At 61.2% G+C, this 56,346-nt stretch carries 54 protein-coding genes, 1 tRNA gene and 1 riboswitch (2 of these 56 only partly in view); of the genes, 27 read left to right on the forward strand and 28 right to left on the reverse strand.

From position 1 onward, the window contains the following. On the forward strand, nucleotides 1–503 hold the 3' portion of the coding sequence (locus LOL23_RS03435; protein WP_160981732.1) for a DedA family protein. It extends 130 nt beyond the left edge of the window; the window shows 503 of its 633 coding nt (coding positions 131–633); the start codon falls outside the window, past its left edge; its stop codon occupies nucleotides 501–503. 132 nt (nucleotides 504–635) lie between these two features. Further along, a complete protein-coding gene (gene dut / locus LOL23_RS03440) occupies nucleotides 636–1,097 on the forward strand; it encodes a dUTP diphosphatase (RefSeq protein WP_160981734.1) in 462 nt (153 codons plus the stop codon). Nucleotides 1,098–1,260: 163 nt separating this feature from the next. On the opposite strand, the gene LOL23_RS03445 is transcribed toward dut, so the two are convergent. The 11 genes from LOL23_RS03445 to clpS all read right to left on the reverse strand — a co-directional run bounded on the left by LOL23_RS03445 (nucleotide 1,261) and on the right by clpS (nucleotide 17,057). Further along, nucleotides 1,261–1,995, reverse strand: coding sequence for an ABC transporter ATP-binding protein (locus tag LOL23_RS03445; protein WP_160981736.1), 735 nt, complete (start codon nucleotides 1,993–1,995; stop codon nucleotides 1,261–1,263). Continuing rightward, complete coding sequence (locus LOL23_RS03450) at nucleotides 1,992–2,828, reverse strand: ABC transporter ATP-binding protein (RefSeq protein WP_439652064.1); 837 nt, start codon at nucleotides 2,826–2,828, stop codon at nucleotides 1,992–1,994. Before LOL23_RS03450 ends, LOL23_RS03445 begins: the two co-directional genes overlap by 4 nt. Beyond that, nucleotides 2,825–3,931, reverse strand: coding sequence for an ABC transporter permease subunit (locus tag LOL23_RS03455; RefSeq protein ID WP_160981738.1), 1,107 nt, complete (start codon nucleotides 3,929–3,931; stop codon nucleotides 2,825–2,827). The genes LOL23_RS03450 and LOL23_RS03455 overlap by 4 nt, the downstream gene beginning before the upstream one ends. Further along, nucleotides 3,928–4,854, reverse strand: coding sequence for a branched-chain amino acid ABC transporter permease (locus tag LOL23_RS03460; RefSeq protein ID WP_160981739.1), 927 nt, complete (start codon nucleotides 4,852–4,854; stop codon nucleotides 3,928–3,930). The genes LOL23_RS03455 and LOL23_RS03460 overlap by 4 nt, the downstream gene beginning before the upstream one ends. Before the next feature lie 142 nt (nucleotides 4,855–4,996). Further along, the gene (locus LOL23_RS03465) at nucleotides 4,997–6,154 is read right to left on the reverse strand and encodes a branched-chain amino acid ABC transporter substrate-binding protein (protein WP_160981741.1); all 1,158 of its coding nucleotides are present in this window, start codon (nucleotides 6,152–6,154) and stop codon (nucleotides 4,997–4,999) included. Nucleotides 6,155–6,295: 141 nt separating this feature from the next. After that, nucleotides 6,296–10,105 carry a trifunctional transcriptional regulator/proline dehydrogenase/L-glutamate gamma-semialdehyde dehydrogenase gene (putA, locus tag LOL23_RS03470; protein ID WP_160981743.1) on the reverse strand — a complete coding sequence of 1,270 codons (3,810 nt, stop codon included), beginning with the start codon at nucleotides 10,103–10,105 and terminating at the stop codon, nucleotides 6,296–6,298. 287 nt (nucleotides 10,106–10,392) lie between these two features. Then, nucleotides 10,393–11,121, reverse strand: coding sequence for a PqiC family protein (locus LOL23_RS03475; protein ID WP_160981745.1), 729 nt, complete (start codon nucleotides 11,119–11,121; stop codon nucleotides 10,393–10,395). Nucleotides 11,122–11,134: 13 nt separating this feature from the next. Next, on the reverse strand, nucleotides 11,135–12,787 hold the full coding sequence (locus LOL23_RS03480) for a PqiB family protein (protein WP_160981747.1): 1,653 nt from the start codon (nucleotides 12,785–12,787) through the stop codon (nucleotides 11,135–11,137). Then, nucleotides 12,784–14,232: a paraquat-inducible protein A gene (locus LOL23_RS03485; protein WP_237173153.1), complete on the reverse strand. Its 1,449-nt coding sequence runs from the start codon at nucleotides 14,230–14,232 to the stop codon at nucleotides 12,784–12,786. Before LOL23_RS03485 ends, LOL23_RS03480 begins: the two co-directional genes overlap by 4 nt. After that, entirely contained in the window at nucleotides 14,232–16,556 is a 2,325-nt protein-coding gene (clpA, locus tag LOL23_RS03490) for an ATP-dependent Clp protease ATP-binding subunit ClpA (protein WP_160981751.1), read from the reverse strand. The genes LOL23_RS03485 and clpA overlap by 1 nt, the downstream gene beginning before the upstream one ends. A 177-nt stretch (nucleotides 16,557–16,733) precedes the next feature. After that, nucleotides 16,734–17,057, reverse strand: coding sequence for an ATP-dependent Clp protease adapter ClpS (gene clpS, locus LOL23_RS03495; protein ID WP_160981753.1), 324 nt, complete (start codon nucleotides 17,055–17,057; stop codon nucleotides 16,734–16,736). Between the two features lie 162 nt (nucleotides 17,058–17,219). Here clpS and LOL23_RS03500 point away from each other — a divergent pair, with 162 nt between their 5' ends. Next, on the forward strand, nucleotides 17,220–17,465 hold the full coding sequence (locus LOL23_RS03500; protein WP_160981755.1) for a cold-shock protein: 246 nt from the start codon (nucleotides 17,220–17,222) through the stop codon (nucleotides 17,463–17,465). Nucleotides 17,466–17,609: 144 nt separating this feature from the next. After that, complete coding sequence (locus LOL23_RS03505; RefSeq protein WP_160981757.1) at nucleotides 17,610–18,071, forward strand: DUF192 domain-containing protein; 462 nt, start codon at nucleotides 17,610–17,612, stop codon at nucleotides 18,069–18,071. Nucleotides 18,072–18,121: 50 nt separating this feature from the next. Here the strand turns inward: LOL23_RS03505 and LOL23_RS03510 are convergent, their stop codons facing one another. From LOL23_RS03510 to xseA, 4 genes are all read right to left on the reverse strand, one after another. Further along, nucleotides 18,122–18,700, reverse strand: a complete 579-nt coding sequence (locus LOL23_RS03510) for a TMEM165/GDT1 family protein (protein WP_160981759.1) — start codon at nucleotides 18,698–18,700, stop codon at nucleotides 18,122–18,124. Continuing rightward, a riboswitch (yybP-ykoY riboswitch) is annotated at nucleotides 18,701–18,882 on the reverse strand. A gap of 113 nt (nucleotides 18,883–18,995) precedes the next feature. After that, complete coding sequence (gene pcaF, locus LOL23_RS03515; RefSeq protein WP_160981760.1) at nucleotides 18,996–20,201, reverse strand: 3-oxoadipyl-CoA thiolase; 1,206 nt, start codon at nucleotides 20,199–20,201, stop codon at nucleotides 18,996–18,998. Between the two features lie 421 nt (nucleotides 20,202–20,622). Then, nucleotides 20,623–21,201, reverse strand: a complete 579-nt coding sequence (gene sodB, locus LOL23_RS03520) for a superoxide dismutase [Fe] (RefSeq protein ID WP_160981762.1) — start codon at nucleotides 21,199–21,201, stop codon at nucleotides 20,623–20,625. Between the two features lie 131 nt (nucleotides 21,202–21,332). Then, nucleotides 21,333–22,697 carry an exodeoxyribonuclease VII large subunit gene (gene xseA, locus LOL23_RS03525; protein ID WP_160981764.1) on the reverse strand — a complete coding sequence of 455 codons (1,365 nt, stop codon included), beginning with the start codon at nucleotides 22,695–22,697 and terminating at the stop codon, nucleotides 21,333–21,335. Between the two features lie 609 nt (nucleotides 22,698–23,306). Here xseA and LOL23_RS03530 point away from each other — a divergent pair. From LOL23_RS03530 to LOL23_RS03580, 11 genes are all read left to right on the forward strand, one after another. Further along, the gene (locus LOL23_RS03530; RefSeq protein WP_160981766.1) at nucleotides 23,307–23,915 is read left to right on the forward strand and encodes a MotA/TolQ/ExbB proton channel family protein; all 609 of its coding nucleotides are present in this window, start codon (nucleotides 23,307–23,309) and stop codon (nucleotides 23,913–23,915) included. Then, the gene (locus LOL23_RS03535; protein ID WP_160981768.1) at nucleotides 23,912–24,325 is read left to right on the forward strand and encodes an ExbD/TolR family protein; all 414 of its coding nucleotides are present in this window, start codon (nucleotides 23,912–23,914) and stop codon (nucleotides 24,323–24,325) included. The genes LOL23_RS03530 and LOL23_RS03535 overlap by 4 nt, the downstream gene beginning before the upstream one ends. Next, entirely contained in the window at nucleotides 24,322–25,371 is a 1,050-nt protein-coding gene (gene lpxK / locus LOL23_RS03540; protein WP_160981770.1) for a tetraacyldisaccharide 4'-kinase, read from the forward strand. The genes LOL23_RS03535 and lpxK overlap by 4 nt, the downstream gene beginning before the upstream one ends. A 54-nt stretch (nucleotides 25,372–25,425) precedes the next feature. After that, nucleotides 25,426–25,608, forward strand: a complete 183-nt coding sequence (locus tag LOL23_RS03545; RefSeq protein WP_160981772.1) for a Trm112 family protein — start codon at nucleotides 25,426–25,428, stop codon at nucleotides 25,606–25,608. Beyond that, nucleotides 25,605–26,369, forward strand: a complete 765-nt coding sequence (kdsB, locus tag LOL23_RS03550) for a 3-deoxy-manno-octulosonate cytidylyltransferase (RefSeq protein ID WP_160981774.1) — start codon at nucleotides 25,605–25,607, stop codon at nucleotides 26,367–26,369. Before LOL23_RS03545 ends, kdsB begins: the two co-directional genes overlap by 4 nt. A gap of 113 nt (nucleotides 26,370–26,482) precedes the next feature. After that, nucleotides 26,483–27,139: an adenylate kinase gene (gene adk / locus LOL23_RS03555; protein WP_160981776.1), complete on the forward strand. Its 657-nt coding sequence runs from the start codon at nucleotides 26,483–26,485 to the stop codon at nucleotides 27,137–27,139. Nucleotides 27,140–27,172: 33 nt separating this feature from the next. Beyond that, nucleotides 27,173–27,931 carry a 3-hydroxyacyl-CoA dehydrogenase gene (locus LOL23_RS03560; RefSeq protein ID WP_160981778.1) on the forward strand — a complete coding sequence of 253 codons (759 nt, stop codon included), beginning with the start codon at nucleotides 27,173–27,175 and terminating at the stop codon, nucleotides 27,929–27,931. A 21-nt stretch (nucleotides 27,932–27,952) separates the two neighbouring features. Continuing rightward, nucleotides 27,953–29,509 (forward strand): murein biosynthesis integral membrane protein MurJ, encoded by a 1,557-nt coding sequence (gene murJ / locus LOL23_RS03565; protein ID WP_160981780.1) that lies wholly within the window; start codon nucleotides 27,953–27,955, stop codon nucleotides 29,507–29,509. Between the two features lie 54 nt (nucleotides 29,510–29,563). Further along, a complete protein-coding gene (gene rpsT / locus LOL23_RS03570; RefSeq protein WP_160981782.1) occupies nucleotides 29,564–29,827 on the forward strand; it encodes a 30S ribosomal protein S20 in 264 nt (87 codons plus the stop codon). A 167-nt stretch (nucleotides 29,828–29,994) separates the two neighbouring features. Continuing rightward, nucleotides 29,995–30,951, forward strand: coding sequence for a 2-hydroxyacid dehydrogenase (locus LOL23_RS03575; protein WP_160981784.1), 957 nt, complete (start codon nucleotides 29,995–29,997; stop codon nucleotides 30,949–30,951). Nucleotides 30,952–30,998: 47 nt separating this feature from the next. Beyond that, on the forward strand, nucleotides 30,999–32,195 hold the full coding sequence (locus tag LOL23_RS03580) for an AI-2E family transporter (protein ID WP_160981786.1): 1,197 nt from the start codon (nucleotides 30,999–31,001) through the stop codon (nucleotides 32,193–32,195). Nucleotides 32,196–32,209: 14 nt separating this feature from the next. Here the strand turns inward: LOL23_RS03580 and LOL23_RS03585 are convergent, their stop codons facing one another. Continuing rightward, nucleotides 32,210–33,106 carry a LysR substrate-binding domain-containing protein gene (locus tag LOL23_RS03585; RefSeq protein WP_160981788.1) on the reverse strand — a complete coding sequence of 299 codons (897 nt, stop codon included), beginning with the start codon at nucleotides 33,104–33,106 and terminating at the stop codon, nucleotides 32,210–32,212. A 282-nt stretch (nucleotides 33,107–33,388) separates the two neighbouring features. Between LOL23_RS03585 and LOL23_RS03590 the strand changes: the two genes are divergently transcribed. Continuing rightward, a complete protein-coding gene (locus LOL23_RS03590; RefSeq protein WP_160981790.1) occupies nucleotides 33,389–34,033 on the forward strand; it encodes an FMN-dependent NADH-azoreductase in 645 nt (214 codons plus the stop codon). A 142-nt stretch (nucleotides 34,034–34,175) separates the two neighbouring features. Here LOL23_RS03590 and ribA read toward each other — a convergent pair whose 3' ends face one another. The 5 genes from ribA to LOL23_RS03615 form a co-directional block, all read right to left on the reverse strand. Further along, complete coding sequence (gene ribA, locus LOL23_RS03595) at nucleotides 34,176–34,850, reverse strand: GTP cyclohydrolase II (protein ID WP_160981792.1); 675 nt, start codon at nucleotides 34,848–34,850, stop codon at nucleotides 34,176–34,178. A gap of 197 nt (nucleotides 34,851–35,047) precedes the next feature. Beyond that, nucleotides 35,048–35,752: an ABC transporter ATP-binding protein gene (locus tag LOL23_RS03600; RefSeq protein WP_160981794.1), complete on the reverse strand. Its 705-nt coding sequence runs from the start codon at nucleotides 35,750–35,752 to the stop codon at nucleotides 35,048–35,050. Then, entirely contained in the window at nucleotides 35,739–37,670 is a 1,932-nt protein-coding gene (locus tag LOL23_RS03605) for a branched-chain amino acid ABC transporter ATP-binding protein/permease (protein ID WP_237173154.1), read from the reverse strand. The genes LOL23_RS03600 and LOL23_RS03605 overlap by 14 nt, the downstream gene beginning before the upstream one ends. Further along, nucleotides 37,667–38,542 (reverse strand): branched-chain amino acid ABC transporter permease, encoded by an 876-nt coding sequence (locus LOL23_RS03610; RefSeq protein WP_160981796.1) that lies wholly within the window; start codon nucleotides 38,540–38,542, stop codon nucleotides 37,667–37,669. Before LOL23_RS03610 ends, LOL23_RS03605 begins: the two co-directional genes overlap by 4 nt. Nucleotides 38,543–38,685: 143 nt before the next feature. Beyond that, nucleotides 38,686–40,059, reverse strand: coding sequence for a substrate-binding protein (locus LOL23_RS03615; RefSeq protein ID WP_160981798.1), 1,374 nt, complete (start codon nucleotides 40,057–40,059; stop codon nucleotides 38,686–38,688). A 290-nt stretch (nucleotides 40,060–40,349) separates the two neighbouring features. Between LOL23_RS03615 and LOL23_RS03620 the strand changes: the two genes are divergently transcribed. The 7 genes from LOL23_RS03620 to LOL23_RS03650 all read left to right on the forward strand — a co-directional run bounded on the left by LOL23_RS03620 (nucleotide 40,350) and on the right by LOL23_RS03650 (nucleotide 45,213). Further along, entirely contained in the window at nucleotides 40,350–40,868 is a 519-nt protein-coding gene (locus LOL23_RS03620) for a hypothetical protein (RefSeq protein ID WP_237173155.1), read from the forward strand. Nucleotides 40,869–40,890: 22 nt separating this feature from the next. Next, the gene (locus LOL23_RS03625; protein WP_237173156.1) at nucleotides 40,891–41,289 is read left to right on the forward strand and encodes a hypothetical protein; all 399 of its coding nucleotides are present in this window, start codon (nucleotides 40,891–40,893) and stop codon (nucleotides 41,287–41,289) included. A 7-nt stretch (nucleotides 41,290–41,296) separates the two neighbouring features. Beyond that, nucleotides 41,297–41,989, forward strand: coding sequence for a cytochrome b/b6 domain-containing protein (locus tag LOL23_RS03630; protein WP_160981800.1), 693 nt, complete (start codon nucleotides 41,297–41,299; stop codon nucleotides 41,987–41,989). 106 nt (nucleotides 41,990–42,095) lie between these two features. Further along, entirely contained in the window at nucleotides 42,096–43,472 is a 1,377-nt protein-coding gene (gene purB, locus LOL23_RS03635) for an adenylosuccinate lyase (RefSeq protein WP_160981946.1), read from the forward strand. An 85-nt stretch (nucleotides 43,473–43,557) separates the two neighbouring features. Then, complete coding sequence (locus LOL23_RS03640; RefSeq protein WP_160981802.1) at nucleotides 43,558–44,007, forward strand: c-type cytochrome; 450 nt, start codon at nucleotides 43,558–43,560, stop codon at nucleotides 44,005–44,007. 116 nt (nucleotides 44,008–44,123) lie between these two features. Next, nucleotides 44,124–44,199: transfer RNA gene (locus LOL23_RS03645), tRNA-Lys, on the forward strand. Nucleotides 44,200–44,598: 399 nt separating this feature from the next. After that, nucleotides 44,599–45,213, forward strand: a complete 615-nt coding sequence (locus LOL23_RS03650; protein WP_160981804.1) for a glutathione S-transferase N-terminal domain-containing protein — start codon at nucleotides 44,599–44,601, stop codon at nucleotides 45,211–45,213. 6 nt (nucleotides 45,214–45,219) lie between these two features. Here LOL23_RS03650 and LOL23_RS03655 read toward each other — a convergent pair whose 3' ends face one another. From LOL23_RS03655 to aroG, 7 genes are all read right to left on the reverse strand, one after another. Then, nucleotides 45,220–46,041: a sulfite exporter TauE/SafE family protein gene (locus tag LOL23_RS03655; RefSeq protein WP_160981806.1), complete on the reverse strand. Its 822-nt coding sequence runs from the start codon at nucleotides 46,039–46,041 to the stop codon at nucleotides 45,220–45,222. Between the two features lie 17 nt (nucleotides 46,042–46,058). Further along, nucleotides 46,059–47,174: a tRNA 2-thiouridine(34) synthase MnmA gene (gene mnmA, locus LOL23_RS03660; RefSeq protein ID WP_237173157.1), complete on the reverse strand. Its 1,116-nt coding sequence runs from the start codon at nucleotides 47,172–47,174 to the stop codon at nucleotides 46,059–46,061. Between the two features lie 79 nt (nucleotides 47,175–47,253). After that, nucleotides 47,254–48,492 (reverse strand): glycolate oxidase subunit GlcF, encoded by a 1,239-nt coding sequence (glcF, locus tag LOL23_RS03665; RefSeq protein ID WP_160981810.1) that lies wholly within the window; start codon nucleotides 48,490–48,492, stop codon nucleotides 47,254–47,256. Between the two features lie 10 nt (nucleotides 48,493–48,502). Further along, nucleotides 48,503–49,606: a glycolate oxidase subunit GlcE gene (gene glcE / locus LOL23_RS03670; RefSeq protein ID WP_237173158.1), complete on the reverse strand. Its 1,104-nt coding sequence runs from the start codon at nucleotides 49,604–49,606 to the stop codon at nucleotides 48,503–48,505. Nucleotides 49,607–49,626: 20 nt separating this feature from the next. Further along, entirely contained in the window at nucleotides 49,627–51,120 is a 1,494-nt protein-coding gene (locus tag LOL23_RS03675) for an FAD-linked oxidase C-terminal domain-containing protein (RefSeq protein WP_160981814.1), read from the reverse strand. Nucleotides 51,121–51,165: 45 nt separating this feature from the next. Next, nucleotides 51,166–52,578: an FAD-binding oxidoreductase gene (locus LOL23_RS03680; protein ID WP_160981816.1), complete on the reverse strand. Its 1,413-nt coding sequence runs from the start codon at nucleotides 52,576–52,578 to the stop codon at nucleotides 51,166–51,168. 84 nt (nucleotides 52,579–52,662) lie between these two features. Further along, on the reverse strand, nucleotides 52,663–53,757 hold the full coding sequence (aroG, locus tag LOL23_RS03685) for a 3-deoxy-7-phosphoheptulonate synthase AroG (protein WP_160981818.1): 1,095 nt from the start codon (nucleotides 53,755–53,757) through the stop codon (nucleotides 52,663–52,665). On the opposite strand from aroG, the gene LOL23_RS03690 reads away from it, so the two are divergent. The 4 genes from LOL23_RS03690 to ehuD all read left to right on the forward strand — a co-directional run. Continuing rightward, complete coding sequence (locus LOL23_RS03690; protein WP_202411822.1) at nucleotides 53,695–53,946, forward strand: hypothetical protein; 252 nt, start codon at nucleotides 53,695–53,697, stop codon at nucleotides 53,944–53,946. The genes aroG and LOL23_RS03690 overlap by 63 nt on opposite strands. Before the next feature lie 405 nt (nucleotides 53,947–54,351). Next, entirely contained in the window at nucleotides 54,352–55,209 is an 858-nt protein-coding gene (gene ehuB / locus LOL23_RS03695) for an ectoine/hydroxyectoine ABC transporter substrate-binding protein EhuB (protein ID WP_160981820.1), read from the forward strand. A 6-nt stretch (nucleotides 55,210–55,215) separates the two neighbouring features. Then, on the forward strand, nucleotides 55,216–55,887 hold the full coding sequence (ehuC, locus tag LOL23_RS03700) for an ectoine/hydroxyectoine ABC transporter permease subunit EhuC (RefSeq protein WP_237173159.1): 672 nt from the start codon (nucleotides 55,216–55,218) through the stop codon (nucleotides 55,885–55,887). Between the two features lies 1 nt (nucleotide 55,888). Continuing rightward, nucleotides 55,889–56,346, forward strand: the 5' portion of a protein-coding gene (gene ehuD, locus LOL23_RS03705) for an ectoine/hydroxyectoine ABC transporter permease subunit EhuD (RefSeq protein WP_160981824.1). 235 nt of this gene lie beyond the right edge of the window; only the first 458 of its 693 coding nucleotides appear in the window; the start codon lies at nucleotides 55,889–55,891; its stop codon lies off the right edge, out of view.

Below are 56,346 nucleotides of genomic sequence, written 5' to 3' on the forward strand. Positions count from 1 at the left end.
TCATGCTCGTCATGGGCGGGCTCGTCGGAGGCGGCATGGTAGAACCCGTGCCGGTACTGCTGTGGGGTATGGCTGGCGCCATAGTGGGCGACGCTATCTCCTATTTTATTGGCCTTTGGTTGGGGCCAACCCTTCTGAACAAATGGCCGCTGAAGCACCAGCGCCGTGCAGTGGCCCGTGCGCGCCTGTTATTCATGAAGCATGGCGCCAAGGCCGTGTTCGTGGGCCGCTTCATGGGGCCCCTGCGGGCTGTCGCGCCCACAGTGGCCGGCATGCTCAAGATGCGCCATTTGCGCTTCCAGCTCGCCAATATCGCCTCCGCGGTGGCCTGGCTGCCCATTATGCTGCTGCCCGGCTATCTCACGGGTCGTGGCATGCAAGCCATGGGCGGCAACATGAGCTTTAGTATTCTGCTCACCGGTGTGCTCTCCATCGTCATGGCCGTCTGGATCGGCAAGAGCATGCTGACCAAGCGCCGCACACCGGGCAAGCCAGGGCTTTGATCAAACGGGGGTACGAGCAGCCTGTCGGTCGCTCACTTGCGCGCTAATTGCACCGTGCCACCCCCTACACTTGCGCGCACCCGCTCTCCGGCGACATCCTCCTTCTCACACACAGCTATTGCGATTTATCCCATGCATCGAAGAATAGAAGCCCGTATCGTCAATCCGCTACTTGGCAATACAATCGCCACCCCCGAATATGCAACCGACGGCTCCGCAGCCATGGATTTGCGGGCATGCATCGACGCACCCGTCACGCTGGCGCCCGGCGGCCGCGCACTGGTCAAGACGGGGCTGGCAATCAATATGATGGACCCGGCCCTGGTGGCCATTGTGGCGTCGCGCTCGGGCTTGTCGCTCAAGCATGGCGTGCGGGTGGCACAGGGTATTGGTGTAATCGATGCTGATTATCACGGCGAAATCGGCGTGATCCTGGCCAACGACAGCCAGGAAGCCTATGTCGTGCAGCCGGGTGAACGCATCGCCCAGTTGATGTTCCAACCCGTCGTGCAGGTAAGCCTCCAGCTTGTGGAGGAGTTTTCCACCGAAACAGAACGCGGTGCCGGCGGCTTCGGCAGCACCGGCAAGCACTGACGCACCAATCGGGCGGCATCACATTCGCGTGCCCCCGGATTGCCAGATAGAGGGTTGCGCATCAAGCAGGCGCTTAAAGGCGAACGCCCGGCGACACACCGCAACGGCGGCGCTTACCAATACAATAGGGCCTGCCCGCAAAGCACCGCGAGACTGGCGCTGGTCAGGCAAGCGCTTCTTCGCCCAGATAAGCCGCCCTCACCTTGGGATCATGCAGCAAGCTCGCTGAGGGCGCCTGCAGGATAATATTGCCTGATTCCATCACATAGCCGCGCTGGCTCACTTCCAGCGCCAGGCGCGCGTTCTGCTCGATGAGCAGTATGGTGACGCCTTCGGCGGCGATGGCGCGCACCACCTCGAAGATTTTTTCCACCATCAAGGGCGCTAGCCCCATGGACGGTTCGTCCAACAACAAGAGGCGCGGGCGGGAAATCATGGCACGGCCCATGGCCAGCATTTGCTGCTCGCCGCCCGACAGCGTGCCGGCCGACTGGGCGCGCCGCTCCGCCAGGCGCGGGAACAGTTCGAACACATGCTCGGTATCGCGCCGGACAGCCGCCTGGTCGCGCCGACTGTACCCGCCCATGGCAAGGTTCTCGGCGATCGTCAACTGCCCGAAAATACCCCGCCCTTCGGGCACCATGACCAAGCCCTGTCGTACCAGTTGGAAAGATGGCTTGCCTTTGATGGATGTGCCGTCGTAAATGATATCGCCGCCCGCGACCGGCACCAGGCCGCAAATGGCCCGCAGGGTGGTGCTTTTGCCAGCGCCGTTTGCGCCGATCAGGCAGACCAGTTCACCCTTGCCCACCCGAAGATCGACGCCGCGCACGGCCCGAATGCCTCCGTAGGCGACTTCCAGCTGCCGTATATCGAGCAGCACATCGTGTTCATTCATGATGTTTCCTCATGGGCCGCCTCGGCCGCCCCCGTGCCCAGATAAGCCTCAATGACGCGCGGGTTGCGCTGCACGTCAGCCGGCTTGCCTTCGGCGAGTACCTTGCCGTATTCCAGCACCAGTACGCGATTGCACAAGCCCATCACGAGCTTCATGTCGTGCTCGATCAACAGCACCGTAACGCCGTCGTCGCGTATCTTCTCGATCAGGCGCCGCAATACCACGGTTTCGGAGGCATTCATGCCCGCTGCGGGCTCGTCCAGCGCCAATAACGCGGGATCCGTCGCCAGCGCTCGCGCGATCTCCAGCCGACGCTGATCGCCGTATGACAGCGAGCTGGCAACATCATTGGCGCGCTGCACAATGCCCACGTAGTCGAGCAACTCATAAGCGCGCTGTTCGATCGCCGCCTCTTCGCGCCGCGTGGCGCGGTTGCGCGCAACCGCGCCGAACACGCCGGCACGCGTTCGCACATGGCGGCCAATCATCACGTTTTCGATGGCACTAAGGTTGCCGAAGAGCCGAATGTTCTGAAAGGTGCGAGCGATGCCGACCGCGGCGATCTGGTGCGGCTTCAGGCGTGTGAGCTGATGGCCCAGGAAATTACACGTGCCCGACTCTGGCACATAGAGGCTGGTGAGCACATTGAACAGCGTGGTTTTACCCGCGCCGTTGGGGCCGATCAAGCCATAGATGTCGCCCTTGCAGATGGAAAAGCTGACCTCGGACAGCGCCTGCAGGCCGCCGAAACGCTTGCTGAGCTTATTGGCGACCAGCAGCAGTTCGGGCATGGAGCGCGCGTCGGGATTGGTGGTAGCGGTCGTCAGACTCATGCGTGCTCCTTGCCTGGACGCGCCAGTTCACGGCGACGCACAGCCGACGGCCATAGCCCCGCGGGCCGGAAGATCATTACCAGCACCAAGGCGAAACCGAACATCAGCATGCGTATGCCTTCGGGATCGAGCACAACATCACCAAAGACAGCTTGTTGCAGCGGCACCACCACGGCGCGCAGCACCTCGGGAAACACTGACAGCAGCAAGGCGCCCAGGATGACCCCCGGGATGTGCCCCATGCCGCCCAACACCACCATGCACAACACCGAAATGGACTCAGTGAGGCTGAAGCTTTCGGGGCTGACAAAGCCCTGCATCGAGGCGAACATTGCGCCTGCCACGCCGCCGAAGGTGGCGCCCATGGAGAAGGCCAGCAACTTGATATTGCGCGTATTGATGCCCATGGCCTTGGCCGCGATCTCGTCTTCGCGCACTGCCTCCCAGGCGCGCCCGATACGGGAATTCTGGAGGCGCACACAGATGAACACGATAGCCAATACGCAGAACAGCAACAGGTAGTAGTATTTTTCAGGCCCTGTGATGCGAAAACCGAAGATCTCCTGCGAGCGGCCGAACATGAACTCGCCAATCTTGAAGGTATCTACCCGGTTTATGCCCTGCGGTCCGTTGGTAATGTTGATGGGCGCATCCAGGTTGTTCATGAAGATACGCACAATTTCGCCGAACCCCAGCGTGACAATGGCGAGGTAGTCGCCGCGTAGCTTGAGCGTTGGCGCCCCAAGCAGCGCGCCGGCCACGGCCGCCAGCAACAGACCGGCCGGCAGTACCACCCAGAACGGCAGATGCAGGCCAAAGTGCGGCGAGGCCAGCAAGGCCCACACATAAGCGCCCACTGCGTAGAACGCAATGTAGCCAAGATCAAGTAGGCCGGCAAAGCCAACCACCACATTCAGACCCAAGGCCAGCATCACATACAGCAAGGCGAAATTGAGCGTGCGTATCCAGCTCTGCCCGACCAGGCCCAGCAAAAAGGGCAGCACGGCGAGCACGACGCCGAACGCGAAGATGCCCAACCACACCCGCGCAGGCGTACGCGGGCGAGATGCCGTATATACGCCGGCAATCGTATCCCGGTTCATGCGCGGTCCCCCACCCGTTCACCCAACAGCCCTGATGGCCGGAACACCAGCACCAGGATCAGCACGATGAAGGAGAAAACGTCTTGGTAATTGCTGCCGAATACACCATTGGTGAGGTCGCCGATATAGCCAGCGCCCAGCGATTCGATGATACCCAGCAGCAGGCCGCCCAGCATCGCACCGCCCAGATTACCGATACCTCCCAGCACGGCGGCAGTGAAGGCCTTCAGGCCAAGCATGAAGCCCATGGTGTACTGGGCGACACCGTAGTAGGTAGTGACCATGATGCCGGCCACCGCAGCCAAGGCCGAGCCTATCAGGAAGGCGGCGGAGATGACGGTGTTGATATTGACGCCCATCAGGCCTGCTACCTCGCGGTTCTGCGCGGTGGCGCGCATGGCGGTGCCAAGCCGCGTACGGTGCACGACCAGCAACAGGCCCGCCATGATAGTGGTGGCCGCCAGCATGATGAATATCTGCAGCAGGCTGATCCGCGCGCCGCCCAACTGGAATACCTGGGGCTGGATAATATGGGGGAAGTTAAGGTAGTTGCGACCCCAGATCATCATAGCCGCATTCTGGATAATGAATGACACGCCAATCGCGGTAATCAAGGCGGCCAGCCGAGGTGCGCGCCGCAAAGGCCTATAGGCGTAGCGCTCGGCCACCCAACCCAGCGCCATGCAGGCGGGTATTGCCGCCAGCAGCGCGGCACCGATGGCCATCCAGACTGGCATGGCGCCGTCGCCCACCAGGCTGAGTACCAGGGCGGTAGCGATCATGGCGCCCACCATGACGACGTCACCGTGTGCAAAATTGATCAGGCCTATGATGCCGTAGACCATGGTATAGCCCAAGGCAACCAGCGCATAGACGCTGCCGACAGTAAGGCCGTTGATGAGCTGTTGTAAAAGGATGTCCATGCCGGGTCACTTATTCCGGATACGTCGTGGAAACTTCGCGGATACATTGCGGATGCCGCGCGAAGCTCGCGAGATTACGTCGCGGGCGCCGCGGGGCCGGCTGGGGGGCCGGCCCGTCGCGCGCGGTGCGCAGCGCGAAATTTTACTTTGCGGCACTCACCATGGTCTTGACCATCTGCCACTTGCCGTCTTTGACTTCGTAAATGGTGACTGAAATTTCCTTCAGGTCGCCATTCTTGTCATAGGCGATATTGTCGCTGGTGGCGCCCGACCGTTTGAGCGCAGCGAGTTTGGGCAGATACTTGGAGGGCTTGGCCGACCCCGCTTCCTTCATGGCGGTAATCATGTTCCACGCACCGTCATACGCATAGGGCGCATACACGCCGGGATCTTTATTGAAGCGGGCTTTGTAGGCGGCGCTGAACTTCTCACCGGCGGCCATCTGTTGAAGCGGCACACCCGCCAGCGACGCATAGGTGCCGTTGGCAGCATCGCCCGCCAGCTTCAGGAAGGTGTCACTACGCGTCATTTCGCCCGAAACTAGCGGCGCTTTGATGCCCAACGTCATCATCTGCCGGCGCATCGGGCCCGACTGCGCATCCAGCCCGCCAAAGAAAATGGCATCCGGCTGTTTATCCTTGATGTTGGTAAGGATGGCGGTGAAGTCGGTGGATTTGTCAGTCGTGTATTCGCGCGCGATGATTTCACCGCCGTTGGCCTTGACAGCCGCCGCCACCTGGTCTGCCAGCCCCTGCCCGTAGGCGGTGCGATCATCGATCAGGGCAACTTTCTTCGCGTTCAGGTCTTTGACGATGAACTCCCCATCCGCCGCGCCCTGCTGAGTGTCGCTCGTCATCATGCGGAAGGTGTTGTCGTAGCCCTGTTGCGTGTATTCGGGCGACGTGGCCATCGCAATCTGCGGCAAGCCAGCGTCGTTGTAGATACGCGATGCGGGGATAGTGGTGCCTGAATTGAAGTGGCCAAGCACGCCATCGACGCCTTCGTCCACAATTTGCTGCGCCACTTGCACGGCGGTGCGTGGATCTGCCTGGTCATCGCGCGTCACGAGTTCAAACTTCGCGGTTTTGCCGTCAAGTTGAATGTTCTGCTTGTTGGCCTCTTCGAGCGCGAGCGTCAGCCCGTTTTTCATGTCTTCGCCATAGTGCGATTGCGGGCCGGTGAGCGGCGCCGCAAAGCCCAGCCGCACAGTGGTGGTTTGCGCGCCTGCGGCGCCCGCTGCCAGGCTGGCCGCCACAGCGGCCGCCGCCGCGAGCAGTTTGATTCCCTTGGTGGATTGCATAATGAGCTCCATTTTTCAAGTTTGACTTTTCGAGTCTGTGTAAAGCTGTTGAAAAACCCGGTTTCATCGCCTCTTGTGGAGGCGATTAGACCAGACATGAACGTTTACGTTAATGCGTCCTTACCCGAACCGGCCGCCGCGTCAGCCGATCATCATCAGACTGGCGTTGCCGCCCGCCGCGGTGGTGTTGATACTGATCGATATCTCTCGCAACAAGCGTTCGGGGCGGTAGGCCCGCCCCGCGGCAATGTCGTCGCTGCTCAGGCCCTGCACACCGACAATCGGGCCGGGCCGCGCAGCCACCGCCAGATTGAGTTCACGCAGCGCATCGCCGTCGCCTTCGAACAGCACGGCATCATACCCGCCCGCGGCGATCACATCGGACGGCGCGAACTGCAGGTTTTTCTGCTGGTCCGCCGGCAGAGTGCCTGCCCAGGCGCGCGCCGCGTCCGTATCCAGAAACAATGCCTGATTGCCTGTGGCGACGCAGGCCTCGCGCTGCGCGCGTGCGCCCGGCTCGGTTGCCGCCACACACAAGACCGTGCCACGCGGCGCCACCCGGTACAGATTGCTTTCGCCTGTGGGACCTGGCAAAGCCACTGGCGCAGCATCGTCAGCCGGCAGCGCCACCCCTGGGGGCAGGCCGGACGGTTCGCGGCTCAGAAGGCGTTGCAGGTACAGCGGCCCACCGGCCTTGGGCCCTGTACCCGACAGCCCTTGGCCGCCGAAAGGCTGAACGCCCACCACGGCGCCAACGATATTCCGGTTGACATAGATATTGCCAGCCTTGATGCGTTCCGACACATGCGCCACGGTTTCATCCAGGCGGGTGTGCACGCCGAAGGTCAGGCCGTAGCCGGATGCATTGATCCCGTCGATCAGGGCATCAAGCTCGTCGCGCCGGTAGGTGACAACGTGGAGCACAGGGCCGAAGACTTCCTGTTTCAGCTGATCAGGCTGGGAGAGCTCGATGAGCGTGGGTGGCACAAACACGCCATGGCGGCAGTCGGGAGGTATGTCGGCCTGCTCGACGCGGTGCCCCGCTTCGCGCATCGCTAGTATGTGCGCCTGGATTGCAGCCTGGGCCTGTGCGTCGATCACCGGCCCCACGTCCGTGCTCAAGCGGTCTGGGTTGCCTACCCGCAATTCACGCACTGCACCGCGTAACATACCCAGCACGTGCGGGGCGCAGTCTTCCTGCACGCACAGCAGGCGCAGCGCCGAGCAGCGCTGGCCGGCCGAGTCGAATGCAGACGTCAGCACATCGGCCACAACCTGCTCTGCGAGCGCTGAAGAATCGACAATCATCGCATTCAGGCCGCCAGTTTCCGCAATGAGCGGGATAGGGTGCCCATGATCATCCAGCCGCCCTGCCAGTTCACGCGCAATGAGATGAGCGACGCTGGTAGAGCCCGTGAACAGCACGCCGCGCACCGTTGGGCTCGCCACCAGGGCCGCCCCTACGGTTTCGCCGCGCCCCGGCAGCAGTTGTATCGCCCCCGCCGGGACACCCGCCCGACGCAGGATGTCCACACCCGCCGCCGCGATCAGCGCGGTTTGCTCGGCCGGTTTGGCCAGCACCGCATTGCCGGCCGCCAGCGCTGCGGACACCTGCCCAATGAAAATCGCCAAGGGGAAATTCCAGGGGCTAATGCATAGCACCGGGCCCAGCGGACGATGACTGTCGTTGGAAAAATCACGCTCGATTCGGCCTGCGTAGTAACGCAGGAAGTCCACCGCTTCGCGCACCTCGGCAATGGCATTGGGCAAGGACTTGCCCGCTTCGCGCACGATCAGCCCCAACAGGTGCTGCATGTCGCCTTCGAACAACTGTGCAGCACGAAGCAGGCATTGCGCCCTATCCGCTACCGGCGTGGCGGCCCAGATCGGCGCCGCATGGGCGGCGGAATCCAATGCATAGGCCAGCTCGTTGTCGTTGGCCTCGATGACATGGCCGACGATATCGCGGTGGTCGGCGGGATTGGCAACCGGCAGCGCGCGCGCCTCGTCCCATTGCCGCGTATCAGCCAGCATCGGCATGGCACGCCAAACGTGGCCCGCACTGCTCAGCAACGCGGAAGCCAGGGAACCCAGGCGCTGTTCGTTGCTCAAATCCAGGCCCGCTGCGTTGACGCGGCCGCCGTGAACGCGGTATAGGTCGCGCGGCAATGGAATGCGATCATGCGGTGCGCCCGCAGGGTGCACTTTTTCGGCGGCAGCCACTGGATCGGCAATCAAGGCATCGATCGCAATGTCCGCGTCACCAATCTGATTCACGAATGACGTGTTGGCGCCGTTTTCGAGCAAGCGGCGCACGAGATAAGCCAGCAGCGTTTCGTGCGTGCCTACGGGCGCATAAATGCGGCAGGGCCGGTTCAAGCCGCCCTGCGACACCGGCGCGGCAACATGCTCGTACAGGGATTCGCCCATGCCATGCAGACACTGGAACTCGTACTGCCCGGGGTAATAGTTTTGCCCCGCCATATGGTAGATCGCTGACAGCGTCTGGGCATTATGGGTGGCGAACTGAGGAAATATCGCTTGCGGCACAGCCAGCAGACGGCGAGCGCAAGCCAGGTAGGACACATCGGTGTGGATCTTGCGCGTGAATACGGGATAGCCTTCCAGGCCCTCGACTTGCGCGCGCTTGATCTCGGTATCCCAGTATGCACCCTTGACCAGCCGCACCATCAGGCGGTGGCCGCTGCGCTGAGCCAGATCAATGAGGTAGTCGATCACAAAGGGTGCGCGCTTCTGGTAGGCTTGCACGACAAAGCCAATGCCGTTCCAGCCGGCCAGCGCCTCGTCGAAACACATGGCCTCCAGCAGATCAAGCGACAGCTCCAGACGATCCGCCTCTTCGGCGTCGATATTCAAGCCTATATCGTACTGGTGCGCCAAACGTGCGAGATCGAGCACGCGCGGCAGCAACTCAGCCATCACGCGCTCGCGCTGGGCGCGAGAATAACGCGGGTGCAGCGCCGACAGCTTAATGGAAATACCCGGCCCTTCGTAAATACCGCGCCCCTGCGCAGCCTTGCCGATGGCATGAATAGCCTGCACGTAGGCAGTATGGTAGCGCTGCGCGTCATCGGCGGTGGTGGCGGCCTCGCCGAGCATGTCATAAGAGTAGCGGAAGCCTTTGTCTTCCAGCTTGCGGCTGTTGGCCAGCGCCGCGGCGATGGTCTGCCCGGCCACGAACTGCTCGCCCATCATACGCATGGCGATGTTGACGCCCTTGCGGATCAACGGTTCGCCACCTTTGCCTATCATGCGCGTCAGCGCCCGCGACAGCGACTGTTCGCTGTGTACGGCCACCAGTTTGCCAGTGAGCAACAGGCCCCACGTGGCGGCGTTGACAAACAGGGACGACGATTCGCCCATGTGGGCCCGCCAGTCGCCGCGCGAAATCTTGTCGCGGATCAGTGCATCGCGTGTTGCGCGATCGGGGATGCGTAGCAAGGCCTCGGCCAGGCACATCAGTGCCACCCCCTCCTGGCTACTGAGCGAAAACTCCTGGATCAGGCCCTCGACAATGCCGCTCTTGCGCCGGCTCCGCAGCGTATCGACCAGCTTGCGCGCAAGCGCCTGGACCTCTTGGGGCCGCGCGCTGCGCGCCTGCTCCAGCAATACCGGCACGCATTCAGTTTCCGGGCGGCGGTAGGCAGCGGTGATGGCCGCCCGCAGCACGGACTGCGGCTGAACGTCTTGTGCAAACACATAGAATGGTGGCACAACATCAGCGCCGGGCACATCAGCGGCCTGCTCGCCCGTCTCGGCATCGCCAACGCCCGCCTGGGGCAACACCTGCCCGCGCTCCACTGCCTCGATGTAGGAAAGCAAGGCTTGTTTGTGCAGCCAATGCGGGGTACAACCCACACGCGCCGCAGCCAGGCGCAGCCGTTCACGCAGAGACTCGTCCACTTTTACGCCGAGGGTGGTGGTAGCCATGAGAAGGTGCAACTCCATCGCAGCGGGGCAACCGGAACGGTTATCCTCATAACGGAGCGAATACTAATCCGGGTTGCACCTTTCAGGAAATAAAGGTTAACCCGAAGGAGAAAAACACCGCCCTGTGGCGAGCAGCGCAGTGCGGCGATGCCGCCCTGCCCGATGCGATTGCCAACAGCGTTGCGCGCTCGACGCAATGCAGATCAGTGGCGTTGCCACAACAGCTGAGGGCCTGAAGGCCGGCGCGACGTCGGATCGCAACGCACACGCTCCTGCCAGTACCGGCATCATCCAGCGGCGGTGCAACCCTTCAATAATGCTTGTGCACCCGATGCCCCGCCCACCTGGCGAGGGCTTGCCGTCACACCCTGCGCAATCTGCGTCGCGATCAGTTCCCCCAGGAGAGACAGCGCCGCGCGATGACCAGCCACGAGATCCGAAACGCTTGCGCCAGCCGGTGCCACTGCCATCCCTTCGCAATACACGGGTTTGCGCCCGGGAATACGGTTCGGCGTCAGCCGCCAGCCCGCCTGGATGGCGGCCTGTTGACCATAAACTGAGGTGAACCGCTGCACCCGCAGCCCTACTGTCCACACTCCAACGTCAGCTGGCGCTTGCGCCGACGAAACGTCCAGCACGCCAAGGCGGCGCGACAGATCATCCGCCAGCGCGGCCCGGATTTCTTCATTCAGCGCAGCAGCCCAGAGATAGCCGGACAAGGGGGTCACCTGGGTGGAAGCGGGGTCCACAAGTACGATCTGCGGGCGGTCCACCTGCTCGGGGACGGTGACCGGCCCCACGCTGATCACGTAGTGTCCACCGATGCTTGCAGGCTGGGCACGGCCCGTCCCGATACGCCCTGTCTCGGCAGGAGCAGCATCAGTGCCGCCGGGCTCCCTCCCCGCTTGCAAAGCCGCTGCGGGCAACAATGAGTAGTAATGCTCCGCGGGAGCCGTAGCGCAGGCCGCCAGCAAACTGGATAAGCCCAGGGCGAGCGGAACGAATGGGCGCAGCATGGGTATACGTCTCCTACGGAGTGATGAAAGCCGGGTCAGCCGTTCGGCCGCGGATGACCGAGGATGGATTGGTCTGCAGATAATCCGCCAGCGCGCGCAGCGACCGGGCCGCCTGGCCTAACTCGCGAACTGTATCGGCCAGGTTTGCGCCCGGAGCAGTCTCCTGCCCCAGCAGGGCATCGACGCTGCCAAGCGACTTTTCGGCCGACCTGAGCATGGCCTTGGCCTGCGGCGCCAGTTCGCCATTGACCTGACGCAGCACCTTGGTCAACACGGCAAGGCTGTCGCGCAGCTCGGCGCCAATGTCATCGAAGGGGATTTTCTCCACCTTGTTGACAATGCTGCTGATCTGCTGCTGCAGTTGATCAAAACTGCCAGGCATGGTCGGTACGATCATCGGTTCATGGGCCGCATCCACCGCTACCGGCTTGGCGTCGGGGAAAAACTCCAAGGCAACATACTGCTGGCCGGTCAGCAGGTTGGCGGAGCGTATCTGCGCCCGCAGGCCGTGCTCGAGCATACGCATCAGCATGAAGGCCGCAGGTGGCTCGGATGACTCGGCATTCTTCGCGGCAAGCTCGTAAAGCCGGCCAAAGCGCAAGGGGTAAAGCTCCGCCTGCACTTGTGCATATATCTGCTGCGCGGCAGGATCGTAATCGAGTTCGATGCTTGAAATCCTGCCCAACTCCAGCCCGCGAAAATCAACCGGCGCACCGACCTTGAGCCCGCGAACCGACTGCAGAAAACGCATCTCCACCTGGAAAGGTGGACCGTGGGGCTCATCCATGGCTTCTTCACGCGTGGCCGAGAGGCGGAATACAGAATTGGGTGAGGCTTGGACGACATCATTTGCACTGGCAGGCGCAAATGCCACACCGCCCGCCAGCAACGACACCAGTGCGCCCGTCTCCACCTTGAAGCCACCGGCGTCAAGTGACAGACTCACGCCGCTGGCGTTCCAGAATCGCGCATCTTTGGTGACAAAACGGTCATAGGGCGCGTCGACAAACACCTGGACTTGCACCGCCCTGCCGTTCTCGTCGAGCGCATACCGGATGACTTGTCCGACCTGGATGCGCCGGAAATACACGGGTGAGCCAATTTCCAGGGAACCCAGATCATCAGCTGTGAGCGTGAAACGCGTACCGGGGCGCGAACTGCTGACTTCGGGTGGCGTTTCCAGACCATCAAACTCGTAGACGGAATCGGCCTTTTCGTCGGGTTGCTCCGCCGTATCCACACTGATGTAGGCGCCCGACAACAGCGTATTCAGCCCGGTGACGCCGCTGATGCCCAGCCTGGGGCGCACAACCCAGAATCTACTGCCCGGGCGCGCGATATAAGCGGCGCTGTCGCGATCAATCTGTGCGCTCACCAGCGCCTTTTTGCGGTCCGGCGACACCTTGATGCTAGTGACCGTGCCAATGGCCACTTCCTTGTAGCGTACACGCGTCTGGCCTACCTCCAGACCTTCGGCGGAATCGAAGCTGATCACCACTGTGGGCCCCGCATGCAGCCAGTCGCGAAACAGCAACGAAGCACCGACGATCGCTGCCACCAGTGGTACAAGCCAGATCCAAGAGATCTGCAGCCGGCTCGACTTCTTGACAACCGGCCGTGGTGCAGATTGCGGATCGGGCGAGGACGACGTATCGGGAGTGGTCATAGATTGCTTTCGGCGCGGCGTCGCGCGGATTGATTGGCCACAAGAGGCATGCTGGCGGGAGTTGAGGAAAGACTCGTCGTGCGCGGCGACGCCGCCGTGACAGGCCCGTGATCCCATGCGGATCGCGGGTCAAAGCAATGGGCGGCAAGCATCGTCAACACAACGACCATGCCGAAGCTGGCGGCGCCCGGCCCGGCCAGCACTTGGGAAACGCCGGGGAAATTCGCCATAGCCGACATCAGAATGACCACAAACACATCGAGCATGGACCACTGGCCAATGAACTCAACAAAGCCATACAACCGCGTTCGCGAGCGCGCAATAGCCTCGCCCTGCCAGCGGTCGCGCAGCATCAGCAAAACGAGCACCACGATCTTGGTGACAGGTACAACAATACTGGCCACGAACACGATAATCGCCAGATCCGGCGAGCCCAACCGCCACAGTTCGAGCACCCCGCCCAATATGGTGTGATTGCCGTCCTCCACCAGTGTACGCACCCGCATGATGGGCAGCAGATTGGCGGGCAGATAAATAATACTCGCGGCAATCAGTAGCGCCCACACACGCGCACGCATGTCCGGTTTGCGCGGATAGATACGGCTGTTGCAGCGGCGGCAGCGCAGCGCTGCCCCCGGGTCTTCTATATACCGCGTGAACAGGCCGGCCGGCGCGGCCTGAACATAACCGCAGCAGGTGCAACTGAGCAATATGCGCGCGGCATTGCCTTTGGACACATTGGCATTGGCGTCCCCGTGCATGTCAGTGCAGGCCTGTGCGCCGAGCCGTGTATCGGCATCCTCGCCCGTGCTCGTCGCGGCCAGACCGGAAATCGGCACAAGCCCAGCATCTTCCGCGTAGCGCCAGATATTGCGCGCGGCCACGCGCGTCAGCCCGGTAAGCAGAAAGGTCAGTATGCCGAAGGCCCAGATAGCAGGCGCGGGCGTAATGTCCGCCAGGCTGGAAAACTTCACCACAGCGACGATGATCGCCAGCGTCAGCACCGGAATCATGCTCCAGGGTTCAACCCAGTGCAGCACACGCAAGCCCCAGGCAAAATCGCCCGGCAGGCGCCCTGCGCGCACCGCCATCAACGCCCACAGCGTGATGAGTAACTGCGTCAGTGGCATCCAGAACCCTGCCATCGCGGTCATGATGGCCACCATTTCATGCCCCTGGCGCCACGTTAGCAGCAAGGCGCCCGGCAGCGAGGCATCGACCTGCATACCTTGTATGCGCAAATGCGCGATGGGGAAATAATTGGCGATGACAAAGAGGATAAGCGCTGTCAGCGTAAGCGCAATCCAGCCGTTCAGGGACAACCGGCTTTGCCGATAAAGTTCCTCGCCACAGCGCGTGCACGAAGCGATCTGCGCGGGCTCCAGCGGAGCCCGCTTATGCAGCGTCGCGCAGTAATCGCACGCAAGCAGTGGCGTGACCGCCATCAATCAACCAGTTCGGGTTCCGGGCGCGAAGACGACGATGGATTCGATGGGCCGGACTTGCCGGTGGAATCCGGAAATACCAGCTGCACCTTGCCCTCGTCGTCAAGCCCCACCTCGACACGACCGCCGTCCACCAGCCTGCCGAACAGCAGCTCGTCGGCCAGCGCGCGCCGGATCGTATCCTGGATGAGGCGTTGCATCGGCCGCGCCCCCATCGCCGGGTCGAAGCCCTCTTTGGCGAGATGCTCGCGCAACTCGGGGGTGAACACGACATCGACGTGTTTTTCATGCAGTTGGTCTTCGAGCTGCATGAGGAACTTGTCAACCACCCGCATGATCACTTCGCGCGAAAGCGGTTTGAAGCTGATCGTAGCGTCGAGCCGGTTGCGGAACTCGGGAGTGAACAGCCGCTTGATATCAGCCATCTCGTCGCCGCCGCGAGCCGGCGTGGCAAAACCGATGGAGGTCTTGTTCAACGCTTCCGCACCCGCGTTGGTCGTCATCACGATGATTACATTGCGGAAATCGGACTTGCGGCCGTTGTTGTCGGTCAGGGTGCCGTGGTCCATCACCTGGAGCAGAATGTTGTAGACATCCGGATGCGCTTTTTCGATCTCGTCAAGCAGGAGTACACAGTGCGGCTGCTTGCTGACGGCTTCGGTCAGCAAGCCCCCCTGGTCGAAGCCCACATAGCCCGGAGGCGCACCAATCAGACGCGAAACGGTATGGCGTTCCATGTACTCGGACATATCGAAACGCAGCAGCTCGATACCCAGTACGAATGCCAACTGGCGCGCGACTTCGGTCTTGCCGACACCCGTGGGACCGGAGAACAAGAAGGCGCCAATGGGCTTGTCTGGCCGGCCCAGGCCCGAGCGCGCCATTTTGATGGCGGCCGCCAGCGCTTCGATAGCCGGATCCTGACCAAACACGACCGTCTTGAGGTCGCGTTCGAGCGTTGCCAGCTTATTGCGGTCGTCGTGCGACACCGACTGCGGCGGAATGCGCGCAATTTTGGCCACAGTGGCCTGGATCTCGCCCTTGCCAATGGTCTTGCGCTGCTTGGAGCGCGGCAGCAGGCGCTGCGCGGCACCGGCTTCGTCGATCACATCAATCGCCTTGTCGGGCAGAAAACGATCATTGATGTATCGTGCTGCCAATTCGGCGGCCGCAGTGATCGCCGCGTTGGAATATTTGACGCCATGGTGCTCTTCGAAATGCCCTTTCAGGCCCCGCAGGATCTGCACCGTCTGCTCCACAGTGGGCTCGGGTACATCGATCTTCTGGAAGCGGCGCGACAGCGCGTGGTCTTTCTCGAAGATGCCGCGATATTCGTTATAGGTGGTCGCGCCCAGGCACTTGAGCTGCCCTGATGACAGCGCAGGTTTGAGCAGGTTCGAAGCATCCAGCGTACCGCCCGACGCCGAACCGGCACCGATCAGCGTATGAATTTCGTCGATGAACAGGATGGCATTGCGGTTGTCCTTGAGCGACTTGAGCACGCCCTTGAGGCGCTGCTCGAAATCGCCGCGATATTTGGTGCCCGCGAGCAACGCCCCCATATCCAGCGCGTAGACCTCGGCGTGGGCAAGAATCTCGGGCACATCACCCTTGGTGATGCGCCAGGCCAGCCCTTCGGCGATCGCAGTCTTGCCCACCCCCGCCTCGCCCACCAGCAGCGGATTGTTCTTGCGCCGGCGGCAAAGCACCTGAATGACGCGCTCTACCTCGTGCTCGCGTCCGATCAGAGGATCGATACGCCCGCGGCGGGCTTCGGCATTGAGGTCGGTGGCATAAAGTTCGAGCGGCGACTTCTGCTGATCAGGCTTGGAATCTGTATCTGAAATCTGCTGTGCTTTCGCCGGCTCGGCGGGTGCTTCTTCCTGCTGCTTGGTAATACCATGCGACAAATAATTGACAACATCCAGCCGGCTGACGCCTTGCTGTTGCAAGAAATACACTGCGTGGGAGTCTTTCTCACCGTACATGGCTACCAGCACATTGGCGCCGGTCACCGTATTCTTGTTGGAATTGCCCGACGACACATGCATGATCGCGCGCTGAATGACGCGCTGGAAACCGAGCGTGGGCTGGGTATCCACCTCTTCCTGCCCGGGAAATATGGGTGTGTTTTCTTTGATGAACTTGCGCAGTTCCTGGCGCAGCGCATCAATATTGGCCGAGCACGCGCGCAGCACTTCCACCGCTGCCGCATTATCGAGCAGCGAAAGCAGCAGGTGCTCCACTGTAATGAATTCATGTCGCGCACTGCGGGCTTCGACAAACGCCATGTGCAGGCTGACTTCAAGTTCTTCCGAGATCACGCTTCCTCCATACATATCGGAGCGGACAGCAATTCGATAAATCCTATTCTATGACTAAATCGACCTTGCGTATCAACAATAGTGAAAAGCCCTATCGGGGCTAATATCTGCGACAGCCAGGCCGCACGCTGGTTCCTGAAAACCATGCGTGCCGCAGTGCTGCATGTCCACATGGCCTCATGCATCGGGTGCCGGCTCCATTATGCATTGCAGAGGATGCTGCCGCGCCTGCGCCATTTGCCTCACCATTTCAACTCGTGTGGCGGCAATATCGCGCGTGTACACGCCGCATACACCCCTGCCCTCGTTGTGAACCTTCAGCATAATACGCGCCGCCTCATCTTCGTTTTTACCGAAAATACGCTGCAATACAACGACGACAAATTCCATCGGTGTGTAATCGTCATTAAGCAGCACGACCTGATACATAGGCGGTGGCGCGGTCTTCGAAGACTGCCGGTCGAGCACCGTTTCACGCTGGTTTTCGATCTGAGTAACCATGCCAAATACTAGTGGTTTCCATAGGTTGACTACACCAATTCAAGTGCGCATCATCGTGGTGTTCTGTGTGCTTGAAATCCACACGTGCCAGAATCGGTAGGCTAAAGGTAACCCTTGTAGTCGCGTTTCAATTTAACACTATATTGTCGAGAGGCAGTCCGCATGTCTGAATCAACCGCAACCTCCGCGCCCGGGGATACCCAGAAGCTGACCGGAACGGTCAAGTGGTTCAATGACGCCAAGGGTTTTGGCTTCATCACCCCTGACAACGGTGGGGAAGACCTATTCGCACATTTCTCGTCCATCCAGATGAATGGCTTCAAGACGCTAAAAGAAGGCCAGAAAGTCGCATTTGAAATCGCACAAGGGCCCAAAGGCAAGCAAGCACTGAATATTACGGCAACCTGATGTTTTGCAAGGGCTGAACAGCCTCATGCTTCAATAATAATGCATAACTCTCACTACACTACAGGGCCTCAGCGCCCTGTTTTTTTTGGCCTGCCGCGCCTGACCCGTGCGCATATCCGACGTTTGGCGGATCGGGCCCGGCGCGTGGCAAACACGCAGAGCGTGCGCGCCCTGAAACGGCTGTTTCCCTTGCTGCTCGTCGCACCGGCCATGCCCGCCGCCGGCCAAGGCATGCTGCTGCCGACCGCCGAACTGAGCATCGCGGGATACGCCATCACAGCAGAGATCGCTGCCACGGAAGCAAGCCGCAGCAATGGCCTGATGAATCGCAACTTCCTGCCATCCAACCACGGCATGCTGTTCGTTTTCGAGAGGGCGAATATGGCCTGCTTCTGGATGAAAAATACGCCACTGCCCTTGTCTATCGCCTTTATCAATGAGCAAGGCAAGATCGTCAATATCGCCCATATGCAGCCGCACACCCTGGACACCCACTGCCCGCTGCGCCCAGTGCCCTTCGCGCTTGAAATGCCGCAAGGCTGGTTCGGGGACCGCGATATACGCGCGGGCGCCTTGATCCAAGGCCTGCCCCCACGCGGAAAGTAGGCGTTGCGGGCACGCCGGCAAAACCAGCCGTGCCCGTATCGCGAGGTGCGCTAGAGACCCAACCCCTTGCCGGCGCCAAGCAGCGTGGCGACACCCAGCACGGCGAAAACCCCCGCTGCGATGGTATGCACAAGCCTCATGGGGATGCGGTTTGCCAGCTTCTCGCCGGCGAACACAGCGGGAACGTCCGCGATCAACATGCCCAGCGTTGTGCCCACCACCACCAGCACCGGCGTAGCGTAATGCGCCGCCATAGCCACGGTGGCAATTTGCGTCTTATCGCCCATTTCGGCCAGAAAAAAGGTGATCAATGTCGCCCCGAAAACCCCGAAATGGCGGGCTACTTGGGTTTCCTCTTCTTCGATTTTGTCGGGAATCAGCGTCCAGATCGCCATTGCGATGAATGACGCGCCGAGCACCCAGCGCAGCGTCTGCGGCGATACCGTGGCCGTGATCCAGGCGCCCAATGCGCCCGCCAGCCCATGATTGATGATGGTAGCGACCAGGATACCAAGAACGATAGGGAGCGGTTTCTTGAAGCGAGCCGCAAGGAGAAAGGCAAGCAACTGGGTTTTGTCGCCGATTTCAGCCAGTGCGACAACGCCGGTGGAGACGAGAAGTGATTCCATGAGGGTTCCGCGGGCCAGCACAAAGACGAATGACCACCCCGCCGCCCGGCCCATCCGGCGGCGTGTGGTCAAAGGTCTTGCCAAGCTGAAAACCGCACGCGCCATGGCCGGAAGGCCAAGTGTGTTGACGCGCGCCTCTTCGGTGCGAAGAGCGGCTACTCCCCAATGACAGGCGCAAATGTACCACATATCGCGCCCTTAAGGCCGGGGCCGAGCCATTGCCGGTGCATAACAACCCCGACAACGGCTCGGCCCCGAATGCTTCCTGCCAGGCGCCGCGCGGGCGCCTTCAGGCTCAGATTTTTTCGAGGATGACGGCGATGCCCTGCCCGACGCCGATGCACATTGTGCACAGCGCATAACGACTGCCGGTGCGGTGCAACTGGTTGACTGCAGTAAGCGCCAGACGGGCGCCGCTGGCCCCCAGCGGGTGGCCTAGGGCAATTGCGCCGCCGTTCGGGTTGACGCGCGGATCGTTGTCCGCCACACCCAGCAGGCGCAGCGTGGCCAGACCCTGCGAGGCAAACGCCTCATTTAGCTCAATGACGTCGATCTGATCGATCGTCAGGCCAGCGAGGGCCAGCACCTTCTGCGACGCGGGTGCGGGACCAATACCCATGATGCGAGGCTCGACGCCCGCCGTAGCCATTGCGACGATACGCGCGCGCGGCGTCAGGCCGTGCTTCTTGGCTGCTGCTTCCGAAGCGACAATCATTGCGCAGGCGCCGTCGTTGACGCCTGATGCGTTGCCAGCCGTCACCGTGCCATCAGGACGCACAATGGGCTTGAGCCGGGCCAGGGCCTCGAGCGTGGTTTCACGGGGGTGTTCGTCGCGGTCTACCACCACCGGGTCGCCTTTGCGCTGGGGGATGGACACGGGCGTGATCTCGGCGTCGAAAAAGCCGGCTTTTTGCGCAGCAGCGGCTTTCTGCTGGCTCGCCAGCGCGAACAGATCCTGGTCCTCGCGGCTGACCTTGAACTGGTCAGCCACGTTCTCGGCCGTTTCGGGCATGGAGTCTACGCCATACTGCGCCTTGAGCGCGCGGTTGACAAAGCGCCAGCCAATCGTGGTGTCGTAAATAGCCGCATTGCGCGAAAAGGCTGTGTCGGCCTTGCCCATCACGAACGGTGCGCGCGACATGCTCTCGACACCGCCCGCCAGCAGGAAGGATGCATCGCCAGCACGAATCGCGCGAGCTGCCGACCCCACCGCATCGAGCCCCGAGCCGCACAGGCGGTTAATAGTTGCGCCGGGCACATCCACCGGCAGACCCGCGAGCAGCGTTGCCATGCGAGCCACATTGCGGTTGTCTTCACCCGCTTGGTTGGCGCCGCCCATCAAGACGTCGTCCAGGGCGGACCAGTCCACACCGGCGTTGCGCTCGACCAGGGCCCGAATCGGGATGGCGGCCAGGTCATCGGCCCGTACCGGGGCCAGGGCGCCGCCGTAACGGCCGAACGGGGTGCGAATCGCGTCGCAGATAAAGGCGTGTGTCGTCATGGGATGTCTGCCGGCGGCACAGCTGGCAAGCCCCCCGTGCCGCGAATGAATAGTTGGAAATTACCGGTTTATGCCAGGACGATGACATGGCCCGTCCAAGCCCGAAAATAGTAGCGCAGCGGGCGGCGAGGCGTGCTGCGCTACTCGCCAAAACGTCCGATTGATGGACACATGGAAAAAAGAATATTGCAGTGCGCCATTGCCGATAACGCAAAACCGGCTGCCGCATGGGTTATTGCCACAGGGGAGCCGGTTCGGAAATCTAATGGACTGTGTACTGTACGCAGTATGGACGGCGTATGGCGCGCCATGCAGGCAAGTACATGGTGTAGCGAACAGCGAGGAGACTGCGGCGGGCTTACCGGGTGCATCGCCGGCGGCTATACGCCGCCTGGCCAACTGCCTCGCCCGCCAGCGAATATCAGCCCAGGTTCTGCTCGGCGAACGCCCAGTTCACAACTGCCCAGAAGCTTTCGAGGTATTTGGGACGGGCATTACGGTAGTCGATGTAGTAGGCGTGCTCCCAAACGTCGCACGTGAGGAGCGGCACATCAGCCGTGGTGAGCGGCGTCGCGGCATTGCTGGTGTTGACGATGTCAAGGGTGCCATCGGACTTCTTGACGAGCCAGGTCCAGCCAGAGCCGAAGTTGCCTGCGGCAGCAGTGTTGAAGGCCTGCTTGAAAGCGTCGACACTGCCCCACTTGGCTTTGATGCCTTCGAGCAGCTTGCCGCCAGGCTCGCCGCCGCCATTGGGCGACATACAGTTCCAGTAGAAGGTATGGTTCCAGACCTGGGCGGCGTTGTTGAAGATACCACCGCTGGACTTCTTGATGATGTCTTCGAGCGACGCGGAAGCGAACTCAGTGCCTTCGATCTGCTTGTTGAGATTGGTGACGTAAGCCTGATGGTGCTTGCCATAGTGATACTCGAGCGTCTCCTTGGAGATGGTGGGCGCCAGGGCGTCAAGGGCGTACGGAAGCTGGGGAAGCGTGAAAGCCATGTTGTAATTCCTTCTAAAAAACCACACAGAGTACCGAAAAGAGCGCACGGCGCCCGTCGCAGGCGCTCCGGCGCACGCCCAGACGGCGCGCCGCTGAAATAGCAGGCACGCGCCGCGACGCCGACCGTTGTTTACAACAGGCCGTGCGTCTGCAATACGCGCACCTGGAGTCCGCCCTGCCCGAGCTCAATGCCCAGTGGGTCGCCAATGTTCAAGTCTAACGCATTTTCAACAATCTTCCCGTCTGCCGTGCGAACGATCGCGTAGCCGCGGCCGAGTATATTGCGGGGATCCAGAGCCCGCAGTGTCTGGCTGGCGGCCTGCAAGCGCTGCCGGCGGCGTTCAAGCAATCGCAAAGCGGCGCTGTCAAGCGCCTTGGTCAGCCGGGCGATGTCAGCCGCGCGCAGTCGCGGTGTAGGCGCCGCCACCATCAAACGATTACGGACGGCCTCAAGGCGCGCCACGCGAGCCTGATGCGGATGGGCCGCGGCCCGCGCAAGGCGCTCCGCGAGCATGACCAGCCGCTCGCGCAGCTGCCGAACCCGCTCGCCCGGGGACACCAACATGGCGACCGCCCGGTCCAGCCGCAGCGACGCTCGCTCGAGCAGACGCACCTGGCGCATATCCAACGCCCGCACCACGGCGGAAAGCTGATCCAGGCACATCGCGCGGCTGCGGCAGCACAGTTCGGCCGCGGCGGTAGGCGTCGGTGCGCGCAGGTCGGCTACAAAATCCGCAATAGTGAAATCTGTTTCGTGGCCGACACCGCTGATGACGGGTATGGGGCTGGCGGCAATTAGCCGCGCCAGCCCTTCATCGTTGAAACTCCATAAGTCTTCCAAGCTGCCACCGCCGCGCACCAACAGCAAGATATCGACCTCCCCGCGCGTGATGGCTTGCTGCAGCGCTTGGCACAGTTGCCCCGCGGCCGCCATCCCCTGCACCGGCGCGGGATAGATGATGATCTGCACGTGCGGTGCGCGCCGCTGCAAGGCAGTCAGTACATCGCGCAGCGCCGCCGCGGCCAGTGACGTGACCACACCGACAACGCGCGGCATAGCGGGGATGGGGCGTTTGCGGGCCGGGTTGAACAGCCCCTCCCCCTCGAGCTTTGCCTTCAGCGCAAGAAATGCCTCGTGCAAATCGCCCAGGCCGGCTCGACGCATAGCCTCGACTTGCACCTGGTAATCACCCCGTGGCTCATACAGCGTAACTGTGACGCGAAACTCGAACTTTTCGCCCGCCCGCGGCACGAAGCCCACCGATTGCGCCCGCCCGCGAAACATAACCGCCCGCACGGCCGCGCCCTCGTCCTTGATGGAGAAATACCAGTGCCCTGACGCGGCCTGGGTGAAGTTCGAAATCTCGCCCTTCACCCAGATACGGTTGAACGTCCCTTGCAGCAGTTGGCCGACACGGCGGTTCAGTTGGGTGACGGTCCATACCTGAGGCGCTTCAGGCGCGGCGTTGGCATCGGAGAATCCGAAATCTGGCATGCTTCTTTCCACAGAAAATATAGGTCTGTCAAACCGCTGAAATATCAATGTAATTTTGATACATGATTAACATAAGCTTTAATAAAGCCATGCAACGTACTGTTATTTAAGGTTTTTTTTAAAATTAGAAAAGTGTCTCGAAATTAGCCACCGAACCTCTAGAGCCGATGAATTGGGCCGTTGCGGAAAGTTTTGCACAGAATTATCCACAGATTCTGTGGATACTGCCACGAGAGCAAGCATCTACGCCATTTTCTGACTGTTTGCCTCGCGATTGCACGCTTTTCAGCGCTAGTGCCCCGTCATCGTCTTAAGGGATCGGCGTTTTTCTTACCCAACACGGCGTAAGCCGCTGGTACAAATGGCTTAACACCAATACCCTAGGACCATAGCGCCTTTCGGCGAGATCCAGACATACGCTGCAACACTTATCCACTACATTCGCCGCTTCAGTCGGGTGATGACGCTTCGACTACGCTGGGATTTTAGTGCCTTGCATAGCCGCGCCTAAATATTCAATGTGCCCGCGCTGCCTGATACAGTCCGCGACGCGCCGCACAGCGGGTAAAATGCGCGCTTGTCCTATGGTTGCGTCGCTGGAGACATATTGTGCTGGAACTCATACAAGCGGCCGGCTGGCCGATCTGGCTGCTGGTGGCCACATCGGTGCTGGGGCTGGCGCTGGTCATCGAGCGTTTTCTTTCACTGCGCGCCGGCGTGGTGTTCCCTGCCCGCCTACCTGGCCAAGCCCTCGATATGCTGCGCCAAGGCCAAGTCAGCGTCGAGGCGCTCACTCGCCTTTCCGACCAGGCTCCGCTGGGCCATGTGCTGGCCGAGGTCTTGATGAACCGCGACGAAAACAACGCCTACCGGGTGGCAGCCGTTGAAGACGCCGGCAAAGACGTCGCCTACAGGCTCAACCGCTATCTGCCCGCTCTTGCCACCATCGCCGTGGTCGCACCACTGATGGGCCTGTTCGGCACCGTCGTTGGCATGATCGAGATTTTCGCCTCCTATACCCCCGAAGGCGGTGATCCCGCACAACTCGCCCGAGGCATATCCATAGCCCTGTACAACACAGGCTTCGGCATCATCATTGCCATTCCCGCGCTTATCTTCCACCGCTACTTCCGCTCGCGCGCCGACAATTTCCTGCATCGCATGGAGCGCGAAGCCAGCGCCCTGAACCGCATCATCAATCGCGGGGCCGGGCGATGAATTTCCGGCGCGGCATGCCCGGCGACGAGCCCGAGATCAACCTGATCCCGCTGATCGATGTGCTGCTGGTCATACTTATTTTCCTCGCCGCCACTACCTCATTCACACGCTATCGCCAGCTGCAACTGACGCTGCCCGAGGCGTCAGGCGAAATCGCCGCACCGAAGGCAATCAACCTGGCGATCAGCCAAGAAGGGCTGTATGCCCTAAATGGCCAACTGCTTTCGGGCAACGATCCAGCGCAGTTGACCGCTGCGCTGCGCGCCTCGGTAGCCGGTCAGGCCGATCCGGTACTGGTCATCAACGCCGATGAACGTGCCGCGCATGGCGCGGTGGTGCACGTCATGGAAGCCGCCCGGCTGGCAGGCATCGAGCAGGTGAATTTCGCCACCCAGCAGGGCACGCCATGAACCTGGGCGCGTCGCTGCAGGCGGCGCTGCACCGCGCCTGGCAGCACCGCGGCGCACTCAGCACCCTGCTTGCGCCTCTGGCCCTGCTTGCCCGCGCCGCGGCCACACGCAAGCAGCGCGCCTATGCATGCCATCCTGAGCGCGTCTTCCGTGCACCCGTGCCGGTCATCGTTGTGGGCAATATCTATGTTGGTGGCACGGGAAAAACGCCTGTCGTCCTGGCGGTGGTACAAGCCTTGTGCGAACAGGGCTGGACACCCGGCATTGTCAGCCGCGGCTATGGCGTGCGCATCGGGCCCAAGCCACGCACCGGCCAAGGTGCGCTGGATGCCGGCCAGTTTGGCGATGAACCCGCGCTTATTGCCGCCGCCAGCGGCGCGCCCATCGCTGTTCACCCAGACCGCCCCTGCGCCGTACGCGCATTGCTCGCCGCCTACCCGTGCGTGGATGTGGTCGTGTCCGACGATGGGCTGCAGCACTTGGCGCTGGCTCGAGATATCGAGATTGTGGTGCAGGATGCGCGCGGCGTGGGCAATGGGCGTATGTTGCCGGCCGGCCCTTTGCGCGAACCGGTTCAGCGCTTGGGTGATGTGGACGTGATCGTAAGCAATCTGGCCGCTGGCGACGCTCTCCCCGCCCTGCCGCCCACGCGGGCGCGCCATGTCATCATGCGGCTCGAGCCCACTGACGTCGAACACCTGCAAAGTGGGCGCCGCCTGCCTTGGAACGACTGGCTCATGCAATACGGCGGGGTACCCAGCGCAGCCGCGGCCGCCATCGGCAACCCGACCCGCTACTTTGCCATGCTGCGCCACGCGGGGCTGCAGATCGCGCAAACACTGGCATTGCCCGACCACTACGCCTACGACGGCGCCTCGCCCTTTGCCACGCTGGCGGCGCGGCAAATCCTCATCACCGCCAAAGATGCGGTCAAATGCCGACGCCTCCAAGACGATCGCCTCTGGGTGGTGCATGCGCGGCCGCGCTACGACCAACCGGGCTGGCTGCGCGATGTCGGCGCCGCCCTGGACGCCGCCAGGCGGTAAACTCTTACCTTCTCCCACCCGAATCCCGAATCTGAACATTAACCGGAGTCCCGCATGGAATCGCGTCTGCTAGAAATCCTGGTCTGCCCAGTGTGCAAAGGGCCGCTACAGCACGACCGCGAGCACAACGAGCTAATCTGCAAGGCGGAAAAATTGGCTTATCCCATCCGCGACGGCATCCCCGTCATGCTGCCGGCCGAAGCCCGCCCGCTGGATGCCGGAGCTGAAGCCAAATGAGCTTTATCGCGGTCATCCCCGCGCGCATGGCGTCCACGCGCCTGCCAGACAAGCCATTGGTGGACATTGCCGGCAAGCCGATGGTTGTGCGCACGGCGGAACGGGCGGCGCGCTCCGGAGCGCAGCGGGTGATCGTGGCCACCGACAACGAACACGTACTGCGGGCCGCCGCCAGCCACGGCATCGAAGCCCTGCTGACGCGTGCTGATCACCCCACCGGCACTGATCGCCTGGCCGAGGTGTGCGCGCATCTGGGCTTGGCCGCCGACGCCATTGTTGTCAATGTGCAGGGCGACGAACCACTGATCGACCCGGCCCATATCGACGAGGTTGCTTACACGCTGTCACAACGCCCCGAGGCCGCCATTGCCACCTGTGCAGCCCCTATCCAGGATGCCGCCACACTGTTCAACCCCAATGCGGTCAAAGCGGTGTGCGATCGTCAAGGCAGGGCACTTTATTTTTCTCGCGCCCCGATACCATGGGCGCGGGAGGCCCTTGCGGGCGGCGAGCGCGCTCTTGCGCCGGGCCTGCCCGCACTGCATCATATTGGTTTGTATGCCTATCGCGCCGGGTTTTTGTCGGTGTTTCCTTCCTTGCCGGTAGGCCCGCTCGAAACCTTCGAAAAGCTCGAGCAACTGCGCGCCCTCGAAAACGGGTATCACATCGTCGTGAACGTCACGGCCGCCTTGCCGGCGGCGGGGGTCGATACGGCCGAAGATCTCGAACGGGTACGCGCTGCCTACGCAAATCAGGTATAAAGCGCAATGCTCCCCGTCGGCGCGCACCGCATGACACTGCTGACCATGCAGGCATTGCTGCATTGCGGCATAATTCTGGCTTAAAAACAACATTACCTCAGGAGAAAACTCGCATGCGACTGATTCTGCTCGGTCCCCCCGGTGCGGGCAAAGGCACGCAAGCCGCCTTTATCGTCCAACAATACGGCATCCCCCAGATATCCACCGGCGACATGCTGCGCGCTGCAGTCAAGGCAGGCACGCCGCTCGGCCTCGAAGCCAAGAAGGTCATGGATGCGGGCGGCCTGGTTTCCGACGACATTATCATCGGTCTGGTCAAAGACCGGCTGCGTCAGCCCGATTGCCACAATGGCTATCTCTTCGACGGCTTCCCGCGTACCATCCCGCAGGCTGATGCGCTCAAGCAGGCCAGCATCCCGCTGGACTTCGTGATTGAAATCGCCGTCCCCGAAGACAACATCATCGAGCGGATGAGCGGCAGGCGTGTGCACCCCGCCAGCGGCCGCAGCTACCACATCACGTTCAACCCACCCAAGTCACCGGGTGTAGACGACCTCACGGGCGAACCGCTGGTACAGCGCGACGACGACCGTGAAGAAACCGTCCGCAACAGGCTGTCGGTCTATCGCGAGCAAACCCGCCCTCTGGTGGACTATTACTCGCAATGGGCCGCCTCCGGCAAGGCCGATTCGCCCGTCTATCGCCAAGTGTCTGGCCTGGGCTCGGTTGACGAAATCAAACAACGCATTTTCGACGCACTTCAGGGCTGAGCCAGTCGCACAAAACAGGGATTCGAGGCAAACATGGACTTCAAGGACAAGGTATTCATCGTCACTGGCGCAGCTTCAGGCCTGGGCGCCGGCACGGCGCGCATGTTGGTTGAAAACGGCGCCAAGGTCGTTCTGGCCGATCTGCAGGACGAAGCCGGCGAGCAACTCGCCGCCGAACTGGGGCAGGTCTACGTACACTGTGACGTCACCCAAGAGCCCGATGGCCAGGCCGCAGTCGCGGCTGCGCTCAAAATCGGCAAGCTCTACGGCCTGGTCAACTGCGCCGGCGTGGCACCCGCCTCGCGCACGGTTGGGCGCAATGGCCCGCATCCTCTCGATCTGTTCCAGAAAGTGGTAATGATCAATCTGGTCGGCACGTTCAATATGTGTCGGCTGGCCGCACAGGCCATGAGCGAGAACGAACCCTTGTCCACTGGCGAGCGCGGCGTGCTCATCAACACCGCGTCTGTGGCCGCCTTCGACGGCCAGATCGGCCAGGCGGCCTATGCCTCATCCAAGGCCGGCGTGGCCGGGATGACACTGCCGCTTGCACGCGACCTGTCCAAGCTGGGCATCCGCTGCGTCACCATCGCACCAGGCATTTTCGGCACCCCGATGGTATTCGGCATGCCACAAGAGGTTCAGGACAGCCTGGCCGCCAGCATCCCCTTCCCTTCGCGCCTGGGCCGCCCCGAAGACTACGCCAAACTTGTCCAAAGCATCGTCACCAACGATATGCTCAACGGCGAAACCATCCGCCTGGACGGCGCGATCCGGATGGCACCGAAGTAATCGCATCGTCTGCCACCCCTTATGAGTCTGTTCAGGTCAGCCGCAACGGTCAGCAGTTTTACCCTTGTTTCCCGCATTACCGGCCTGTTCCGGGACGTCCTCATCGCCAGCGCCTTCGGCGCCGGCCCACTGACCGACGCATTCTGGGTAGCCTTCCGCATCCCCAACCTACTGCGCCGCCTGTTTGCAGAAGGCGCTTTTTCGCAGGCCTTTGTGCCCATATTGGGTCAAGCGCGCGCCCAGCGCAGCCACGATCAAGTCCGTATTCTGCTCGACCGTGTGGCATTACTGCTGACAGCAGCGCTAATGCTGGTCACGCTGGCCGGCATCGCCGCCGCGCCATGGGTGGTAAGCGCCATGGCCAGCGGCCTGCGCACCGCGGGGCGGCAAGAAGCCTTCGATGCTGCCGTCTGGATGACGCGGCTCATGTTCCCTTACATTGTGTGCATGTCGCTGGTGGCTTTTGCCTCGGGCGTGCTCAATACCTGGAGCCGCTTTGCTGTGCCCGCCTTCACGCCGGTGCTGCTGAACCTATCGATGATAGGTGCGGCCTTGTTGCTGGTGGGCTATTTCGATGTGCCCATCTACGCACTGGGGGCCGGCGTCATGATCGGCGGCGTGGCCCAGCTTGCCGTGCAATGGGTCGCGCTGGCCCGCCTGGGCCTGCTGCCCCGCTACTCCCTCCGGCTTCGCCAAGCCTGGCAAGACGCCACGGTGCGCCGCATTATGCGACAAATGCTGCCCGCTATTCTGGGCGTGTCGGTCGCACAGATTTCCCTGCTCATCAACACCAATATCGCCACATGGCTTGCACCGGGCAGTGTCACCTGGCTGTCCTTCGCCGACCGGCTGATGGAATTCCCCACCGCCCTGCTGGGCGTCGCGTTGGGCACGGTACTGCTGCCCAGCCTGTCGGCGGCGCACGCCAAGCAAGACCACGATGGCTACAGCGCCCTGATGGATTGGGGCTTGCGGCTGGTGCTGCTGCTCGGCTTGCCTGCCGCACTCGGGCTTGCCCTGCTCTCCGACGGGCTGGTAGCCACACTGTTCAACTACGGCGCCTTCAATGGCCACGACGTCGCACAGACTCGTCTGGCGGTGTCAGCGTATTCGGCCGGGCTGCTGGGGCTGCTGGCCATCAAGATCCTGGCCCCGGGCTTTTATGCCAAACAGGATATTCGCACGCCAGTGAAAATCGCGCTGGGCGTGCTCATCCTCACACAACTGCTCAACGTTATCCTGGTCCCCTTGTTCGCACATGCGGGCCTGGCGCTGTCGATCGGCCTGGGCGCGAGCGTCAATGCACTGTGGCTGGTGGTGCTTCTGCGGCGTCGCGGCATATACAACCCGGGCACCGGTTGGGCCCGTTTCGGGCTGCGCATGCTGCCGGGCCTGTTCGCCATGGCAGCGATACTCTGGCTCGCGAGCGAGCGGGTAGATTGGGTTGCGTTGGGCGCGCAACCTGCCTTGCGTGTTGCCGCGCTGGCCGGGGTCATCGGTATTGCCGCACTGGCGTATTTTGCCCTGCTGGCCCTGTGCGGCTTTCGGCTGGCAGACTTTACAAGACGGCGTAAATAACCTAGAATAGCCGTCTTTGCCGAACCAAACCTTTACTTTACCGGATAACAAAGCATGGCCAATTCCGCCCAAGCACGCAAGCGCGCCCGCCAGTCGGTGCAGCGCAACAAGCATAACTCCAGCCTGCGCTCGATGCTGCGCACCTCGATCAAGCGCGTTCGCCAGGCTATCGCGGCCGGTGACAAAGCCGCCGCCGCCGAAGTATTCCAGAAAGCCACCAGCGTGATCGATCGCGTGGCCGACAAGAACATCATCCACAAAAACAAGGCCGCCCGCCACAAGAGCCGCCTTGCAGCCGCTGTCAAAGCGCTCGCCTGATCAGGCGCGCAGCGTGTAAAGCTCGGGTCGGCAAGCAGGGCCGGTAAGCCGGCAAAAAAGGACGCTTTCCAAGCGTCCTTTTTTTATGGCCGCGCTACTGAGGTATAGTTCAGGCTGGTACAACAAAAATACAAAACCAGCCCGGCTTCGGGATCGCAAGGCAGACAATGACACAACCCGCACTCTTCCAGCTTGTTTCCCTCAATCACCCCGAAACTGCACAACGGCTCTCCACCCATTTTTCCTTGATCGACGGTATATCGCCCGGCACGCGTGATGCTGTGATCGACGCCCACGGCGCCGACGTCAGTATTCTCGTGACCAGCGCCCTGTGCAGCACGCCCGCCGCGTTGATCGACCGTTTCCCCAATCTCGCGGCAATCTGCAGCTTTGGCGTAGGCTACGACTCCATCGACGTACGCCACGCACAGCGCAAGGGCATACAAGTCAGCAATACGCCAGATGTTCTCAATGATTGTGTGGCCGACGAAGCCCTGGGCCTGCTGCTGGCAACTGCCCGACGATTGAGCCATGCCGAGCGTTATGTACGCGCCGGCCTCTGGGGAAGCGGCACAACATTCCCCCTCGGTACGCGGGTCAGCGGCAAAAAGCTGGGCATTGTCGGCTTGGGCCGCATCGGCATGGCAATCGCCCGTCGTGCGGCGGGGTTCGATATGGAGATCCGCTATCACAACCGCACGCCGCGGGCCGATAGCATGTTCGCTTATGAGCCGACCTTGCGTGGTCTGGCCGAATGGGCCGATTTTCTCGTCGTCGCTACCGTAGGCGGCAATAGCACGCGCCATCTGATCGGCGCAGACATCATCGAAGCGTTGGGCCCACGCGGCATATTGATCAACATCTCGCGCGGCTCTGTGATTGACGAACCTGCGCTGGTGCGGGCACTGGAAAGCGGCAGCCTCGGCGGCGCCGGTCTTGATGTCTTTGCCAATGAACCCAAAGTGCCGGAAGCACTGAAGGCCCTGGACAACGTGGTACTGGTGCCGCACATTGGCAGCGCAACCGCCGAAACACGACGCGCAATGATGGAGCTGGTATTCAGCAATATCGACGCCTTTGCGACACAAGGGCGGGTGCTTACACCCGTTCCTACCTTGCCCTGACCCCGTCAAGGGGCCATTTGCCTCAACCTAAAACAGGATCCTGGGCAATGCATACGCCTGATACGCCTTCCGGGCCTGCGGGCCTGGCCGCAAATGCGGCGCACGACACAACGGGGGACGCCATCCCGCAGACGTTGCCTTTGCCAGAAACCACGGGTGCCGAGCGCCGCGAAATTGCGCTGATCCTCCTGGCCGCCGTGGCGGTGCTGTTCACCCTGCAATGGGCGCGTGATTTTTTTATACCTATTGTGTTCGGGATTCTGATCTCTTACACACTCAATCCCATTGTTTCCTGGCTGGAGAAGCGCCGTGTTCATCGCGCCGTGGGTAGCGCACTGGTCATGCTGGTGCTGCTCATATCCGCCGCCATGGTCAGCATGACAATCTACCGACAAGCGCAGTCGTTTGTGGACGAGTTGCCCTACATAACGTACAAGCTCACCAGCGCCGTCCGCGATGTGCGTGGCAACGAAATGAGTACGCTGGAGAAGCTGCAGCGGGTCGCGAACGAGCTCAAAGAAGCGACCAGCGCAGCCCCGGAAGACACCCCGCCTCCGGCCGACACACCTCCGGCAGTCGTGCTCAAGCAGCCTGATTTCAACCTGAACGAATGGCTATGGGCGGGCTCACTGGGCGCGGCATCATTCATCGGCCAGATGGTGATGGTGCTGTTTTTGGTGTTCTTCGCCTTGCTGTCGGGCGACACGTTCAAGCGCAAGCTGGTCAAACTGACCGGGCCATCGCTGTCGCGCAAGAAGATCACTGTGCAGATACTGGACGACATCAACACGTCTATCCAGAAGTACATGTTTATGCTGCTGGTTACCAACGTGCTGCTGGGCGTACTGCAATGGATGGCGCTGGCAGCCATTGGCCTGGACAACCCCGGCGCCTGGGCCATTGCCGCCGGCTTGCTGCACCTCATCCCCTATTTCGGGATCGTGGTCGCCGCCATCGGCACCGGCTTGGCCGCCTTCCTGCAGTTCGAATCCTTTTCGCTGATGCTCCTGGTCATGGCTGTTACGGTAGCGATCGCCTCACTGGTCGGCACCCTGGTCACCACCTGGATGACAGGCCGCATCGCGAGGATGAATACCACGGCCGTATTCGTAGCCCTGATCTTTGGCGGCTGGTTGTGGGGTGTATGGGGCATGCTGCTCTGCGTACCAGTGATCGTAGTGTGCAAAGTCATTGCCGAGCATATCGAGGGCTTGCAGTCCGTGGCCGAGCTGCTCGGTGACTAACCGCATCGGACGCATCAGGCCGCAGGTATGCGTTCGCCCAAAAAGTCCAGAAATGCTCGCACTGCGGGGAGCATGCCCCGCCGCGAGCTGAACACGGCATGCACAATGCCGGGCGACGTAGACCACTGTGGCAGGGGCTGCACCAATCGGCCGTCAGCGATTTCGCCGGTGCACATGTAATCGGGCAACAGGCCCAGGCCGACACCACCCAGGATGGCGTACTTCAACGTGAGCATGTCATCGGCCACGAAGCGAGGCCGATGATTGAGCATATACTGCGCGCCGTTGGGGCCGTGCAGCACCCATGTGGCCCGATCGTCGCGAACCGACATCGCCACCGAATCCATCAGCGTGAGATCACTGGGCTGACGTGGGCAGCCCTGCCGCGCAATGAGCGCCGGGGTCGCCACCAGCACCAGGTTGGACATATCCAGCCGTTTGACTACCAGGCTGCCGCTATCAGCCAATGAAGGACGCACGCGCAGCGCGACGTCTATGCCCTCTTCCACGACATCCACCGCGCGGTTGCTGACCACCATGCGTATCTGCACCAGTGGACAGCGTTCATAGAATTGCGCAATCAACGGCCCAATGACGGTTTGCACAAGAGTCACCGGGCAGGAAACACGAATAATGCCACGCGGCTCGGCTTGTATCTGCGCAACTGCGGCCGTCGCGGCCTGGGCTTCATCGCAGATAGCCTGGCAGTGGCGATGATACATTTCGCCCGCGGTCGTCAGCGACAGCTTGCGTGTCGTGCGCTGCAATAGCCGCACGCCCAGTTGCTCCTCCAGCACCGCGACACGACGCGAGAGCCGCGACTTGGGAATGCCCAACGCCCTGCCCGCAGCAGCAAAACTGCCCTGATTGACTACTTCGGCGAAGTACATCATGTCGTTCAAGTCTTGCATCAGCGCCTCATTTCACGTTCATACCGTTGGGCTGCCCACCATTGTCAGCCCCTGCCTATTCCGTGGCCTGCATCGTGCCGCCTACCGAGATTAGCCTTATTAGCAGGACAATCTATCGCGCTTCACATTACTTATCAATGCACATGCACCAATGCACAATATATCCCATCGCAAGACAAGAACGGCACGGCAAAACGCGGCGCAAATCCGGATCCGCCGAGACGCGCTCCGCCCGCCGGGGCAGGAAACAAATCCATCCAGAATTTTCACGGAGTACTACACATGAAACTGCTGCATATCGACTCGAGCATCAATGGCACTAAATCCACCTCACGCGCGCTGACCGCCGACATCGTGGAGCGGTGGCTGGCCGCCAACCCAGACACCAGTGTTGACTATCTGGATCTGGCCGTGGACACCCCTAAGCACTTCTCTGCGGATGCCATGGGGTTTCGCCTGCCGCCCTCTGATGCGACGCTATCCGACGCGCAAACCCGCGAGAACGCACTGTCCGAAGCACTGGTCAGCCAGTTTCTGGCGGCCGACGTGGTGGTGATCGGCGCACCGCTGTACAACTTTTCTATTCCCAGCCAATTGAAGTCCTGGATTGACCGTATCGCCCAAGCCGGCCGCACATTCCGCTACACCGAGAATGGCCCTATCGGCCTGTGCGGCGACAAGACGATCATCATTGCCTTGTCCCGCGGCGGTGTGTACTCAACCAGCGAGGCTGGCCAGGCCATGGAGCACCAGGAGTCGTACTTGAAAATCGTGTTCGGCTTCTTTGGCGTAACGGACGTACGCGTGGTACGCGCCGAAGGCACCGATCTGGGCGAGGATTCGCGCGCACAGGCTATGAACAACGCTGCCGCCAGCATCAAGGAAGTGGTGGCCGAACGCGCTCTGGCAGACGCACAAACCGCCTGACGCTCCCATCCGTAACATCCACGCCGACACCGCGGGGGTTTCCTTATGGGCGATCCGCCTATCGGCGGATCGCCCAACTTTGCGAACCACCGCCGCCACGCTTTCTTTGCATGGTGACGCGGTTTTGCCAGAACAACGCGATTCAGTCGTCGCTGCTGAGCCAGTGCCCAAGCTTGGTGGCCTTGGTACTGAGATAACTTTCGTTGTATGGGTTGCGGTTGACCTGCAGGGGAAGGCGTTCGGCTACTTCGATGCCCAGCTTTTCCATGGCCGCGACCTTGCGCGGATTGTTAGTGAGCAGGCGCAGCGACTTGACGCCGCAGTGATCCAGCATGGGTTTGCACAAATCATAGCGCCGCAGATCGGCAGGGAAGCCCAGGCGCACATTGGCCTCGACAGTGTCAGCCCCTTGATCCTGCAACTGATAGGCCCGTATCTTGTTAACCAAGCCGATCCCACGCCCTTCCTGTCGCAGATAGAGCAACGCGCCACGCCCTTCTTGCGCAATCATGCGCAGCGCGGTTTCAAGCTGCGCACCGCAGTCGCAGCGCTGGCTGAACAGTGCGTCGCCGGTCAGGCACTCGGAGTGCACACGCGCCAGCACAGGCTTTCCGTCCGCGATGTCCCCCAGCGACAACACCATATGCTCTTTGGCTGTCGCCGGATCGGTGAAAATGTGGATCTGAAAGACCGCCCAAGGAGTTGGAAGCTTGCTGGTGGCGATGTAGTCGAGCTGGTAGCCGCCAGCCTTGTCACTGACGGCGGCGGGTTGCTGGTGATCGGAGAGATCGGATGGCTCGCCAGTAGTGGGCGACATTGTATGGGTACCTCGGCCTGTGCGCGGACCGAGGCCCGCGCGAAAATCAATATGGCTGGCGGCGCCATGGCGCGCCAGACCTATATCATACTTCGACAGCGCACACATCATTGCCCCAGCCAACACTGCGCCGCTCGCCCCATACCCCTGCCCTAGATTCCGGTCATATACCGCTCCGGCCCACTACCGCTCGCCCCCTACACCTTCACACCAAGATACTTCTCGATCACCGAACGGTCTTCCTGCAGCGCCTGCGGCGTACCCGAAAACACCATGTGACCGTTGTTGAGCAAATAGCAGCGATCCGCCAGCGATAGCGCTGCGCGCACGTTCTGCTCCACGATGACAATGGTATGCCCGCTGTCAGCCAGCTTGCGGCACACCTCGATCAGATCCTGCACAATCAGCGGCGCCAGCCCCTCGAATGGCTCGTCCAGCATGATGATGCTGGCGTTGCGTATCATCGCTCGCGCGATCGCAAGCATCTGCTGCTCACCGCCCGAAAGCTGTTTGCCCCGATTGCGGCGCCTTTCGGCCAGCCGCGGAAAGGTGTGATAGATCTCCTCGAGGCTGCGGGCAGGCCGCGCCGACATGGCCGCGAGCTGCAGATTTTCCTGCACCGTGATGGAGCCAAAAATGCGCCGCTCCTCCGGCACCAACTGTATGCCACGCTGCGCAAGCTTGTAGGGCGGAAGGTGATGTACCTGCTCCCCCTTGTGGCGCACCACCCCGCTCTTGGGCACAACCATACCCATCAGCGACTTGAGCGTCGTGCTTTTGCCCGCGCCATTGCGGCCCAGCAGCGCCACCACTTCGTTCTCTTCCACTCGCATGGAAACATCGAACAGGATGTGCGAATCACCGTAGTAGCTGTTGATTTTTTCGACCTCAAGAAGGCTCATGTTCGTCCATCCCACCGAGATAGGCAGTACGCACTGCCGGGTTGGCCCGGATGTCGTCCGGGCTTCCTTCCGCCAGCAAGCGGCCTTCGTACAACACGGTAATACGCTCGGCCAGCTCGAACATCGCATCCATATCATGTTCCACGATCACCATGCTGCGGCCATTACGGATCGACTTGAGCAGCGCCACGACATGCACCCGCTCCTCGGGCCCCAGGCCGGCAAGCGGCTCGTCGAACAGCAGCACATTCGCGCCTGTCGCCAGTGCCAACCCAATTTCCAGGCGCCGCTTCTCACCGTAGGAAAGCTCGGACACCCGGGTATCTGCCTGGCGCGTCAGGTCAACCAGCGCGATCGCGGCGTTGACTTGCTCATCCAGTTCATGCGAATGATGCAGGCTGCGCAACATATCAAGCCGAAAGCGGCCGCGACTGCGGGCCAGTACCGGAATCATCACGTTCTGACGCACGGTCAGCGCCTCGAACAATTGATTGATCTGGTAGCTCTTGCTCATGCCAAGCTGGCACACATTGGTCACGCCGATCCCGGTAATATCGCGGCCACGGAAAAACACCCGCCCCGACGTGGTTTCCAGCTCGCCAGCCAGCATCGCGAAAAAGGTCGACTTACCCGCGCCATTGGGCCCGATAACACCGCGCAGTTCTCCTTCCGCAAGTGAAAAGGTGACGTCCGACACCGCCGTCAGCCCACCATACTGCTTGGTAATGCCGCGCGCCTCCAGCACCGGCGCTTGGCGTCCGCCGCCGTCGATGGGAGCGACAATGGCCAGTTCGGCAATAGCCCTGTTGTCGGCCTCACGATCAACGTCAACTGCCGACCGCCCGCGGCGCCTGAACAGATCGAGACAGGCGCCAGCCACACCGTGCCGGAAGGCCGTGACCAAGATCACGAATACGATGCCTAGGATCAGCTTCCAGTGGGCGCCGATGGCGGCAACCTGCTGCAGGCCGTCGTACAAATACAGCCATATCGTCGCGCCAAGCACCGGCCCGAGCAGCGTGCCCGCACCGCCCATCACCGTCTGTATCACCAGTTGCGCCGACGTATCCAACGAAAATGCATCCGGTGGCATATAAGATTGGAACATCCCCAGCAGGCCGCCAGCCAGTCCGCCATACGCTGCAGCGATCACAAACACTGTCAGCTTGTAGCCGTTGATGGCATGGCCCAGCGCCAAGGCACGGCGCGGGTTGCCTCGAATCGCCTTGAGCACGGCACCGAAAGGCGAGCGCACAATGCGGCGGGCAATGAGATAGCCAACAAAGAAAAAGAAGGCGACGAACCAGTACATGGGCCAACCACTGCTAATGTGAATCGTCGTGAAGCCCAGCGCGATTTCCGGCGGCGGCACGCCTGCGATCCCGTTCTCCCCACCGGTATATTCCTTGAAGGCGGAGTTTTCGAGAAAGTAGAACATCTCGCCAAATGCCAGGGTGCTCATGGCAAAGTAGATGCCTGTACGCCGAAGCGTCAAATAGCCAATGACCAACCCCGCCAGCGCGGCCACAGCGGTGCCGATCAGCAAGGCCAGCAGCATATGCGGCACAATGCCCGACGTCAGCAGGTAGGCCGCCACAAAGCCACCCGTGCCGAAAAATGCCGCCTGCCCGAAAGACAGTAGCCCGGTATAACCGAACAGCAGATCGAAACCCAGGCCAAACAGGCCCCAGATCAGGATGCGCGTGAGCAGATCGGCACTCATGCCCAGATGCGGAAGCACGAACGGTGCGGCCAAGAGGAACATGCCCACCACCATTTCGGGCACACGCCGGTTCAAGCCAGTTGGCATGCGTGCACCAGCGTGCGGCGCGGCATGCAAGGATGTGCGTGATGGTTCGCGCGGCTGTGCATGCGGTGCGATCTGCCCCGATGCCTGTGTCGATGTCTGTGTATTCATTCTCTGCCCTCCTGCCCCATCAGCCCTTGTGGCCGCAGAATCAACACCAGCGCCATCACGACAAAAAGCATGACATGGGAATACGCGGGATTGAACATGGAAGTAAGACTCAGGATTTCCCCAGCAATAATCCCGCCGATGATCGCCCCCGGGAAGGATCCCACGCCGCCGATGACCACCACTACAAAAGAATCCACAAGTACGCGATGGCCCATGTCAGGCGACAGGGTGACAATGGGTGAATCGATCACCCCCGCATAGCCCGCCGCCATAGCGCCGATGCCAAACACCAGCAAAAACGTGCGTTTGACGTTAATGCCCAGCACATTCACCATCTGGGCATCCTCGATGCCGGCGCGCACGATCAAGCCGAGGCTGGTGCGGTAAAGCACGAAATACAGCATAGCCAGCGTGGCCGCGGCAATGCCCAGTGCCTGCAGCCGGTAAAGCGGGTACACCAGCGTGCCGATCCGGGCAATGCCCTGGCCCCAATCGGGTGTCGGCACCGACAGGCTGATCCCGCCGAAAATCGACCGGACAATCTCCACCAGAATGATGCCTATGCCAAAAGTGACCAAAATCTGATCTTCCGGCGGACGGCTGTAATACATGCGCATCAGGCCGCGCTCGATGATCAGGCCCGCAACCAGCGATACCGCCGAACCGACCGCAATCGCAACGAGAAATGACTCTGTATAGCTGTAGGCCGTATAGCCGGCGTACGCTCCCACCACCAGCAATGCGCCATGGGCAAAATTCACCACGCCCAGCGTGCCGTAAATGATAGTCAGGCCGGTGCTGATGAGCGCAAGCAGCAAACCCATCGCAAGGCCGTTGAACAACTGTGAAAGAAACAGCGACATGCTAGGCATGTATACCTCCTCATGATGCCGGTGGGCGTTTTGCCTTAACCCGGAGCGGCGCCGCGCGCACGCCGCATACGGCACCACCGCGCGGAAATGAACGGGTACGGGCGGGAATGCGTCACGACGCATTCCCCGTCCCCCGCGAAGCATCAGGTATAAGGACCCAGCTTGCAGCCGAGCAGGCCGACTTCCGGCAGCGCCGCCTTGCCATCAACCACTTCGATCACTTCAAAGTAATCATCCTCGTTCTTCATGTCGGCCTTTTTCTTGCCGCGCACAATGGGGAAGTTGATAATGCCCTGGTGATCCTCCGCCCGGAAGCTGACGGGCCCGATCAGCCCTTCCCGCACCTCCCCCGCCTCATAGGCCTTGATCACATCGGGCGGGTAGAACGAACCCGCACGTTCGCAGGCGTCTGCCCAGAGCACGGTGGTGAGATAGGCGATATAGGCGGAGTCGCGGGGCTTGGCCTTGTACTTCTTCTCGAAGGCAGTGACGAAGTCCTTGGCGTTCGGGTATTTATCCTGCAGCGTCCACCAGAAGCCCGTTGCGGCATACACACCCTGCATGATGTCGGCGCCGATTTCCTTTTCCAGGAACGCCGACATATAAGGAACCACGATATTCATCTTATCGAGCAGGCCGAACTGCTTGGCCTGCTTGATCGAGTTGGCCGCATCGGCGCCGTAGGCGATTACGACCAGCGTGTCGGCCCCGCTATTCGCAATATTGATGAGGAAGGAGCTGTAGTCCTTGGCACCGAGGGGGTGAACCTGCTTGTCCACTGTCTTCCAGCCTTCTTTCTCCGTGAACTCCTTCATGGAATCGAAAGTGGTGTGGCCATAGGTGTAGTCTGGAACCAGGTAGACTGCCTTGCGATCCTTGCCCAGGTTCTTGGCCAGGACCGGCGCAATCGCCTTGCACGCCGTGTAGGCAAAGTAACAAAGCCGGAAGCCATAGCGTTGGCAGTCGACGCCCGTGGTTTCGTTGGAGCCACTGATCGCAGGCAGATAAATCGTACGTTCGCGGTCGCACACCTTCTGCAGCGCAATAGCCACCGCGCTGCTCGTGCTGCCCGACACCAGCATTGCCTTGTTGTCGTGAATAAAGCGGCTGGCGGCCTGCACGGCGGTATTGGGCTTTGTTTCCGCATCCGACACACCGATCTTGATGGTCTTTCCCAACACGCCTTTTTTTGTCAGCGGGGAAATCTTCTTGACCTCCTCGGCGCCGGCATTCAACTGCTCCACGGCCAATTCATAACCCTTGCGCTGGTCCGCGCCTTGCGCTGAATACGGTCCCGTCAGATCCAGCGTCAGGCCAATGAAGACCGAGTCGCCTTCCGTACCTGCGGGGTAGTTTCCAATGGGCTTCTTTTCTTCGGCGGCATGCGCCGGCGTACCGAGCATCGTCGCGCCGGCCGCCCCGGCTACGCCCAACGCGCCGAGCTTGAGCATCGTACGCCGATCCAGCGCACTCGATTGCACGGCCGCATGCTGGCCGGCGGTTTTACTGTCGTCCATCCCTGTCTCCTTTGTATACCTGCTTATTGGGTGAGGTACTGCTCAGGCGCCGCCTGATTTTTATCGATGCTTCAAGCATCAGGTCCGACATGCAAAAAATACGATTTGAAACTTACGCAAAACTTACGTTAGCCCCGACGCCCGCTGATTCTGCCCAAGGTACCCAGAAAAACTGAAAATCAGAGGCGAGGCCTTTGCAATCTCTTGCGAAATAAGCCAAAATGATTTGCAATACAACTTACAATCTATATCTGTAGGCGCATTTCTGTAACAAACCACAGATGTCGTGTATGCAATCGAGCCTTCTCCTCATGCACACCCTTCTTCGCGCCGCCTTCGCTCTTGCAATGGCGCTCGTCGGATCCGTCGGGCAGGCCCATGCAACCGCTCCCGCCACGTGGCCGCCAAGCCCATCGCGGATGGAGTTGGCCACCCCCTACGGGCGGCTGCATGTCGCCAGCAGTGAATACATCTATGAGTCGCGGCTGCTGCTCGATGACGATGAGATTTCGCCGGCGATACGCGGCCTGCTGAATATTTCCTACGCCTTCAAACGAGCCAACGCGCTCATTGCTCTGGTATCCATCAATAGCGGCAGCCCGCTGTGCCCCATTACTTATCGCTGGATTGTCCTGGACGAAGCCGGGCACACGGTATCGCCCGAATTCGGTTCCTGTTCGGAAAACATTGCTGTATCGGCCTCAAACCGCAAACTCACGCTGCGTACCCCCAGTTCGAAAAAGCCGGATAAAATCGACGTTTATACGTATGACGGCAAAACCGTAAAACGCTCGACGACCTCCCGCTAACGCCATTGGGTAGACCGCCGTTTTGACATCCACTACCGATACGCCCGGCAACCCGGGCCAACCCACCAAACCTGAAGCCAGGCCTTGGGGTTTTCTGCATCCCGAATGCCACGGCCGCAACGCGCTGTTGTTCTTTAGCTGGGATCTGGCCCGGGCAATCGAAGAGCAGTTCGCCCAGCACCCATCATCTACGCTCGAATACCGCGTCGCCCAGGCGCAACAGGCCGTAGACCGCCTGCTCAAGCAGTACGTGGAGATCCAGGCCTACCCCGACGCCTTCGACGGCCAAAGCATCACGCTCACGCTTCAGACCGATCCCGATCACCCGGATACACCCGTGCTTGCGCTGCAGACATCGCCACACCTCGAACAACTCATTCTTGAGGTACAGGCCGAGCAAACGCCGCGCAGCGTGAACTAGCCCGCGCATGAATACCTCCTCAGTCTCAATAAAGGTCTGGGATCTTCCCACCCGCCTCTTCCACTGGTCTCTCGCTATCTGCGTCACTGGCGCCTACGTCACCGTCAAGGCTGGCGGCCTTTGGATGGACTGGCATACACGATTCGGCCTGGCGGTGTTCGCACTTCTGCTGTTTCGCATCGTGTGGGGCTTCGCCGGTCCGCGCTATGCACGCTTTGGCCATTTCGTGCGCGGCCCACGCATCCTGGCCGGCTATCTGCGCGGCACCATCCGCCATCGTGTTGGGCACAACCCGCTGGGCGCATGGTCCGTGGTGGCGCTCCTTGCCGTGCTCGCCGTACAAGTAGGCAGCGGCTTATTTGCCGACGATGACATCATGACCACCGGCCCACTGGCGTACCTGAATGGGGCGTGGTCGGGCAAGCTGACCTGGCTGCACAATGCCAACGAGGTTCTCATTCTCGCGCTACTGGCATTGCACGTCTGTGCGGTTGCCTGGTACCAATGGCGCGGCAAGAACCTGGTCGGCCCCATGATCCATGGCCGCACAAAGCTGCCCGCAATCGATGCACAGCACGCGCCCGACACCCGCGACACTGGGCTGGTACGCGCCGCAGCCGTGTTGCTTATCCTGGCTGCTGCGGCATTGGCATGGTGGCTGACAACGCTGGCGCCGTCGGGCGGCAGTTCCTTCATGTAGCCCTATCGCCGCACGTTCGCGGCGCCGCGTCCGCGGAGCTTCCAGCGCCGTCGCTCCGCCAGACCCGAATGGTAGAATGCAGCCTGTTCTCAATCGCTCGCACACCATGAAAATCGCACCGCAGCCCAGCCATCTCAACGCCCTTTCCCCGCTAGACGGCCGTTACGCCGCCAAGGCCCAGCCCCTGCGCGAAACCCTCTCCGAAGCCGCTTTCATGGCGCACCGGGTCGAGGTCGAAGTCGCCTGGCTGATCGGCCTCTCCGATGCAGGCCTGCCCGAACTGCCCGCGTTTTCCGCCCAGGCACGAGCCGATCTCGCCGCGTTGGTCGAACAGTTCTCCGAAGCCGACGCCGCGCGCATCAAAGAAATCGAAAAAACCACCAACCACGACGTCAAAGCGGTTGAATACTGGCTCAAGGAGCGCGTGGCCGGCAATGCCGAGCTCGCCGCCGCGGCGGAGTTCATTCACTTCGCCTGTACGTCCGAAGACATCAACAATACTTCGCACGCGCTCATGCTCAGCCGCGCCCGCGCCGGGTTCGTCGTGCCGCGCCTGAACGAATTGTGCCAACAGCTCAAGGGCATGGCGCGCCAGTACGCCGGCCAGCCCCTGCTTTCGCGCACACACGGCCAGCCGGCCAGCCCCACCACTGTGGGTAAAGAATTCGCCAACGTTGCCGCGCGTCTGGAGCGGGCCATCGCCGCCATTGAGGCCGTCCAGCCGCTGGCCAAAATGAACGGCGCCACCGGCAACTACAATGCGCACTTGTCCGCCTACCCCGAGGTCGACTGGCCTGCCTTCAGCGCCAAGGTGCTGCAGGGCCTGGGCCTGGTGCAAAACCCCTACTCTATCCAGATCGAGCCGCACGACTGGATGGCCGCACTGTTCGACGCCATCGCGCGCGCCAACACCATCGTGCTCGACCTGAACCGCGACATCTGGGGCTATATCTCGCTGGGCTACTTCAAGCAGCGCCTCAAAGAAGGCGAAGTTGGCTCGTCCACCATGCCGCACAAGGTAAACCCCATCGACTTCGAAAACTCCGAAGGCAATCTGGGCTTGGCCAATGCCATGCTGCGCCACTTGTCCGAAAAACTGCCTGTTTCGCGTTGGCAGCGCGACCTCACCGATTCCACCGTGCTGCGCAATCTGGGCGTAGCGCTGGGTTACTGCGCGGTGGCGTATGACGCCTGCCTGCGTGGCCTGGGCAAGCTGGAGCTCAACGCCGTCGCCATCGATGCCGACATCGACGCATGCTGGGAAGTGCTGGCCGAGCCCGTGCAAACGGTCATGCGCCGCTATGGCCTGCCGCAACCGTACGAGCAGCTCAAGGCGCTTACGCGCGGCAAGGGCATTACCCGCGAAGCCTTGGCCGAGTTCATCGCCGGTCTCAATCTTCCCGCGGAGCCCAAGGCCCGCCTGCAAGCCATGACGCCGCGCAGCTACATCGGCCTCGCCGCCGAGCTCGCCCGCAAGATCTAACCTCGCCGTAGCCTGACTGGGTACGCGCCGCGCAACCCACCAGGCTGGCCTTAACGCCTTGCCCCAACCTCAGGAGTTCATCGTCATGAAGCGTAGCATCGTTATATTTGCCGCCACTTCCGCCCTGCTTGCCAGCGCCCCCGCGTTGGCGCAGTTCAAAGACGCTGAAGCTGCCCAGGAGTACCGCCACGCCGCCATGGAGCTTATGGGCTCCCACTTCGGCCGCATGGCGCCCGTTGCCAAGAAAGAAGCCCCCTACGACAAAGAAGCCATTCGCGCCAACGTCGCCATCCTCAACACCCTGGCCACCCTGCCTTGGGCGGGATTCGGCCCGGGCACCGAAGGCGGCGACGCCAAGCCCGAGATATGGAAAGACCCTGAAGGCTTTAAACAAGCCGAAGACAAATTCCATGCTGGCATGAAGAAACTCACTGCCGCCGCGGATGCGGGCGACTTCGACGCCTTCCGCGTCGCCTTCGGCGAAGTCGGAAAGAGCTGTAAATCCTGTCACGACAGCTACCGCACAGATGATTGAGCCCGCAGCTGCCCACCCCGTTCCCGAAACGTGGGCATCCTCCATTTGCGTAACGCAAGGATAGCCGCTATAATTTCGTCCTTTCCTGATGCACGGCCAATAACGCCACCGCATACGGGCTGTTAGCTCAGTTGGTAGAGCAGCGGACTCTTAATCCGTAGGTCGAGTGTTCGAGCCACTCACAGCCCACCAAGAATACTCAATGAAATCAATGCCCTAGTCGTTTTTACGTCTAGGGCATTTTTCTTTTCCCCGATCCGTTTAAGTTTTACTTACGGCACCCACGTCAGGCAACCCCTCCTCGTCGTGCGGTCTGGAAGTTCGTGTGTAACGACGCCGCGATCAGCGTCAGAGATAAGGCCTGTTCAGCGGCCCGCCTCAAGAGGCACGCTACGATGCCGCGCCAGCACAACGGCCCGACGGTGCCTGCCACAAATAGGCAAACCTGGTGCAACCGAAGCATTTACGCGACACTTTTGATGGCATACACGTCATGAATGCAGCGGATGCGCGCATTTGCGCGGCTTGCGGGCGGCAGGCCCACGGTATCCTGCTATACTTTTTTTTGCCTCCCAACTTCCCAACTGCCCCATGAAACTCATTGGTTCGCTCACGAGTCCTTTCGTTCGAAAAGTCCGCGTCGTCATGGCTGAAAAGAAGCTTGACTACGAGTTCGTACTCGAGAATGTGTGGGCCGAAGACACGCACATCCAGGCGCACAATCCTCTGGGCAAGGTGCCGTGTCTGCTAATGGATGACAGCGGCAGCCTGTTCGACTCGCGTGTCATTGTTGAGTATTTGGATACCCTCTCGCCAGTTGGCCGCTTGATCCCTCAACCCGGTCGCGACCGCGCCGCAGTCAAGTGCTGGGAAGCCATCGCCGACGGCGTGCTCGATGCCGCTGTTGCGATCAACATCGAGCTGAACCGGCGCCCTGCACATCTGCGCAGCGACGACTGGGTGGCGCGCCAGCGCGGCAAAATCTCGGCAGCGCTCGATTCTATGGACAAGAGCCTGGACGACCAGCCATTCTGCATGGGCGTCAATTTCAGCCTGGCCGATGTCGCTGTCGGATGTGCCCTCGGCTACCTCGATTTGCGTTTTCCCGATCTCGACTGGCGCTCGCAATACGCCAACCTACGCCGGCTCGACGAAAAACTGCAGGATCGCCCTTCATTCAGCACGACCAAACCGCCGCAATCCTGAAGGCCATCAGGCAGCTCGCATCTGCTGCCACCCCTTGTAGAGCATATACGCCGACATTGCGAACAACAGGAAGGCAAACAAGCGCCTGAGCGTCGCCACTGGCACGCGATGCGTACAGCGGGCGCCCCAGGGGGCGGTCAGTACGCTCATCGCCGAAACCACCATGAGCGCAGGCCAATAGATATACCCCAGCATGCCCGGCTGCGCTTTGACAGAATGAAAGCCGGAGTAGATGTAACCTGCGCTATTGGCCACAGCGATAAAAAACCCGAGCGCGGAAGACGTGGCCACCGCATTGCGCAGCGGTATGTTGCCACGCGCCATGAAAGGCACAGACAGAAAGGCGCCACCCGCGCCCAAAAACCCTGACAGAAAACCGATCAGTGCGCCGACGCCGAATATGGCAGGCCGCGACGGCATGGTGCGCCCGGGCGGAGGCGCCTTGGCCTTGAGCATGCGATATGCGGAATAGCTGACGAACACCGCAAAAAACAGCGACAGCCAGACACCGCTGACAAAGGAAAATGCCGCGCCGCCCGACAGCAGCCCGCCTACAACCAGGCCCGGCCCGATGACTGCGACAATATCCCAGCGTATGGCCCCTCGCCTGTGATGCGCGCGCATGCTGGACACCGAAGTAAACACAATCGTTGCCATGGCCGTCGCAATGGCCGCATGCACGACCAGATCAGCAGGCACGCCGAACACCGGCAGCAGCATGGTGAGAAACGGCACGAGAATCATGCCGCCGCCTATGCCCAGCAGGCCGGCGGCAAAACCCACAGCAGCACCGAGCGCCACCAGGTAGAGTATAGAAAGTAGATCCAAGATGCAGCCTGTGATAATCAGGTAATGATGCCGCCACCGAGACACACATCGCCGTCATAGAGTACGGCGGATTGTCCAGGCGTCACCGCCCACTGGTGCTGAGAAAAGTTGAGCGTAAAGCCCCCGTCGTCGGCAGCCACCAACATGCAAGGGGCGTCGGATTGACGATAGCGTGTTTTGGCACCATAGCCCCCCTCCGCAGGTGCACAACCGGCTATCCAGCTCGCATCGTGCGCTTGCAGCTTAGCGCTGAGCAGCCACGGGTGGTCATGCCCCTGCACCACATAAAGCGTATTGGCAGCCAGATCTTTGCGCGCCGTGTACCAGGCGTCGGCCGTGCCATCGTCGCGCTGACGCCCTTTTACGCCACCGATACCCAGGCCCTTGCGCTGCCCCAGGGTATAGAACGATAGGCCCTGATGCTCGCCCACCACTATGCCTTCTGGCGTTTTGATCGGACCGGGTTTGGTGGGCAGATAGCGGTTGAGAAATTCGCGGAAAGGCCGTTCGCCGATAAAGCAGATGCCGGTGGAGTCTTTCTTGGCCGCATTGGGCAGGCCGATCTCGCGGGCGATCTCGCGCACCTTGGTTTTGGGTATCTCACCCAAGGGAAACAGCGTACGCGAAAGCTGATCCTGGTTAAGCCGATGCAGGAAGTAGCTTTGATCCTTGCTCTGATCAAGCGCCTTCAACAATTGGTACTGTCTGCCCTCAGGGGTATCGAGCGTGCGCACGCGCGCATAATGCCCGGTGGCAATATGCTCGGCCCCCAGTGACATAGCGTGATCGAGAAAGGCCTTGAACTTGATTTCGGCATTGCACAGCACGTCGGGGTTGGGCGTACGGCCGGCGGAGTATTCGCGCAGAAAGTCTGCAAAAACCCGGTCTTTGTATTCGGCCGCAAAATTGACTGCTTCGATGTCGACGCCAACCACATCGGCCACACTGGCGGCATCCAGCCAGTCTTGCCGGGTCGAACAGTATTCGCTGTCGTCGTCATCTTCCCAGTTTTTCATGAATAGGCCGAGCACATCGTAGCCCTGCTGCTTGAGCAGCCAAGCAGTTACCGACGAATCGACGCCCCCGGACATGCCGACGACGACACGCCCTTTTGATGCAGTAGTAGTTCCCATTGCGCTATTGTAGACGCAGACAGACCGCCGCCAGCCGCACGGCCGACAGTTTCAATGCCGCGCCAGGGCGGTGGCACCATCAGCCCTTGCGCCGGCGCAGCGCCTCGTCTACCACCTCGACCCAGTGACGCACAGGCGTCTCGGTGCCGTTCTGCAAATGCGTAATACACCCCATATTGGAGGAGACAATGCATGCAGGCTCTACCCGGTTGATGTTGCCAAGCTTGCGGTCGCGCAATGTATGCGAGAGTTCCGGCTGAGTAACCGAATACGTACCCGCCGAGCCACAGCACAGATGCGCCTCATCGAAGGGCTTCAGGTTAAAGCCCAGCTCCGCCAGCATGGTTTCATTCAGGCCGCGCAGGCCCTGCCAGTGCTGCAGCGTGCAAGGCGGATGAAAAGCCGCACTCTCGGGCAGCGGGCCCATGAGGCCGCGCAGCCGCGAGGCCTCGGGCGCAATGATTTCAGAAATATCGCGCACCTTTTCCACCACCCGCGCAGCCTTGTCGGCGTAGACGGGATCATGACGCAAATGATGGGCATATTCACGGATCATCCCGCCGCAACCCGAGGCATTGATCACAATGGCCTCAACCTCTCCGCGATCGAGCAGGGGCAGCCAGGCATCGATATTCACGCGCATCTGGGCCAGCGCCTGGTCTTGCGCATCGAGGTGGAAGTTGATAGCGCCGCAGCATCCAGCCGCCGCCGCATCGCGGGTGCCGATCCCTACAGCGTCCAGCACACGCATGGTTGCACCATCGATACTGGGCATCATGTCGGGCTGCACGCAACCACGTGGCATCAGCACCTGTCGAGGATGCCGACCCGCATCCCTGGGCAGACGGCCCGCAGCGCGAGAAACTGGCACCTTGCCCGCGAGCACCGCCGGCAGCAAGGGCCTCATGACGCGACCCAGCCGCAACGCCGGACCGAACAGGCGGGAATTAAGCAAATGCCGCAGCGCACTGCGGACAACGCGCTGACGCAATGGGCGCTCGACCTTCTGATCGACCAACGCCCGCCCGATATCCACCAGCGCCCCGTACTCAACGCCCGATGGGCATGTGGTTTCGCAATTGCGGCAAGTAAGGCAGCGGTCCAGATGGGTTTGTGTCGCCGCGGTGGGCTCGGCGCCCTCCAGCACTTGCTTGATCAGGTAAATACGTCCGCGCGGGCTGTCGAGTTCGTCCCCCAGCACCTGATAGGTAGGACAGGTTGCCTGACAGAACCCACAATGAACGCAACGACGCAAAATAGCATCGGCATCATTGCCGATAGCCGTATCGCGAGCCCAGGAAGCCAGATTAGTTTGCACGATGGATGCCTCAAAATTCCCGGAACAGCCGGCCCGGATTGAATATCCCGACCGGATCAAGCTCTTGCTTCATGCGTTGGCTGATGTTGCGCAGCGTCGGTTGCAGTGGATGGAATACAGGAACATCCCCCGGCGATGCACCATAACGGTAAAGGGTGGCGTGGCCGCCTGCCGCCTCCACACGCGCACGCAAGGCCGTGGCGCTTTGCGCATCGACTGACGGCCCTCCGGCGACCCAACGCAGGCCGCCATTCCATTCAATCAGCGATGGCCCGAGATCCAGCGGCCCTGCCTGCGGCGGGACCGACAGGCGCCATAACACAGGCACGTCAAAAAAAGCGTGCGTCTGGTCGCGCAGGCTGGCCCACAGGGCTTCGCCAGCAGCCGCCTCGAACGCACTGCCGCCGATCTGGCGCAAACCGCTGGCCACGGCAGGCTCGCTGCCCGACAGACGCACATACAGGCGCCCCCCCTGCTCTGGAAACCAGGCGGTGGCACTGATTGGCAGTGGCTTGCTGCGCCATTGGCTAAACAAGGCCAGCGCGCCCGCTTCATCTACGTCAAGCACGCTGGTGGCCTCGACGCCAGGCAGCGGCGCAACCTTGAGCGATACTTCGATCAAGGCGCCAAATATGCCCATGGAACCCGCCAGCAGACGGGAAATATCGAAACCGGCCACATTTTTCATGACTTCACCGCCGAAGCCAAGCACCACGCCGGAGGAATCCAGCAGGCGCGCACCCAGCACGAAGTCTCGCAGACTACCCGCCGCCATCCTGCGCGGCCCCGACAGCCCGCTGGCTACCATGCCGCCCACCGTGGACGCGGCGCCAAAACGGGGTGGCTCGAAAGCCAACATCTGGCCTTGGGCGCGCAGCGCCGCTTCGAGCGCTTCCAGCCGCGTGCCAGCCTTGGCGGTAACCACCAGCTCCGACGGTTGATAATTGACAATACCCTGATGGCCCGAGATGTCGAGCACAGCAGCGCCCGAAAGATTGTCCGGCTCGGGCTCGCCATAAAATCGCCGGGTGCCGCCGCCACGAATATACAGAGGACGCTCGGCGGCACGCGCCGTCATCACCTGTTCGCACAACTCGGAAAGCTCGAATTCCATGTTTACTCGCTATAAACCGATTAGAACCGCGGCAGGTCGGGAAAGCGCAACTCGCCGCCGTGCACGTGCATCTTTCCGTATTCGGCGCAGCGCGCCAGCGTCGGAATGACTTTCTCGGGGTTGAGCAGGTTGTAGGGATCAAAGGCGCGCTTGAACGCGCAGAAAAAGTCGAGCTCCTCGCGTGCAAACTGCACGCACATCTGGTTGATTTTCTCGACACCCACGCCGTGCTCGCCGGTAATCGTGCCGCCGACCTGCACACACAGCTCAAGAATGGCGGCACCGAACTTCTCGGCACGCTCGACTTCTTCAGGCCGGTTTGAATCGAACAGAATCAAGGGATGCAGATTGCCGTCGCCGGCATGAAAGACATTGGCGCAACGCAGGCCATACTCACCTTCCATCTCCTCGATGGCACCCAACACCCGCGCCAGATGACGGCGCGGTATCGTGCCATCCATGCAGTAGTAATCGGGCGAGACCCGGCCGGCGGCGGGAAAGGCATTCTTGCGGCCCGCCCAGAAGGCCAGGCGCTCCTGCTCGCTGCGCGATACCTGCAGACGCGTGGCCCCGGCATCGCGAAAAACCGCTTCCATACGGGCGATTTCGTCCACCACCTCTTCTTCGGTGCCGTCCGACTCGCACAAAAGTAGCGCGCTGGCTTCCAGGTCGTAGCCGGCATTCACAAAAGGCTCGACCATATGCACCGCGCGCTTGTCCATCATTTCCAGCCCTGCTGGAATAATACCCGCCGCAATCACATTGGCCACTGCAGCGCCCGCCGTCTCGACCGAGCCAAAGCTTGCCATGACGACCCGGGCGCAGGCTGGCTTGGGAATGAGCTTGACCACCACTTCGGTGACCAAGCCCAACATGCCCTCGGATCCGATGAAGGCGGCGAGCAGATCCAGACCGGGGCTATCAGGCGCCTCGGACCCGAGCTCGACGATATCGCCGCTGATGGTGACCACCCGTATCCGCAGGATGTTGTGAACCGTGAGCCCGTATTTCAGGCAGTGCACACCGCCCGAGTTCTCCGCAACGTTGCCACCTATCGTGCAAGCGATCTGACTTGACGGATCGGGCGCATAGTAAAGCCCATAAGGCGCAGCTGCCTCCGAAATGGCCAGATTGCGAACACCCGGCCCAACCACCGCGCTGCCGGCGGCGACGTCGATGCGATGGATGCGATTGAGCTTGCTCAAGCCCAGCACGATGCCGCGCGCGTGCGGCATGGCGCCGCCCGACAGGCCCGTGCCGGCTCCTCGGGCAACGATAGGGATATTGAATGCCGTGCATGCCTTGACTACCGCGACGACCTGCGCTTCGTCCTCCGGCAGCACGACCACTGGCGGCAGCGACCGGTAAAGTGACAGGCCGTCGCATTCGTAGGGCCGCGTATCTTCGGCTCGATGCAAGATGCAATGAGCCGGCACGCTCTCTTTGAGGCGGGCTATCAAGCCCGGAAAATCCGGCGCTGTCTCGTACGCCGGGCTGATCAAGGATTCAGTCATTATTCTATTGTGTGGCGGCGCGCGCCCGCGCGCGGCGATGGGGGGTTATGGCCCCGGAATGATCTTGCCAGGGTTGAGGATATCGTGAGGGTCGAATGCGTGTTTCAGGCTGGCCATGAGGTCGAGCGCATCGCGGCCGTGTTCCGCCAGCATGAATGCCATCTTGTGCAGCCCCACGCCATGCTCGCCGGTGCAGGTACCGTCCATGCGGATGGCACGCTCCACCAGCCTGCGGTTAAGCTGTTCGGATGCCTCCCATTCCTGCGGGTTGTCTGGGTCGAGCAGCATCAGCACATGAAAGTTACCGTCGCCCACATGGCCAACGATGGTATACGGAAAGCTCGCCGCATCAAGTTCGGCGGCGGTTTCCGTCACGCAATCGGCCAACCGGGAAATGGGCACGCAGACATCTGTGGTGCTGGACCGACAGCCGGGCCGCAACTGCAGACCGGCAAAATAGGCATTGTGCCGCGCGGCCCACAGGCGGCTGCGGTCTTCGGGCTGGTCGGCCCATTCGAAATCCATGCCATCATTGGAGCGGGCGATTTCTTGCACAATCTGTGCCTGCTCTTTGACGCCCGCCGGGCTGCCATGAAACTCGAACAGCAACAGCGGCGACTCTTTGAGTGCCAGCTTGCTGTACGCATTGGTGGCCTTGACGGCCCAAGTGTCCATGAACTCGACCCGCGCCACGGGCACGCCCATTTGAATAACTTCGATGACGCTGCGCACCGCCGCCTCGAGCGTGGGAAAGTTGCAGATCGCCGCGGAGATCGCCTCGGGCACCGGATAAAGCCGGACAGTGACCTCGGTGATGATGCCCAGCGTCCCCTCGCTGCCCACGAAAATGCGCGTAAGGTCGTAGCCCGCTGAAGACTTGCGCGCGCGCGAAGCGGTATGAATCACGCGGCCATCCGCCGTGACAACCTTGAGCGACACCACGTTCTCACGCATGGTGCCATAGCGTACGGCGTTGGTACCCGAGGCACGGGTGGCCGCCATGCCGCCAAGGCTGGCATCCGCACCGGGATCGATCGGAAAAAACAGCCCGGTATCGCGGATGTGTTCGTTCAGCTGCTTGCGCGTGACGCCCGCCTGTACAGTGGCCGTGAAGTCTTCGGCGTTGATCGACACAATCTTGTCCATGCCGGCCAGATCGAGGCTGATGCCACCCTGCACAGCAAGCAAGTGCCCTTCGAGCGAGGACCCCGTCCCATAGGGGATGAGTGGTACATGGTGCGCATGGCAATGCCGCGCAACCCAAGCCACCTCCTCCGTGCTCAGGGCAAACACCACGCCGTCAGGCAGCATAGGCGGATAGGGGGATTCGTCGCGGCCGTGATGCTCACGCACTGCTTGCGCAGTGGTAAAGCGATCACCGAACTGCCGCGCCAAAGCATCCAGAAAGCCGTCTGGAATGGCGCGACGCACGCTCTGGGCCGGAGCGGGGGCATTCATGTTCGTTCTCCTGTTACAGTCATAGCCCAAGCACAGGCCCCACGCGGGGCCCTGACTACGCCATATGCCTGATCGTAGCAGTGTTTAGGCGTGCGTGCCGATCAGGGCATTTGCCGATTGCACCGTGACCTTGCGTCGATTCTGAACCGCCTGCGACAGCCGCTCGAGCACCTGAACCGTGGTGTCCCAGCCTATGCAACCGTCGGTAATGCTCTGGCCATAAGTTAGCGGCTTGCCAGCCACCATATCCTGACGTCCGTCAACCAGGTGGCTTTCGACCATGACGCCGAACAGGCAATCACCACCCGCCTCGAGTTGGCGGGAGACATCTTCGAGCACCTTGGGCTGATTGCGATAATCTTTGTTGCTGTTCGCATGGCTGGCGTCGACCATGATGCGTGGGCGCAGTTTGGCCTTGACGAGCTTGTCGCAAGCGTCGTGGACGCTGGCGGCATCGTAGTTGGGTGCTTTGCCGCCGCGCAGGATGATGTGGCAGTCGTTGTTGCCGACCGTGGACACAATGGCTGAATGACCGCCCTTGGTAACAGACAGGAAGTGGTGCGGCTGCGACGCCGCCTGGATAGCATCCATGGCGATCTTGATATTGCCATCGGTGCCATTCTTGAAGCCAACGGGACACGAGAGCCCGGAAGCCAGCTCACGATGAACCTGGCTTTCGGTTGTACGCGCCCCGATGGCGCCCCAGGCGACCAGGTCGGCAATATACTGCGGCGTGATCATATCCAGGAACTCACAGCCCGCGGGCAGGCCCAGGTCGTTGACGTTGATGAGCAACTCGCGCGCCGTACGCAGGCCTAGATTGATGTTGAAGCTGCCGTCCAGGCCTGGATCGTTGATCAGGCCCTTCCAGCCTACCGTGGTGCGCGGCTTCTCGAAGTAGACGCGCATGATGATTTCGAGATCGCCCTGGAAGCGTGTGCGCTGCTCGACCAGGCGGCGTGCGTACTCGAGCCCCGCTTCTGGATTGTGGATGGAACATGGCCCCACGATAACCACCAACCGGTCGTCATTGCCGTACAGAATATTGTGGACCGCGCGGCGCGCGTCGTGCACGACAGTCGAAATCGCCGGTGTGCAGGGAAATTCTCGCATTACATGCGCCGGCGGGCTCAATTCTTTGATTTCCCGGATTCGCAAGTCATCGGTATTGTGGGACACGGTATTACTCCAGAGTATTTTGCCAGCCTGCGCGCGGAACAAAAAAGCCGCCTAGCGAAGCTGGCGGCTTTTTGGGGAATTCGCTTGTTTTTACAGTGTACAGCGCGTCCCTTCCTCCACCAGCGGTTTTGGAAACGTAAAGTAAAAGAAGAAAAAGGACACGGTGCGGTACATAGTGGTAAATCCTAGCACACCTCATTTGCCTTGCCAACAGAATTTTCTGTAGCGGGCGGGCACCGCAGGCTTATCCGTCGCCCTTTTGCAATCGCCCCGTCCACGGCCGGCGGATCATGCGCCGCCTGCCTTGCGCAACACATCCCCCCGGTAATCCGCCTCTGCATCACAGCAACGTATCTGCGCATCCCTTACACCTGCGCCCGAAACTGCCACCTGTCCCAGGAAAAAACATCCTCCTTCTAACGATTTGAGTTGAAATCATCATATCGTGTATGATTTTTCTCGTTAAGATCACACCCATAACAATTGGCAAAGCACGCCTGCAAAGCATGGGCATGGCATCCTCCGCATCGTTTCCGCGGAACATGCATATGGCATTTTGTCGGGCATTTTGCATAACCGAACAAAGGAACGCCGATGAATACGCTGCGCAGAACTACGCTTATGACACTTGCCGCCCTGATAGTCGGCGGTGCGGCCACCCACGCCGGCGCTGTCACCCTCGAGCAGGTCAAGCAACGCGGCACTGTCCGGATCGCAGTGGCCAATGAAATTCCCTATGGCTTCATGGATATGAGCGGCAAGCCCAAGGGCGCCGGCCCTGAAGTAGCGCAGCACATCATGGAAAAGTTGGGCATTGAAAAGATTGAATGGGTCACCACCAACTTTGGCTCCCTTATTCCGGGGCTACGTGCCAACCGCTTCGACATGGTTGCCGCCGAGATGGCCATCTTGCCGCAACGCTGCAAAGAAGTACTGTTTTCAGAACCCAACAGTTCATATGGCGAAGGCCTGTTGGTTGCCCAAGGCAACCCCGATAACCTCCACAGCTACGAAGCTTTCGCCAAGAACGGCAAAAAGATCGCCATCATGGCCGGCGCCGACCAGCTCGAAATGCTGCAGGCGCTTGGCGTGCCAGGCGCACAGATGATCACGATCTCGAACAATGCCGACGCGATTTCCACCATTACCACCGGCCGTGCCAGCGCCTACGCGGCCACGGGGCTGACGGTGGCCGAACTGGCCGAGAAGGGCAAGAAGGTGGAGTCTGCCGCCAATTTCAAGGATCCGGTGATTGATGGCGAGCCGGTACGCAGCTGGGGGGCCTTCACCTTCGGCGAGGGTTCCGAGAGCCTGCGCGATGCGGTCAATACCGAACTGGCCGCCTTCAAAAAGACAGACGACTGGAAGCGCATCCTGTCCGAGTACGGCTTCAACGAAAACGATCAACAAGCCTCATTCACTAAAACCACCGCGCAACTCTGCAAGGGTTGACGGCGCATGAATTGGCTGAGTTACAGCGTACCGTTGCTGGAAGGCGCGTGGATCACCGTGCAGTTGACGGTCTATTCGACCATCCTGGGCACGGCCACCGCCTTCTTGTTCGGCATCGGCAAACTGTCCAGCAACTGGTTCATCAAAGGTGTGTCGCTGTGCTTTATCGAGGTTTTCCGCGGCACGTCTCTGCTGGTCCAGCTGTTCTGGCTTTATTTTGCGCTGCCTGTGCTGGGGCAGCAGTTGGGTCTGGATTTGCGCATGCCGCCTGTGCTGACCGGCACGCTCGCACTGGGGCTGAACATCGGCGCCTATGGCGCAGAAGTGGTGCGCGGCGCGATACAAGCCGTACCGCCCACCCAGTACGAAGCTGCCAAAGCGCTGGATTTCTCCCCCAGACACACGCTCTGGCGCATTGCACTGCCCCAGGCGATACCCGAAATGATGCCCAGTTTCGGCAATCTTGCTATCCAGAACCTCAAGGACACGGCACTAGTCTCGCTGATCAGTCTGGGCGATATGACCTTTCGCGCTGAACAGATACGCAACTTCACCCAGGACAGCGTAGGCGTGTATACGCTGCTGTTGCTGATGTACTTTGGCATGGCACTGGTACTTACAGGGCTGATGAAGCTGCTCGAGCGCTCTGTGGGGCGCTGGCGCCCCGGGAGGGCCTGACATGCTGTTCGGCATAGAATGGGACACCTCGAGCGGGGCCGCACTGGCGCTGTCCATTCTCCCCATCCTGCTCAAAGGTCTGCTTGTCACGGTCCAGGCCACAGCGGTGGGCTTTGTCATCGCCGCGCTGCTGGGGCTTGCGCTGGCAGCGCTCAAGTCTGCACCCCAGCGCGTCGTGGCCTGGCCCGCACGCGCGGTGGCCGAGTTTCTGCGCGATACACCATTGCTGGTGCAAGTGTTTTTCCTGTATTACGTGCTGCCCGAGTACGGTATTGTGCTGCCGGCCTTCCTGACCGGGGCACTGGCGCTTGGGCTGCAGTACAGCGCATATATGTCTGAAGTCTATCGAGCCGGGATAGAGTCGGTACACCGGGGCCAGACAGAAGCCGCATGCGCTCTCGATCTGTCCCCCGCACGCCGCTTCGGCGTCATCATCCTGCCGCAGGCGATCCCTCGCAT

This window comes from Paracandidimonas lactea (assembly GCF_021653995.1).
Lineage (GTDB): Bacteria > Pseudomonadota > Gammaproteobacteria > Burkholderiales > Burkholderiaceae_B > Allopusillimonas > Allopusillimonas lactea.

What these genes read in the sequence shown, in the direction of transcription:
- dut (WP_160981734.1), top strand. Translation starts at nt 636, where the DNA reads ATGCATCGAAGAATAGAAGCCCGTATCGTCAATCCGCTACTTGGCAAT.
- LOL23_RS03445 (WP_160981736.1), bottom strand. Translation starts at nt 1,995, where the DNA reads ATGAATGAACACGATGTGCTGCTCGATATACGGCAGCTGGAAGTCGCC.
- LOL23_RS03450 (WP_439652064.1), bottom strand. Translation starts at nt 2,828, where the DNA reads ATGAGTCTGACGACCGCTACCACCAATCCCGACGCGCGCTCCATGCCC.
- LOL23_RS03455 (WP_160981738.1), bottom strand. Translation starts at nt 3,931, where the DNA reads ATGAACCGGGATACGATTGCCGGCGTATATACGGCATCTCGCCCGCGT.
- LOL23_RS03460 (WP_160981739.1), bottom strand. Translation starts at nt 4,854, where the DNA reads ATGGACATCCTTTTACAACAGCTCATCAACGGCCTTACTGTCGGCAGC.
- LOL23_RS03465 (WP_160981741.1), bottom strand. Translation starts at nt 6,154, where the DNA reads ATGCAATCCACCAAGGGAATCAAACTGCTCGCGGCGGCGGCCGCTGTG.
- putA (WP_160981743.1), bottom strand. Translation starts at nt 10,105, where the DNA reads ATGGCTACCACCACCCTCGGCGTAAAAGTGGACGAGTCTCTGCGTGAA.
- LOL23_RS03475 (WP_160981745.1), bottom strand. Translation starts at nt 11,121, where the DNA reads ATGCTGCGCCCATTCGTTCCGCTCGCCCTGGGCTTATCCAGTTTGCTG.
- LOL23_RS03480 (WP_160981747.1), bottom strand. Translation starts at nt 12,787, where the DNA reads ATGACCACTCCCGATACGTCGTCCTCGCCCGATCCGCAATCTGCACCA.
- LOL23_RS03485 (WP_237173153.1), bottom strand. Translation starts at nt 14,232, where the DNA reads ATGGCGGTCACGCCACTGCTTGCGTGCGATTACTGCGCGACGCTGCAT.
- clpS (WP_160981753.1), bottom strand. Translation starts at nt 17,057, where the DNA reads ATGGTTACTCAGATCGAAAACCAGCGTGAAACGGTGCTCGACCGGCAG.
- LOL23_RS03500 (WP_160981755.1), top strand. Translation starts at nt 17,220, where the DNA reads ATGTCTGAATCAACCGCAACCTCCGCGCCCGGGGATACCCAGAAGCTG.
- LOL23_RS03510 (WP_160981759.1), bottom strand. Translation starts at nt 18,700, where the DNA reads ATGGAATCACTTCTCGTCTCCACCGGCGTTGTCGCACTGGCTGAAATC.
- pcaF (WP_160981760.1), bottom strand. Translation starts at nt 20,201, where the DNA reads ATGACGACACACGCCTTTATCTGCGACGCGATTCGCACCCCGTTCGGC.
- sodB (WP_160981762.1), bottom strand. Translation starts at nt 21,201, where the DNA reads ATGGCTTTCACGCTTCCCCAGCTTCCGTACGCCCTTGACGCCCTGGCG.
- xseA (WP_160981764.1), bottom strand. Translation starts at nt 22,697, where the DNA reads ATGCCAGATTTCGGATTCTCCGATGCCAACGCCGCGCCTGAAGCGCCT.
- LOL23_RS03535 (WP_160981768.1), top strand. Translation starts at nt 23,912, where the DNA reads ATGAATTTCCGGCGCGGCATGCCCGGCGACGAGCCCGAGATCAACCTG.
- lpxK (WP_160981770.1), top strand. Translation starts at nt 24,322, where the DNA reads ATGAACCTGGGCGCGTCGCTGCAGGCGGCGCTGCACCGCGCCTGGCAG.
- LOL23_RS03545 (WP_160981772.1), top strand. Translation starts at nt 25,426, where the DNA reads ATGGAATCGCGTCTGCTAGAAATCCTGGTCTGCCCAGTGTGCAAAGGG.
- kdsB (WP_160981774.1), top strand. Translation starts at nt 25,605, where the DNA reads ATGAGCTTTATCGCGGTCATCCCCGCGCGCATGGCGTCCACGCGCCTG.
- adk (WP_160981776.1), top strand. Translation starts at nt 26,483, where the DNA reads ATGCGACTGATTCTGCTCGGTCCCCCCGGTGCGGGCAAAGGCACGCAA.
- LOL23_RS03560 (WP_160981778.1), top strand. Translation starts at nt 27,173, where the DNA reads ATGGACTTCAAGGACAAGGTATTCATCGTCACTGGCGCAGCTTCAGGC.
- murJ (WP_160981780.1), top strand. Translation starts at nt 27,953, where the DNA reads ATGAGTCTGTTCAGGTCAGCCGCAACGGTCAGCAGTTTTACCCTTGTT.
- rpsT (WP_160981782.1), top strand. Translation starts at nt 29,564, where the DNA reads ATGGCCAATTCCGCCCAAGCACGCAAGCGCGCCCGCCAGTCGGTGCAG.
- LOL23_RS03575 (WP_160981784.1), top strand. Translation starts at nt 29,995, where the DNA reads ATGACACAACCCGCACTCTTCCAGCTTGTTTCCCTCAATCACCCCGAA.
- LOL23_RS03580 (WP_160981786.1), top strand. Translation starts at nt 30,999, where the DNA reads ATGCATACGCCTGATACGCCTTCCGGGCCTGCGGGCCTGGCCGCAAAT.
- LOL23_RS03585 (WP_160981788.1), bottom strand. Translation starts at nt 33,106, where the DNA reads ATGCAAGACTTGAACGACATGATGTACTTCGCCGAAGTAGTCAATCAG.
- LOL23_RS03590 (WP_160981790.1), top strand. Translation starts at nt 33,389, where the DNA reads ATGAAACTGCTGCATATCGACTCGAGCATCAATGGCACTAAATCCACC.
- ribA (WP_160981792.1), bottom strand. Translation starts at nt 34,850, where the DNA reads ATGTCGCCCACTACTGGCGAGCCATCCGATCTCTCCGATCACCAGCAA.
- LOL23_RS03600 (WP_160981794.1), bottom strand. Translation starts at nt 35,752, where the DNA reads ATGAGCCTTCTTGAGGTCGAAAAAATCAACAGCTACTACGGTGATTCG.
- LOL23_RS03605 (WP_237173154.1), bottom strand. Translation starts at nt 37,670, where the DNA reads ATGAATACACAGACATCGACACAGGCATCGGGGCAGATCGCACCGCAT.
- LOL23_RS03610 (WP_160981796.1), bottom strand. Translation starts at nt 38,542, where the DNA reads ATGCCTAGCATGTCGCTGTTTCTTTCACAGTTGTTCAACGGCCTTGCG.
- LOL23_RS03615 (WP_160981798.1), bottom strand. Translation starts at nt 40,059, where the DNA reads ATGGACGACAGTAAAACCGCCGGCCAGCATGCGGCCGTGCAATCGAGT.
- LOL23_RS03620 (WP_237173155.1), top strand. Translation starts at nt 40,350, where the DNA reads ATGCAATCGAGCCTTCTCCTCATGCACACCCTTCTTCGCGCCGCCTTC.
- LOL23_RS03630 (WP_160981800.1), top strand. Translation starts at nt 41,297, where the DNA reads ATGAATACCTCCTCAGTCTCAATAAAGGTCTGGGATCTTCCCACCCGC.
- purB (WP_160981946.1), top strand. Translation starts at nt 42,096, where the DNA reads ATGAAAATCGCACCGCAGCCCAGCCATCTCAACGCCCTTTCCCCGCTA.
- LOL23_RS03640 (WP_160981802.1), top strand. Translation starts at nt 43,558, where the DNA reads ATGAAGCGTAGCATCGTTATATTTGCCGCCACTTCCGCCCTGCTTGCC.
- LOL23_RS03650 (WP_160981804.1), top strand. Translation starts at nt 44,599, where the DNA reads ATGAAACTCATTGGTTCGCTCACGAGTCCTTTCGTTCGAAAAGTCCGC.
- mnmA (WP_237173157.1), bottom strand. Translation starts at nt 47,174, where the DNA reads ATGGGAACTACTACTGCATCAAAAGGGCGTGTCGTCGTCGGCATGTCC.
- glcE (WP_237173158.1), bottom strand. Translation starts at nt 49,606, where the DNA reads ATGGAATTCGAGCTTTCCGAGTTGTGCGAACAGGTGATGACGGCGCGT.
- LOL23_RS03675 (WP_160981814.1), bottom strand. Translation starts at nt 51,120, where the DNA reads ATGACTGAATCCTTGATCAGCCCGGCGTACGAGACAGCGCCGGATTTT.
- LOL23_RS03680 (WP_160981816.1), bottom strand. Translation starts at nt 52,578, where the DNA reads ATGAATGCCCCCGCTCCGGCCCAGAGCGTGCGTCGCGCCATTCCAGAC.
- LOL23_RS03690 (WP_202411822.1), top strand. Translation starts at nt 53,695, where the DNA reads ATGCGCCGGCGGGCTCAATTCTTTGATTTCCCGGATTCGCAAGTCATC.
- ehuB (WP_160981820.1), top strand. Translation starts at nt 54,352, where the DNA reads ATGAATACGCTGCGCAGAACTACGCTTATGACACTTGCCGCCCTGATA.
- ehuC (WP_237173159.1), top strand. Translation starts at nt 55,216, where the DNA reads ATGAATTGGCTGAGTTACAGCGTACCGTTGCTGGAAGGCGCGTGGATC.